General features: G+C 72.6%; 52 protein-coding genes (2 of these 52 running past the window's edge). 33 read left to right on the top strand and 19 right to left on the bottom strand.

Going from position 1 to position 56,004, the window contains the following annotated elements:
• The 3 genes from SVTN_RS08355 to SVTN_RS08345 all read left to right on the top strand — a co-directional run.
• Positions 1-1,145, top strand: partial view of an ABC transporter substrate-binding protein gene (locus SVTN_RS08355; RefSeq protein WP_041128495.1) — the 3' portion only. It extends 148 nt beyond the left edge of the window; 1,145 of the gene's 1,293 nt are visible here — the last part of the coding sequence; the start codon falls outside the window, past its left edge; it ends in the stop codon at positions 1,143-1,145.
• 83 nt (positions 1,146-1,228) lie between these two features.
• On the top strand, positions 1,229-2,503 hold the full coding sequence (locus SVTN_RS08350) for a glycosyltransferase (protein ID WP_041128494.1): 1,275 nt from the start codon (positions 1,229-1,231) through the stop codon (positions 2,501-2,503).
• Positions 2,504-3,007: 504 nt separating this feature from the next.
• On the top strand, positions 3,008-3,976 hold the full coding sequence (locus SVTN_RS08345; protein WP_041128493.1) for a helix-turn-helix transcriptional regulator: 969 nt from the start codon (positions 3,008-3,010) through the stop codon (positions 3,974-3,976).
• Here the strand turns inward: SVTN_RS08345 and ctaD are convergent.
• On the bottom strand, positions 3,933-5,627 hold the full coding sequence (gene ctaD, locus SVTN_RS08340; protein ID WP_041128492.1) for an aa3-type cytochrome oxidase subunit I: 1,695 nt from the start codon (positions 5,625-5,627) through the stop codon (positions 3,933-3,935). The two genes, SVTN_RS08345 and ctaD, sit on opposite strands and share 44 nt — an antisense overlap.
• A gap of 308 nt (positions 5,628-5,935) precedes the next feature.
• Here ctaD and SVTN_RS08335 point away from each other — a divergent pair, with 308 nt between their 5' ends.
• Positions 5,936-6,151 carry an I78 family peptidase inhibitor gene (locus SVTN_RS08335; RefSeq protein WP_041128491.1) on the top strand — a complete coding sequence of 72 codons (216 nt, stop codon included), beginning with the start codon at positions 5,936-5,938 and terminating at the stop codon, positions 6,149-6,151.
• Between the two features lie 65 nt (positions 6,152-6,216).
• On the opposite strand, the gene SVTN_RS08330 is transcribed toward SVTN_RS08335, so the two are convergent.
• The gene (locus SVTN_RS08330) at positions 6,217-7,086 is read right to left on the bottom strand and encodes a phosphatase PAP2 family protein (protein ID WP_041128490.1); all 870 of its coding nucleotides are present in this window, start codon (positions 7,084-7,086) and stop codon (positions 6,217-6,219) included.
• 405 nt (positions 7,087-7,491) lie between these two features.
• On the opposite strand from SVTN_RS08330, the gene SVTN_RS08325 reads away from it, so the two are divergent.
• Positions 7,492-9,291: an MFS transporter gene (locus SVTN_RS08325; protein WP_041128489.1), complete on the top strand. Its 1,800-nt coding sequence runs from the start codon at positions 7,492-7,494 to the stop codon at positions 9,289-9,291.
• Positions 9,292-9,334: 43 nt separating this feature from the next.
• Here SVTN_RS08325 and SVTN_RS08320 read toward each other — a convergent pair whose 3' ends face one another.
• Positions 9,335-9,769, bottom strand: a complete 435-nt coding sequence (locus SVTN_RS08320; RefSeq protein WP_041128488.1) for a cell division protein SepF — start codon at positions 9,767-9,769, stop codon at positions 9,335-9,337.
• A 322-nt stretch (positions 9,770-10,091) separates the two neighbouring features.
• Here SVTN_RS08320 and SVTN_RS08315 point away from each other — a divergent pair, with 322 nt between their 5' ends.
• Positions 10,092-11,345 (top strand): DUF5685 family protein, encoded by a 1,254-nt coding sequence (locus SVTN_RS08315; RefSeq protein ID WP_052499022.1) that lies wholly within the window; start codon positions 10,092-10,094, stop codon positions 11,343-11,345.
• Between the two features lie 37 nt (positions 11,346-11,382).
• Here the strand turns inward: SVTN_RS08315 and SVTN_RS08310 are convergent, their stop codons facing one another.
• Entirely contained in the window at positions 11,383-12,360 is a 978-nt protein-coding gene (locus SVTN_RS08310) for an ABC transporter substrate-binding protein (RefSeq protein ID WP_041128487.1), read from the bottom strand.
• Positions 12,357-12,836, bottom strand: a complete 480-nt coding sequence (locus tag SVTN_RS08305; RefSeq protein ID WP_041128486.1) for a GNAT family N-acetyltransferase — start codon at positions 12,834-12,836, stop codon at positions 12,357-12,359. Before SVTN_RS08305 ends, SVTN_RS08310 begins: the two co-directional genes overlap by 4 nt.
• 403 nt (positions 12,837-13,239) lie before the next feature.
• Here SVTN_RS08305 and SVTN_RS08300 point away from each other — a divergent pair, with 403 nt between their 5' ends.
• From SVTN_RS08300 to SVTN_RS08255, 10 genes are all read left to right on the top strand, one after another.
• Positions 13,240-14,088, top strand: a complete 849-nt coding sequence (locus SVTN_RS08300) for an amino acid ABC transporter permease (protein ID WP_041128485.1) — start codon at positions 13,240-13,242, stop codon at positions 14,086-14,088.
• On the top strand, positions 14,085-15,890 hold the full coding sequence (locus SVTN_RS08295) for an FAD/NAD(P)-binding protein (protein WP_041128484.1): 1,806 nt from the start codon (positions 14,085-14,087) through the stop codon (positions 15,888-15,890). The genes SVTN_RS08300 and SVTN_RS08295 overlap by 4 nt, the downstream gene beginning before the upstream one ends.
• Positions 15,891-15,936: 46 nt before the next feature.
• Positions 15,937-16,824 carry an amino acid ABC transporter permease gene (locus tag SVTN_RS08290; RefSeq protein ID WP_041128483.1) on the top strand — a complete coding sequence of 296 codons (888 nt, stop codon included), beginning with the start codon at positions 15,937-15,939 and terminating at the stop codon, positions 16,822-16,824.
• Positions 16,821-17,666, top strand: coding sequence for an amino acid ABC transporter ATP-binding protein (locus tag SVTN_RS08285; RefSeq protein WP_245727477.1), 846 nt, complete (start codon positions 16,821-16,823; stop codon positions 17,664-17,666). Before SVTN_RS08290 ends, SVTN_RS08285 begins: the two co-directional genes overlap by 4 nt.
• Positions 17,667-17,697: 31 nt before the next feature.
• Positions 17,698-18,672: an ABC transporter substrate-binding protein gene (locus SVTN_RS08280; protein ID WP_041128482.1), complete on the top strand. Its 975-nt coding sequence runs from the start codon at positions 17,698-17,700 to the stop codon at positions 18,670-18,672.
• Between the two features lie 215 nt (positions 18,673-18,887).
• On the top strand, positions 18,888-19,904 hold the full coding sequence (locus SVTN_RS08275; RefSeq protein WP_041128481.1) for an LLM class flavin-dependent oxidoreductase: 1,017 nt from the start codon (positions 18,888-18,890) through the stop codon (positions 19,902-19,904).
• Positions 19,901-21,211 (top strand): NtaA/DmoA family FMN-dependent monooxygenase, encoded by a 1,311-nt coding sequence (locus SVTN_RS08270; protein ID WP_041128480.1) that lies wholly within the window; start codon positions 19,901-19,903, stop codon positions 21,209-21,211. Before SVTN_RS08275 ends, SVTN_RS08270 begins: the two co-directional genes overlap by 4 nt.
• On the top strand, positions 21,208-21,996 hold the full coding sequence (locus SVTN_RS08265; protein ID WP_041128479.1) for a DUF1684 domain-containing protein: 789 nt from the start codon (positions 21,208-21,210) through the stop codon (positions 21,994-21,996). Before SVTN_RS08270 ends, SVTN_RS08265 begins: the two co-directional genes overlap by 4 nt.
• Positions 21,997-22,195: 199 nt before the next feature.
• Positions 22,196-23,050 carry a S1 family peptidase gene (locus SVTN_RS08260; RefSeq protein WP_041128478.1) on the top strand — a complete coding sequence of 285 codons (855 nt, stop codon included), beginning with the start codon at positions 22,196-22,198 and terminating at the stop codon, positions 23,048-23,050.
• 47 nt (positions 23,051-23,097) lie between these two features.
• Positions 23,098-23,979 carry a S1 family peptidase gene (locus SVTN_RS08255; RefSeq protein ID WP_041128477.1) on the top strand — a complete coding sequence of 294 codons (882 nt, stop codon included), beginning with the start codon at positions 23,098-23,100 and terminating at the stop codon, positions 23,977-23,979.
• 63 nt (positions 23,980-24,042) lie between these two features.
• Here SVTN_RS08255 and SVTN_RS08250 read toward each other — a convergent pair whose 3' ends face one another.
• Complete coding sequence (locus tag SVTN_RS08250) at positions 24,043-25,086, bottom strand: ABC-2 transporter permease (RefSeq protein ID WP_041128476.1); 1,044 nt, start codon at positions 25,084-25,086, stop codon at positions 24,043-24,045.
• A gap of 249 nt (positions 25,087-25,335) precedes the next feature.
• On the opposite strand from SVTN_RS08250, the gene SVTN_RS08245 reads away from it, so the two are divergent.
• Complete coding sequence (locus SVTN_RS08245; RefSeq protein WP_041128475.1) at positions 25,336-26,205, top strand: esterase/lipase family protein; 870 nt, start codon at positions 25,336-25,338, stop codon at positions 26,203-26,205.
• On the opposite strand, the gene SVTN_RS08240 is transcribed toward SVTN_RS08245, so the two are convergent.
• Entirely contained in the window at positions 26,202-27,155 is a 954-nt protein-coding gene (locus SVTN_RS08240; RefSeq protein WP_041128474.1) for a lytic polysaccharide monooxygenase auxiliary activity family 9 protein, read from the bottom strand. The two genes, SVTN_RS08245 and SVTN_RS08240, sit on opposite strands and share 4 nt — an antisense overlap.
• Positions 27,156-27,264: 109 nt before the next feature.
• Positions 27,265-27,933: a response regulator gene (locus tag SVTN_RS08235; RefSeq protein WP_078908252.1), complete on the bottom strand. Its 669-nt coding sequence runs from the start codon at positions 27,931-27,933 to the stop codon at positions 27,265-27,267.
• A 133-nt stretch (positions 27,934-28,066) separates the two neighbouring features.
• Between SVTN_RS08235 and SVTN_RS08230 the strand changes: the two genes are divergently transcribed.
• From SVTN_RS08230 to SVTN_RS08215, 4 genes are all read left to right on the top strand, one after another.
• Positions 28,067-29,050 (top strand): Bug family tripartite tricarboxylate transporter substrate binding protein, encoded by a 984-nt coding sequence (locus SVTN_RS08230; protein WP_041128473.1) that lies wholly within the window; start codon positions 28,067-28,069, stop codon positions 29,048-29,050.
• Positions 29,047-29,577, top strand: a complete 531-nt coding sequence (locus SVTN_RS08225) for a tripartite tricarboxylate transporter TctB family protein (RefSeq protein ID WP_041128472.1) — start codon at positions 29,047-29,049, stop codon at positions 29,575-29,577. Before SVTN_RS08230 ends, SVTN_RS08225 begins: the two co-directional genes overlap by 4 nt.
• A 3-nt stretch (positions 29,578-29,580) precedes the next feature.
• On the top strand, positions 29,581-31,071 hold the full coding sequence (locus SVTN_RS08220) for a tripartite tricarboxylate transporter permease (RefSeq protein WP_041128471.1): 1,491 nt from the start codon (positions 29,581-29,583) through the stop codon (positions 31,069-31,071).
• 129 nt (positions 31,072-31,200) lie between these two features.
• On the top strand, positions 31,201-31,611 hold the full coding sequence (locus SVTN_RS08215) for a DUF6299 family protein (protein WP_041128470.1): 411 nt from the start codon (positions 31,201-31,203) through the stop codon (positions 31,609-31,611).
• A 72-nt stretch (positions 31,612-31,683) separates the two neighbouring features.
• Here the strand turns inward: SVTN_RS08215 and SVTN_RS08210 are convergent, their stop codons facing one another.
• Both SVTN_RS08210 and SVTN_RS08205 read right to left on the bottom strand, forming a co-directional pair.
• Positions 31,684-32,163 carry a ribonuclease FAU-1 family protein gene (locus SVTN_RS08210; RefSeq protein WP_041128469.1) on the bottom strand — a complete coding sequence of 160 codons (480 nt, stop codon included), beginning with the start codon at positions 32,161-32,163 and terminating at the stop codon, positions 31,684-31,686.
• A complete protein-coding gene (locus SVTN_RS08205) occupies positions 32,144-33,067 on the bottom strand; it encodes a GNAT family N-acetyltransferase (protein WP_041128468.1) in 924 nt (307 codons plus the stop codon). The genes SVTN_RS08210 and SVTN_RS08205 overlap by 20 nt, the downstream gene beginning before the upstream one ends.
• 74 nt (positions 33,068-33,141) lie before the next feature.
• Between SVTN_RS08205 and SVTN_RS08200 the strand changes: the two genes are divergently transcribed.
• Entirely contained in the window at positions 33,142-33,516 is a 375-nt protein-coding gene (locus SVTN_RS08200) for a GntR family transcriptional regulator (RefSeq protein WP_041128467.1), read from the top strand.
• A 17-nt stretch (positions 33,517-33,533) separates the two neighbouring features.
• On the opposite strand, the gene SVTN_RS08195 is transcribed toward SVTN_RS08200, so the two are convergent.
• Entirely contained in the window at positions 33,534-34,664 is a 1,131-nt protein-coding gene (locus SVTN_RS08195; RefSeq protein ID WP_052499021.1) for a DUF5925 domain-containing protein, read from the bottom strand.
• A 180-nt stretch (positions 34,665-34,844) separates the two neighbouring features.
• Between SVTN_RS08195 and SVTN_RS08190 the strand changes: the two genes are divergently transcribed.
• Positions 34,845-35,651: an SGNH/GDSL hydrolase family protein gene (locus SVTN_RS08190; RefSeq protein WP_041128466.1), complete on the top strand. Its 807-nt coding sequence runs from the start codon at positions 34,845-34,847 to the stop codon at positions 35,649-35,651.
• Here the strand turns inward: SVTN_RS08190 and SVTN_RS08185 are convergent.
• Positions 35,635-36,579 (bottom strand): protein kinase domain-containing protein, encoded by a 945-nt coding sequence (locus SVTN_RS08185; protein WP_041128465.1) that lies wholly within the window; start codon positions 36,577-36,579, stop codon positions 35,635-35,637. The two genes, SVTN_RS08190 and SVTN_RS08185, sit on opposite strands and share 17 nt — an antisense overlap.
• A gap of 322 nt (positions 36,580-36,901) precedes the next feature.
• Between SVTN_RS08185 and SVTN_RS08180 the strand changes: the two genes are divergently transcribed.
• Positions 36,902-37,174: a hypothetical protein gene (locus SVTN_RS08180; RefSeq protein WP_041128464.1), complete on the top strand. Its 273-nt coding sequence runs from the start codon at positions 36,902-36,904 to the stop codon at positions 37,172-37,174.
• Between the two features lie 101 nt (positions 37,175-37,275).
• Here the strand turns inward: SVTN_RS08180 and SVTN_RS08175 are convergent, their stop codons facing one another.
• The 3 genes from SVTN_RS08175 to SVTN_RS08165 all read right to left on the bottom strand — a co-directional run bounded on the left by SVTN_RS08175 (position 37,276) and on the right by SVTN_RS08165 (position 40,280).
• Positions 37,276-38,493, bottom strand: a complete 1,218-nt coding sequence (locus tag SVTN_RS08175) for a CaiB/BaiF CoA transferase family protein (RefSeq protein ID WP_041128463.1) — start codon at positions 38,491-38,493, stop codon at positions 37,276-37,278.
• A 75-nt stretch (positions 38,494-38,568) separates the two neighbouring features.
• The gene (locus SVTN_RS08170) at positions 38,569-39,345 is read right to left on the bottom strand and encodes an ABC transporter permease (protein ID WP_041128462.1); all 777 of its coding nucleotides are present in this window, start codon (positions 39,343-39,345) and stop codon (positions 38,569-38,571) included.
• Positions 39,342-40,280 (bottom strand): daunorubicin resistance protein DrrA family ABC transporter ATP-binding protein, encoded by a 939-nt coding sequence (locus SVTN_RS08165; protein ID WP_041128461.1) that lies wholly within the window; start codon positions 40,278-40,280, stop codon positions 39,342-39,344. Before SVTN_RS08165 ends, SVTN_RS08170 begins: the two co-directional genes overlap by 4 nt.
• Before the next feature lie 63 nt (positions 40,281-40,343).
• On the opposite strand from SVTN_RS08165, the gene SVTN_RS08160 reads away from it, so the two are divergent.
• On the top strand, positions 40,344-41,087 hold the full coding sequence (locus SVTN_RS08160) for a TetR/AcrR family transcriptional regulator (RefSeq protein ID WP_041128460.1): 744 nt from the start codon (positions 40,344-40,346) through the stop codon (positions 41,085-41,087).
• Here the strand turns inward: SVTN_RS08160 and SVTN_RS08155 are convergent.
• From SVTN_RS08155 to hmgA, 4 genes are all read right to left on the bottom strand, one after another.
• Positions 41,074-42,294 (bottom strand): type ISP restriction/modification enzyme, encoded by a 1,221-nt coding sequence (locus SVTN_RS08155; RefSeq protein WP_041128459.1) that lies wholly within the window; start codon positions 42,292-42,294, stop codon positions 41,074-41,076. The two genes, SVTN_RS08160 and SVTN_RS08155, sit on opposite strands and share 14 nt — an antisense overlap.
• Positions 42,295-42,348: 54 nt before the next feature.
• Positions 42,349-43,344 (bottom strand): hypothetical protein, encoded by a 996-nt coding sequence (locus SVTN_RS08150; protein ID WP_052499020.1) that lies wholly within the window; start codon positions 43,342-43,344, stop codon positions 42,349-42,351.
• A gap of 116 nt (positions 43,345-43,460) precedes the next feature.
• The gene (locus SVTN_RS08145; RefSeq protein WP_041128458.1) at positions 43,461-44,210 is read right to left on the bottom strand and encodes a GntR family transcriptional regulator; all 750 of its coding nucleotides are present in this window, start codon (positions 44,208-44,210) and stop codon (positions 43,461-43,463) included.
• Between the two features lie 40 nt (positions 44,211-44,250).
• On the bottom strand, positions 44,251-45,564 hold the full coding sequence (gene hmgA, locus SVTN_RS08140; protein WP_041128457.1) for a homogentisate 1,2-dioxygenase: 1,314 nt from the start codon (positions 45,562-45,564) through the stop codon (positions 44,251-44,253).
• A gap of 163 nt (positions 45,565-45,727) precedes the next feature.
• Here hmgA and SVTN_RS08135 point away from each other — a divergent pair, with 163 nt between their 5' ends.
• The 8 genes from SVTN_RS08135 to SVTN_RS08100 form a co-directional block, all read left to right on the top strand.
• Complete coding sequence (locus tag SVTN_RS08135) at positions 45,728-47,797, top strand: right-handed parallel beta-helix repeat-containing protein (protein ID WP_041128456.1); 2,070 nt, start codon at positions 45,728-45,730, stop codon at positions 47,795-47,797.
• Positions 47,794-48,810 (top strand): cupredoxin domain-containing protein, encoded by a 1,017-nt coding sequence (locus SVTN_RS08130; RefSeq protein WP_245727475.1) that lies wholly within the window; start codon positions 47,794-47,796, stop codon positions 48,808-48,810. Before SVTN_RS08135 ends, SVTN_RS08130 begins: the two co-directional genes overlap by 4 nt.
• Positions 48,807-50,114 (top strand): hypothetical protein, encoded by a 1,308-nt coding sequence (locus SVTN_RS08125; protein WP_052499019.1) that lies wholly within the window; start codon positions 48,807-48,809, stop codon positions 50,112-50,114. Before SVTN_RS08130 ends, SVTN_RS08125 begins: the two co-directional genes overlap by 4 nt.
• 37 nt (positions 50,115-50,151) lie before the next feature.
• Positions 50,152-50,850 (top strand): TetR/AcrR family transcriptional regulator, encoded by a 699-nt coding sequence (locus tag SVTN_RS08120; RefSeq protein ID WP_041128455.1) that lies wholly within the window; start codon positions 50,152-50,154, stop codon positions 50,848-50,850.
• A 75-nt stretch (positions 50,851-50,925) separates the two neighbouring features.
• Positions 50,926-53,124, top strand: a complete 2,199-nt coding sequence (locus SVTN_RS08115) for a molybdopterin-dependent oxidoreductase (RefSeq protein WP_041128454.1) — start codon at positions 50,926-50,928, stop codon at positions 53,122-53,124.
• 148 nt (positions 53,125-53,272) lie between these two features.
• A complete protein-coding gene (locus SVTN_RS08110; RefSeq protein WP_041133691.1) occupies positions 53,273-54,667 on the top strand; it encodes a CitMHS family transporter in 1,395 nt (464 codons plus the stop codon).
• 166 nt (positions 54,668-54,833) lie between these two features.
• Positions 54,834-55,610 (top strand): hypothetical protein, encoded by a 777-nt coding sequence (locus SVTN_RS44190; protein ID WP_041128453.1) that lies wholly within the window; start codon positions 54,834-54,836, stop codon positions 55,608-55,610.
• Positions 55,597-56,004, top strand: the 5' portion of a protein-coding gene (locus SVTN_RS08100; protein ID WP_052499018.1) for a class F sortase. 330 nt of this gene lie beyond the right edge of the window; only the first 408 of its 738 coding nucleotides appear in the window; its start codon is at positions 55,597-55,599; its stop codon lies beyond the right edge, outside the window. The genes SVTN_RS44190 and SVTN_RS08100 overlap by 14 nt, the downstream gene beginning before the upstream one ends.

Here is a 56,004-nt window from a genome sequence, read left to right as displayed (position 1 = left end):
TCGGGATCATCACCAGCACCACCAGCCCGGTCGGCGGAGAGACCTTCACCGGCCCGCGCGACGGAGCCCGCGCCTGGTTCGACGCCCTCAACGCGCGCGGTGGCCTCGACGGACGCCGGATCGAGGTCGAGACCTGCGACGACGGCGGCAGCGGCGTCGGCAACAACGCGTGCGTGCACCGGCTGATCGACGAACGCGGCGTCTTCGCCCTCGTGGCCACCACCGCCCTGAACTACGCGGGCGCACCCCTCGTCGCCCGGGCCGGAGTCCCCGACATCGGCGGCCAGCCCCTCACCCCCGCCTACGACACCTATCCGCACCTCTACGGCATCTACGGCAGCTCCGCCCCGCGCACCGGCCGCGCACCCGGCTGGGGCGGCACACTGTACGGCGGGACCGAGGTCTACCACTGGTTCCGCGAGAAGCTCGGCGCGCGGACCGCCGCCGTCGTCTCCTACAACCAGGCCGCCTCCGCCGCCTACGCCCGGCTCGTCGCCCGCGGCCTCCGCACCGAGGGCTACCGGGTCGTCGAGGAACAGGTCGACTTCGCCCTGCCCAACTTCCGCGCGGTCGCCGCCGACCTGCGGGCCGAACACGTCGACCTCGTCTTCGACGCGATGGACACCCACGGCAACGTGCGCCTGTGCGAGGCGATGGAGACGCTCGGGGTCCGGGTCGACGCCAAGGTGACCAACGTGCAGAACTGGTCCTCGGCCGTCTCCCGCGACTACGCCCGCGCCCCCGGCTGTCGGGCCTCGCTGTGGGTGACGGGCTCCAGCCGGAACTACGAGGACACCGGGCAGCCGGCGGTCCGCGAGTTCCGTACGGCGATGGGCGGCCGGGCCCTGTCGCAATGGCAGTTGGAAGGATGGGCGGCGGCGATGTGGTTCACCGACGCGGCCCGCTCCTGCCTCGCCCGGGGCGCGCTCACCCGGAGCTGCGTCGAGGAGTACATGAACCGTCCGGAGCCGTACACCGCGCGCGGGCTCCTCCTCCCCGTACGGTTCGAGCACCTGGCGCGGCCGCCCGCGACCCGGAACACCTGTCTGTCCGTGGCCCGTTGGGAGGACGGGCGGGGCTGGGTGAGCCAGGGCGACATGGCGAAGAACTGCGCGACCGTCCCCCAGCTCGGCTACCGCCCGTGAACGAGCGCCTCTGCATCGGCAGTACAGTCGAGCACCGACCGACCGAATGAATGACTGACTGACCGGGGGGAACCGGCAGCGCGATGCGTATCTCCTTTCTGCTCCACAACGGCTACCACTACGGCGGCACGATCCGGACCACGTTCACGCTCGCCGAGGAACTGGCGGAACGCCACGAGGTCGAGATCGTCTCGGTGTTCCGCCACCGTGACCGTCCACGCCTCGGCCTGCCGGCGGGGGTGACCCTGCGCCACCTCGTCGACCTGCGCAAGGACAGCCCCGGATACGACGGCGACCACCCCGACTTCCACCGCCCCGCCGAGGTCTTCCCGCGGGGCGACGGCCGCTGGAAGCAGTACAGCGCGCTCACCGACGCCCGGATCGGGGAGTACCTCCGCGGGGTGGAGGCCGACGTCCTCGTCGCCACCCGCCCCGGACTCAACGTGCAGCTCGCCCGGCAGGCCCGGAGGGGGCCGGTCCTCGTCGGCCAGGAGCACCTGATCCTCGACGGCCACAGCTACCGGCTGCGCCGCGACATCGGCCACGAGTACGCGCTCCTCGACGCCGTCACCACGGTCACCGAGGCCGACGCCCGCGCCTACCGGAAGCTCCGCCTGCCCGGCGTACGGATCGAGGCCGTGCCCAACAGCGTGCCCGCGCCCGCCGTGCCGCCCGCCGACCCCGCGGCGAGGACCGTCGTCGCGGCGGGCCGGCTCACCCGGGTCAAGCGGTACGACGTGCTGATCGACGCCTTCGCGTCCGTGGCCGCCGACCATCCCGACTGGAAGCTGCGGATCTACGGCTCCGGCGACGCCGTCCAGGACCTCAAGGGCGCGCTGACCCGGCAGATCAAGGACCTCGGGCTCGGCGAGCAGGTCTTCCTCATGGGGACCGTCACCCCGATGGAACCCGAGTGGGCCAAGGGCTCGATCGCCGCGGTGACCTCGCAGCGGGAGTCCTTCGGCATGACCATCGTCGAGGCGATGCGGTGCGGACTGCCGGTGGTCTCCACCGACTGCCCCCACGGGCCGCGCGAGATCATCGAGGACGGGGTCGACGGGCGGCTCGTACCGGTCGACGACGTGGCGGCCGTCGCGGCGGCCCTGCGCGCGTACGTCGAGTCCGAGGAACTCCGCGCCAAGGCCGGGCGCGCGGCCCTCACCGCCTCCGAACGCTTCGACCCGTCACGGATCGCCGCGCGACACGAGGCGCTGTGGTCGGAGCTGGTCGCGGGGGGCGCGGGGCGGCGGGTGCACGCTCCCGGGCGGGCCCGGCTTCACCGGGCGGTGGGCCGGGTGATCGACGCGGTCTACGCCGAGAAGGCGAGAGCGGGCCGCCTCGTCCGCCGCCTCCGCTGACGGGGGGCGCGGCGCGCTGACACACCCACCCACGGGGCTTGCACCCGCTTGGGCGTCGCCCCCCGCCCGGGGCCCCGCGCCCGCCTGGGGCCTCGCCCCCGCCTGGGGCCTCGCCCCCGCCCGCGCGGGCTGCGCCCGCGCCCGTGTGACCCGCGCCCGGCTGGGCGTCGCTCCGCTGCCGTGTGCCTGCGCCCGGGCTGGGCGGTGCCCTTCGCCGCCCCCCGTGTGGGCAATCGTCCCGCTGGGGCGGGACGGGTGGGCACACGGGACGGTGCCCCCAGCCGGGCCTAGGCGTTCCGCGCCTGGACCCGCACCGACCGCGCGGCGCACCCCGTGGTGCGGGTCGGGGCGCGGGAGCCTCTGGCGCCGGCGGGGCGCGGGTCCGTTGTGCCCACCCGTTCCGCCCCAGCGGAACGATTGCCCACAACGGGGGGCGGCGGGGCGCACCGCCCCGGACGGGTGCCGCCCGCGACGGGGTGGGCGGGGCGCTGGCAGACTCGGGGCATGTTGGAGACCTCCGCGCGGCTGTTGCGGCTGCTTTCGTTGCTTCAGGCCCATCGCGAGTGGTCCGGTGCCGATCTCGCCGAGCGGCTCGGGGTGACCCCGAGGACCGTGCGCCGGGACGTCGACCGGCTGCGGGAGCTCGGTTACCCCGTGCACGCCAGTCCCGGCACGGGCGGTGGGTACCAGCTCGGGGCCGGGGCCGAGCTGCCGCCGCTGCTCCTCGACGACGAGGAGGCCGTCGCGGTCGCGGTGGGGCTGCGGTCCGCCGCCGGGCAGGGGGTGGAGGGGATCGGCGAGAGCTCCGTACGCGCCCTGGCGAAGCTGGAGCAGGTGCTGCCGGGCCGGCTCCGGCGCCGGATCGGGGCGCTCAACGCCTTCACGGTGCCCCTGCTGCGTACCCCCAGGGATCGCGTCGACCCCGCGGTCCTCACCGAGTTGGCCAACGCCTGCCGGGACAGTGAGCGGCTCCGTTTCGCCTACCGCGACCACGGCGGCACCGCGACCCGCCGGAGCGTGGAACCGCATCGGCTCGTCTGCACCGAGCGGCGCTGGTATCTCGTCGCCTGGGACCTGGACCGGGACGACTGGCGGACGTTCCGGGTCGACCGCATCGAGCCGAAGCCCCCGCACGGCCCCCGCTTCCCGCCCCGCGAGCCGCCCGCCGACGACCTGGCCGCCTATGTGGCGAAGGGCGTGTCCGGTACGGCCTATGCGACGGAGGCGACGGTCCGGCTCTTCGTCCCGCTCGCCGAGGCGGCCGCCGTCGTCGGTCCGCTGGACGGGGTCCTGACGGCGGACGGCGAGAACGCCTGTCTGCTGCGGACGGGGGCGCGCAGCCTGGACGTGATGGTGTTTCACGTGATGTTCATGGGCTTCGACTTCGAGGTGGTCGAGCCGCCGGAGCTCGTGGGGGCGGTGCGGGAGCTCAGGGACCGCTTGTCCCGGTCTCTCGACCGGTCGGAGGGCTGATCCGCATCCGCTCGTACGCGGCGAACTCGGGGTGGTGGAGGTCGAAGGCGGGCGACTCGGAGCGGATCAGGGGCACGGACAGGAAGTTGTGCCGGGGCGGCGGGCAGGAGGTCGCCCATTCCAGGGAGCGCCCGAAGCCCCAGGGGTCGTCGACGTCGACCTTCTCCCCGTACCGCCAGGTCCGCCAGACGTTGTAGAGGAAGGGGAGGGTGGACGCGCCGAGCAGGAAGGCGCCGATGGAGGAGACGGTGTTCAGTGCCGTGAAGCCGTCGGCCCACAGGTAGTCGGCGTACCGGCGGGGCATGCCTTCCGCGCCCAGCCAGTGCTGCACCAGGAAGGTGGTGTGGAAGCCGACGAAGAGGGTCCAGAAGTGGATCTTCCCGAGCCGCTCGTCGAGCATCCGGCCGGTGAACTTGGGCCACCAGAAGTAGAAGCCCGCGAAGGTCGCGAAGACGACCGTGCCGAAGACCGTGTAGTGGAAGTGGGCGACCACGAAGTACGAGTCGGTGACGTGGAAGTCCATCGGCGGCGAGGCGAGGATGACGCCGGTGAGCCCGCCGAAGAGGAAGGACACCAGGAAGCCGACGGACCAGAGCATCGGGGTCTCGAAGGAGAGCGAGCCCCGCAGCATCGTCCCGGTCCAGTTGAAGAACTTCACCCCGGTGGGCACCGCGATGAGGAACGAGAGCATCGAGAAGAACGGCAGCAGCACCGCGCCCGTCACGAACATGTGGTGGGCCCAGACCACCACCGAGAGGCCGGTGATCGTCATGGTGGCGGCGATGAGCGTCGCGTAGCCGAAGATCGGCTTGCGGGCGAAGACCGGGATGATCTCGCTGATGATCCCGAAGAACGGCAGCGCGATGATGTAGACCTCGGGGTGGCCGAAGAACCAGAAGAGGTGCTGCCAGAGCAGCGCCCCGCCGTTCTCGGGCTGGAAGACGACGGCGCCGAGACGCCGGTCGGCCTCCAGGACGAGCAGCGCCGCCGCGAGCACCGGGAAGGCGACGAGCACCAGGATCGTGTTGAAGAGGACGTTCCAGGTGAAGATCGGCATCCGGAACATGGTCATGCCGGGCGCCCGCATCCCGATGATGGTGGCGAGGAAGTTCACCGAGGCCAGGATGGTGCCGAAGCCGGAGAACGCGAGCCCCACGATCCACAGGTCGGCGCCGATGCCCGGCGAGCGCTCCAGGCTGTTGAGCGGGGCGTAGGCGGTCCAGCCGAAGGCGGGCGGGCCGGTGGGCGTGAGCAGCGAGCCGAGGACCATCAGGCCGCCGAAGAGGAACAGCCAGTACGAGAACATGTTGAGCCGCGGGAAGGCGACGTCGGGCGAGCCGATCTGCAGCGGCACCAGCTCGTTCGCGAAGCCGGCGAAGGTGGGCGTGGCGAAGAGCAGCAGCATGATCGTGCCGTGCAGGGTGAAGGCCTGGTTGAACTCCTGGTTCGTGACGAGCTGGAGTCCCGGGCGGGCCAGCTCGGCCCGCATCAGCATCGCCATGAGCCCGGCGATCAGGAAGAAGACGAACGAGGTGGCCAGATAGAGATGGCCGATCTTCTTGTGGTCGGTCGTGGTGACCCAGTCGATCAGGATGCGTCCGTGCCGTTGCCGGGCCGATTCGGCGGTCGCGGTCGCTGTCCCGTTGCCCATCGCTTCCTCCGCCTCGCCGTCGTCCCGGCTCCGCGTCTCCGGGCGTTCGGACAGCGTAAGCATTGTGTAAGGGAAGAGTGTGCGCCTCGGGTGCGAGTCGCCGACACAATTCGGGACGGCCTGCGGGAAGAGGGGAATTGAAAGAGCCTCAGCCGCCCTTCCGAGCCCTTCGTGCGAACTGCCGGGTGCCGTTCGGAATTGCTGGAGAAACGGCCGGAAACCCGCCTCGCGAACGGTTGTGAGCAGGGCAAACATATGTCGAGAACTTGTGACACAAGCGTGACCGCCGAGGGACTAACGTGAGGTTCATGTCACCCACTTCGCGCACTCCCGAACCGCCCCGCGACGCCCCCGAGTCCTATGTGGGCCTCGACGCCGAAGGAGCCGAGCAGCTCGCCAGGACCCGCGGCTGGCGCGCCGTCCGGTCCCTGCCGCCCGGCTCGATCATCACCATGGAGTACCTGGCCGGGCGCATCAACTTCGAGGTCGAGGACGGCACCGTCACCCGCTGCTGGCTCGGCTGAGGAGCCGACCGGACCGCATGCGAAAGGGCCCCGGCCGGGATGGCCGGGGCCCTTTCGCGTACGTGTCAGCCGCGGGTCGCGGGGGCGCGCCGGGCGCCGGCCACCCCCACGGGCTCCCGCACGGGCTCGCGGACCGGCTCCCGGACCGGACGCGGCCCTCCCGAGGCCACGGGCAGCGAGGGCACGAGCCGGCGACGGTCCCGCAGCCGCTCCCGCACCCGGTCGCGCGCGGCGAGGATCCTGGCCTCCGCCACGGCAAGCACCGGCTCGCACCAGGGCAGCGCGAGCAGGACGAGCAGCCCGGCGGCCCAGCCGAGCAGCACGTCGCTCAGCCAGTGCGTGCCCAGGTAGACGGTGGTGAGGCCGACGCCGAGCGCGACCACCGCGGAGAGGGCCGACAGATAGCGCCGGGCCCTCGGGGTGGTCGCCAGATAGGCCAGGATGCCCCAGGTCACGACCGCGTTGGCGGTGTGCCCCGAGGGGAATATGTCGCCGCCTCCGAAGAGCTCGGCGGAGCCGACCTGGGTCGCGTAGTGGGGGCCGAGGCGGCCGAGCCCGATCTTGACCGCGCCCACCGAGACGTTCAGCAGCAGGAGGGCGGCACCGAGGCACAGCAGGGGGCGCAGGGTGTGCTGGCGCCAGGAGCGCCAGCCCAGCCAGGCGGCCACCATGACGGCCGTGGGGCCGCGCTGGCCGAGGACGACGTAGTAGTCGAGGAAGCCGTGGATCTCGGGCCACTGCTGGTACGGCCGGAAGAGCATGATCTTCCAGTCGAGGGTCACCAGCCACGTCGACAGCAGGACGGCCACGACGATGGCGAGATAGAACGCCGACGTCCCGCCGAAGAGGGCGAGACGCGTGCGGGTCATCCGCGGGACCTCTATCTTCGGCGGTTCCGGCTCCCGGTCCAGCCGGGCAAAGATGTCGGTACGCACCCAATCGACGTTACAGGGAGTGAGAAGCAGACCCGGTCGTTCCGCTCCCTTCGTGATGATCGTGTGATGTGGAGTGGGTCTCATCGAGTGGTCTATTCCAGGCGTCCGTCGGGAAATCCGATGACCTTCGCCCCTATTGCCGCGGGGGCGATTCCGGAAGGGTGTTTGAACGCCCGGGAATTTCCCCAAACAGACGTCCGTGCGGAATTCCATGCGGCGCGCGGTCCGCACCGAGTGGCGTACGCCACACCGCGAGCCCCGTCGAGGTGAGAGCTGCGCCACGCGCTCGGGCCTTGAACTCGCGTACGCTGACGACTCACTCGCCCGTCGATGCCGGGCCGCCCCAGGGGCATACGCCCTGGTCACAGCCCACCGAGCGCGAGAGCTTCACCGGGAGGTACGTACATGTCGAGGACGAACACTGCCCAAGGGCGAACGCGTTCCGCCGTCGACGGCGGCGCCAACCGCTGGGTCGTCCTCGTCGTCCTCTGCGTCAGCCTGCTCCTGGTCGCCCTCGACGCGACCATCCTCCACGTCGCCGTCCCCTCGCTCACCGAGGACCTGCGCCCCAGCTCCACCGCGCTGCTCTGGATCGTCGACGCCTACCCCCTGGTCTGCGCGTCGCTCCTGATCCTCTTCGGCACCCTCGGCGACCGGGTCGGCAGACGCAGGATCCTCCTCCTCGGCTACGCGCTCTTCGGCATCGCCTCGGCGGTCGCCGCGCTCGCCACCGAGCCCGCGGTCCTCATCGGGGCCCGTGCGCTGCTCGGCGTCGGCGGCGCCATGATCATGCCCGCCACGCTCTCCATCCTCCGGACGGTCTTCCCCGACCGGCGGGAGCGCGCCACCGCGATCGGCGTCTGGACCGCCACCGCCGCGATCGGCGCCGCCACGGGGCCCGTGCTCGGCGGCTTCCTCGTCGAGAACTACTGGTGGGGCTCCGTCTTCCTCATCAACATTCCGCTGATGGCGCTGATCCTGCCGCTCGGCCGCCGCCTCCTCCCCGAGTCCAAGGGCGCCGCCGACGGCCCCTGGGACGTGCTCGGCGCGCTCATGGCCGCGGCCGGGGTGCTCGGCTGCGTCCTCGGCGTCAAGCGCGCCGGGGCCGGCGACCCGCTGCTCGCCCTTCCGACCGCCGGGCCGCTCCTGCTCGGCGCGGCGCTCCTCGTCCTCTTCGTACGGCGGCAGAAGCGGCGCCCGCACCCGCTGATCGACCTGCGGCTCTTCTCCCGGGCCGCCTTCACCACCTCGGTCGGCTGCATCGTCATCGGCATGCTGGCCCTGGTCGGCCTGGAGCTCATCGCCGTCCAGTACCTCCAGCTCGTCCTCGGCCTCAGCCCCCTGGAGACCGGGCTCCGGCTCCTCCCGCTGACCTTCGCCGCCATGGCCGCCGGCGCCACCGGCTCGTACACCCTGCGCAGGGTCGGGCCGCGCCGGATGGTCGGCTGGGGCTTCGTCCTCACCGCCGCCGCGGTGCTGCTGCTGACCCTCATGGGACAGCACGACCGGCCGCTGCTGCTCACGGTGGGCTTCGTGCTGCTCGGCTTCGGCCTGCAGACCACGCTCTTCTCGGCGTACGAGTCGATGCTCAGCGAGGCGCCGCAGCACAGCGCGGGCGGCGCGGCCGCGATCGGCGAGACCTCGTACCAGCTCGGCGCGGGCATGGGCATCGCGCTGCTCGGCAGCGTGATGAACGCGGCGTACGCCCCCGGGCTCGCCTCGGTGCCCGGGGTGCCCGCGGAGGCGAGCCGGGCCGCCGCGAACTCGCTCGGCGAGGCGTACAAGGTCGCCGATCAGCTCGGCGGCACGGCGGGAGAGGCCCTGCACCAGGCCGCCCGGCACTCCTTCGTGACCGGTCTGCACGTCACGCTCTGCGTGAGCGCCGGACTGCTGCTCGTGGGCGCGCTGATGGCCCGGCGACTGCCGGAGATCATGGAATGCCCGGTGGATCCGGAGGCGGCCTTCGACGCGCGGGAGGCCCGGAGGGCGCGTCCGGCCCCGGAGGGCCCGGACCGGGACGCGGCGGAGCCGGCCGGGTCGGCGGGGTCGCCGGAAACGGCACCCACAGCTCCTGCGGAGCTGCCCGGCGCCTCGGAGGGGCACGGTGCCGCGGAGCGTCCCGGTTCCCCGGGGGCGGCCGGGCCTCGGGTGCCCGCGACGCGGGAAGCGATCGAGCCCGCCGGCTCGGGGCGTCCGGCGCACTGACCCGACCCCGTCGGGAGGTGCCAGGACCGGCCGGCGGACCCGCTCAGCTCTGGTTGAAGAAACCGTCCTGCTGACGTCGGCCCGTCTCGCCGCTGACGATCTGGGTGTCGGCGGGGGTCAGCAGGAAGACCCGCGTCGCCACGCGCTCGATCGAGCCGCGCAGACCGAAGGCGAGACCGGCGGCGAAGTCGACGACGCGCTTGGCGTCGTTCGGCTCCATCGCGGTCAGGTTCACGATCACCGGGACCCCCTCCCGGAAGAGCTCGCCGATGCCCCGGGCGTCCCGGAAGCCGTCGGGGGAGACGGTGGCGATCCGGCGGCCCCGCTCCTCGGCGGTGTCCGTGGCCACCCGGACCCGGGGGTCCGTCACCCAGGCGTCGCCGCCCTCGGCACCGTCGGCGTACTCGTCGTCGTAGTAACGCTCGTCGTTGTCCTCGACGAGTCCCAGCCAGGCACTCGCCTTGCGCACCGATCCCATGGACGCCTCCTTTCAGCGCGGTCACTTGTGGTTCCGCAATCCCTATCGTCGTCCATGATGCGGATCGCGCGCCAAGTGGATAGGCGCCGCGCAGGGGATTCGTGACGGTACTGGTGCAGAACGTGAGGGGCGTTTCCTGGCGATTCGTCAGGAAACTTGCGGTATGCGGGCCCTGACGGAGGGCCATGCAGCTGAAAATATGAAAGTCGGGCTACAAGGGTGACGATGGGCGCGTACGGGTGAACGGACCCACTCGCTACGATGCCGCGGGGCCGCTCGGCGGACCTTCGCCCGCCACAGCCCACGACTCACGGGGGAGTCCTTGTTCGGAATCGTCAGACCCTGCACCCACCGCCTCACCGACGGCCTCAAGACCGAGTGGATGGCCCACCTCTGCGGCCTCTGCCTCGCTCTCCGCGCCGACCACGGCCAGTTCGCCCGCGTCGTCACCAACTACGACGGCCTCATCGTCTCGGTCCTGACGGAGGCTCAGACCGGCGTGACCGAGGCCGGCCGCCGCACCGCCGGGCCCTGCGCGCTGCGCGCCATGCGGACCGCCCCCGTCGCCCGCGGCGAGGGAGCCAGGCTCGCCGCCGCCGTCTCGCTCGTCCTCGCCTCCGCGAAGGTACGGGACCACGTCGCCGACCGGGACGGCCTGTTGGCCCGCCGGCCGGTCGCCGCCGCGGCCCGCCGCGTCGCCCGCTCCTGGGACAGGGCCGGGGCCAGGACGGGCAGGGACCTCGGCTTCGACACCGCCGTCCTCGTCGACGCCGTCGACCGCCAGACCGGCATCGAGGCCCTCGCGGGATCCGGCACCTCCCTGCTCACCGTCACCGAGCCGACCGAGACGGCGACCGCGGCCGCCTTCGCGCACACCGCCGTCCTCGCCGGCCGCCCCGGGAACGCGGCGCCGCTCGCCGAGGCGGGCCGTCTCTTCGGCCGCCTCGCCCACCTCCTCGACGCCGTCGAGGACCAGGCCGCCGACGCCGAGACCGGAGCGTGGAACCCGCTCACCGCCACCGGCACCTCCCGCGAGGAGGCCCGCCGGCTCGCCGACGACGCCCTCCACGGCATCCGCCTCGCCCTCAAGGACGCCGAGTTCGCCGACGGCAAGCTCGCCCACGTCCTCCTCGCCCACGAGCTGCGCACCTCGGTCGACCGCGCCTTCGGCACGACGAGCTGCTCGCACGGGGCGCCGGGGGCGGGCCAGGGGCCGGTGCCCGGCAATCCGTACGCGAACGGGGGCGCCGGCCCGTACGACCCCTACGGGGGCGGCGGGAACCCCTACGGCGGGGGCGCGGGCGGCCCGATGGGCCCCGGCGGCCTGCCGCCGCAGTTCGGCGGCGGTGCGCCCCAGGCCCCCAAGCCGCGCGGCTTCCTCGCCGGGTGCGCCATGTTCACTTGGCTCTTCTGCACCTGCCAGATCTGCTGCGCCAAGAAGTACGAGGGCCCCTGGTCCCGCAAGAAGCGCGAGGGGTGCTGCTACGACTGCGACTGCGGGGACGGCGGCTGCAGCGGTTGCGACTGCGGCGGCTGTGACTGCGACTGCTGCTGCTGTCCCTGCGACGGCTGCTGACGCTCCGTCGGCAACCCCCGCCGGAGCCCCCGTACCGTCACTTCTTCGGCGCGGGGATCTCCGGCGGGGAGATCCGCGACTCCTCGATGCCCGAGGCCGTCACCCCCCACTTCTTCAGGATCCGGTCGTACGTCCCGTCGGCCTTCAGGCCGTTCACCGCCGCCTGGAAGGCCGGCGCGAGCGGGGTGCCCTTCTTGAAGGCGAAGCCGACGTCGAGGCGCCGGTACTCGTTCAGGAACTTCACGTTCTTCTGCTGCGTCACCGCGTACCGCACGCCGTTGATGGTGCTCATCACGACATCGCTGCGACCCTGCTGGAGCGCCATCCAGACCGCCCCCGTCTCGCTGAAGACGTTCACCTCGTACGGCGGCTTCCCGGCCTCGGCGCACCGGCCCTTGTTCTGCTCCAGGGTCCGTTCGAAGGTGGTGCCGGCGCCCGTCGCGACCTTCAGGCCGCACAGCTGGGTGAGGTCGGTGACGGCCTTCAGCGGGGAGTCGGCGCGGGTGGCGAAGCCCTGGCCGTCGTTGACGTACGTGACGAAGTCGATGGTCTTCCGCCGCTCCTCGGTCACCCCGAAGTTGCCCGTGCCGACGTCGTACTTGCCGCTGCCGAGCGCCGGCAGGATCGCCTCGAAGCCCACCACCTCGCGCTTCAGCTCCAGGCCGAGGGCCTTCGCCACGGCGGCCGAGAAGTCGGCGTCCACCCCCACGACGGTCCTGCCGTCGGGCAGGTACGCCGAGCTGGGCGGGGTCCCCACCGCGGAGGCGATCCGCAGGCTGCCGCGCTGCCGCACGTCGGCGGGCAGCAGCTTCGCCGCCGCCTCGTTCTTCTTCACCGCCGCCGCCACGTCCTCGGTCGGGAGCGCGCCCTTCGCCGCGCCGGGCGCTCCCGAGGCCCCGGCCGGGGCGGTCGCGGGCTCGCCGCCCGAGCAGGCGGTGAGGCCGAGCGCGGCCGCGGTGATCAGGGCGAAGGCGAAGGCGGTGCGTGCGGTGCCGGAACTCGTGCGCGTACTCATGGCTTCGGGTTCTCCAGGAATTTCTCGAACGGCAGCGGGCCGATCGATTCGGGATCGGCGGACACGTCGAAGAGCGGGCGGTAGCCGCTCGCCAGGTAGAGGCCCTTGGCCTCCGGCTGGCGCGGCCCCGTCGTGAGGTAGATGCGGGAGTAGCCGCGGGCGGCGGCCTCCCGTTCGAGCACGGTGAGGACGCGGCGGGCGAGACCGCGCCTGCGGTGCGCCGAGTGCGTCCAGATCCGTTTCAGTTCGGCGGTGTTCTCGTCGTAGCGGCGGTAGGCGCCGCCCGCCACGGGCCGGCCCTGCTCCAGGAGGAGCAGGAAGGCGCCGTGCGGAGGGGCGAACTCCGCCGCCGGGTAGCGGCTCAGATCGTGCGCGGAGCCGTACCGGGTCGTGTACTCGTACGCCAGCTCGTCGAGGAGCGGGCGGGCCAGGGGATCGGTGGTCGTGGTCCGGTGCACGGACAACGCGAAGGTCATGGCGGGCCTTCAGGGCGAAGGAGGAGGAAAAGGGCAGGCGAGGGGAGGGGAGAGCTCAGGCGCTCAGCAAGGGCCTGGGTGTGAAGGCGCCGCGGAAAACAGCACGCGGGCAGGGAGAAGCAGAGGGTCGGCTCAACAGGAAGAGGACCACACGCGACCGAAGTCGATGTGGGAGCGCGTGACCAGCTGCTGCGGATGCATGGCCACAGTTGAACAGGCATCCGTTCCCGCGTCAACCACGATGAGACGTACGGCTCACAGTGCGGACACCCTTGACAGCGGGCCGTGTTGACCGCATAGCCTCGAAGGGCGGATCGGGCTGAGGGGCCCGGATCCGCGGCTCAGCGCGTGTGAAGGCGCATCCCGTGTTCGATCCGCCCTCTGGCATCCACGGAGCCCTCGCATGTCCGCGACCCTCGTCAAGACCCCCTCCACGGCCCCGCCGGCCGAACCGCCCCCGCGCATCGTCCCCACCCGCCGCACCGGCCAGTGGACCGCCGCCGGAGCCGTCCTCGTCCTGCTCGCGCTCGCCCTCGTCTCGGTCGTCCGCAACAAGGCCTTCCAGTGGGACGTCGTCGCCGAGTACTTCACCTCCGCGTCCGTCCTGCGCGGCCTCGGCCTCACCCTGTGGCTGACCGGCCTCGTCATGGTCCTCGGCTTCGTCCTCGGCACCCTGCTCGCCGTCCTCAGGCTCTCCGCCAACCCCGTGCTCCGCGCGGTGAGTTGGGGTTACGTCTGGTTCTTCAGGTCCACCCCGATCCTGGTCCAGCTGCTCTTCTGGTTCAACATCGGCGTGCTCTACCCGCAGATCCTCGGCGTGAACACGGTCAACCTCCTCGGCCCCGTCGCCGTCGCCGTCATCGGCCTCACCCTGCACGAGGCCGCCTACGCCGCCGAGGTCGTCCGCGGCGGCATCCTCTCCGTCGACCGGGGCCAGATCGAGGCCGCCCAGTCCCTCGGCCTCGGCCGGTGGTGCCGGCTCACCCGGATCGTGCTGCCGCAGGCCATGCGCGCCATCGTCCCGCCCGCCGGGAACATGCTGATCGGCACCCTCAAGGGCACCTCGATCGTCTCCGTCATCGCCGTGCAGGACCTGCTCTACTCGACCCAGCTCGTCTACCACCGCACGTACGAGGTCATCCCGCTGCTGCTCGTCGCCACGCTCTGGTACGTCGCCGTCACCTCGGTCCTCTCCGTCGGCCAGTACTACGTCGAGCGGCACTACGCCCGCGGAACGGCCGGTGCCCGATGAGCACGAGCCCCTCCCTCGTGATCGTGGGCGCCGGGCCGCGGGGGACCGGCTTCCTCGAACGGCTCGCCGCCAACCTGCCCGAGCTGTACGGCGACGAGCCCCTCGACGTCCACCTCGTCGACCCGCACCCGCCGGGACCCGGCCGGATCTGGCGCACCGCGCAGTCCCCGCTGCTCTGGATGAACTCCCAGGCCGAGGACGTCACGATGTTCACCGACGAGAGCGTGGACCTCGAAGGACCCGTCCGCCCCGGACCCACCCTCGCCGAATGGGCCGGCATCGACGGCCGCACCTTCCCCACCCGCCCCCAGCAGGGCGCCTATCTGCGCTGGGTGTACGAGCGGGCCCGCACCGCCCTGCCCGCCACCGTCACCGTCCACGAGCACCGCACCACCGCCCTGCGGATCAGCGGGCCCCGCGACGGACGCCAGCGGGTCTGGCTGGAGGGCAGCGCCGTGCCCCTCCTCGCCGACCTCGTCGTCCTCACCGTCGGCCACCTCGACGCCGAACCCGACCCGGAGCAGCGGCGACTCGCCGGCTTCGCCGAGCGCCACGGTCTCGTCCACCTCCCGCCCGACTTCACCGCCGACACCGACCTCACCGCCCTCCCCGCAGGCGAACCCGTCCTCGTCCGCGGCTTCGGCCTCGCCTTCGTCGACCTGATGGTGCTGCTCACCGAGGGCCGCGGCGGACGGTACGAGGGCGAGGGCGACGAACTCGTCTACGTGCCCTCCGGCAAGGAGCCGGTCCTGCACGTCGGATCACGCCGGGGCGTCCCGTACCACTCGAAGATCGGCTACGTCCTCGACGGCGAACGGCCCCCGCTGCCCCGCTTCTTCGGCACCGAGCAGACCGACGCCCTGCTCCGGCGCACCGGATCGATCGACTTCCGTCGTGATGTGTGGCCGCTCATCGACAAGGAACTCGGCTGGGCCCACTACCACCGGCTCTTCTCCACCCACCCCGAGCGGACCGCGCTCGCCTGGAGCGACTTCGAGAAGGCCTACGAGGAGGCGCCGCCCCGCGGGGCCGAGCTCGCCGCGCTCGTCGCCGCCGCCGTCCCCGACCCCGCCGACCGGCTCGACCTCGACGCCCTCGACCACCCCCTCGACGGCATCCGCTACGACTCCGCCGAAGCCCTCCAGGAGGGCCTGCGCGACTACATCACCCAGGACGTGACCCGCCGCCACGACCCCGCCCACAGCTCCGACGCCGCCGTCTTCGCCGGCCTGCTCTCCGTCTACGGCCAGCTCCTGCGGCTCGGCAAGCGCCTCGACCCCGGCGGCTGGTGGCACGGCTTCTTCAGCTACCTCGCCTCCGGACCGCCAGGACCCCGGCTGCGGCAGCTCCTCGCGCTCTCCCGCGCCGGCGTCGTCCGCTTCCTCGGCCCCCAGGTCACCGTCGAGGCCGATGAGGACCGCGGTCTCTTCCGCGCCGGATCCGCCGCCCTGCCGGGGGAGTGGACCGAGGCCCGTGCCCTCGTCGAGGCCCGGATCCCCGACCCCACCCTGGAGCTCAGCGGCAGCCCGCTCCTCCGCGCCCTGTACGAGGAGGGGACCCGCGCCACCGCCGGCGGCCTCCTCGTCGTCGACCCCGTCGACGGCCGGATCCTGGAGCACGACGGCCGCCCGCACCCGCGCCGCTTCGCCCTCGGCCCGCACACCACCGCCCGCACCGGCAGCGCCTTCACCCGGCCCCGTACCGGCGGGGTCGCCTTCGGGCAGAACGACGTCACCGCGCGGACCGCCCTCGCCTTCCTGCACGACCGGGAGTGTCGGCTCCCCGCTCCGCTGAGCGCCTGACCCGCGCCGCACCTCCCGCCGCCCCACCCTTCTCCGAGGAACCGCCATGTCTCTCACCAGCGATCCGCCCGTCACCGCCCCCGTGACGAAGGAGCCGGAGCCCACCGCGCCCGCACTCGTCGTCGTACCCGTGCGCCACCCCTGGCGCTGGGCGGCCGTCGCCGCCACCGCCGTCCTGCTCGTCCAGTTCGTCCACGGGCTCGTCACCAACCCCGGCTGGGAATGGGACGTCTTCGCCGCCTTCTTCACCACCGAGACGATCCTCCACGCCGTCTGGATCACCCTCCAGCTCACCTTCTACGGCACCGCGCTCGGCTTCGCGATCGGCATTGTTCTCGCCTTCATGCGCCTGTCCGCCAGCCCGTTCCTGCGGGCGGTCGCCTTCGGCTACATCTGGGCCTTCCGCTCCATCCCGCTCATCGTCCAGCTGCTCTTCTGGTTCAACCTGGCCTACCTCTACAAGGAACTGAGCATCGGCATCCCCTTCGGACCGAGCTTCCTCTCCTTCGACACGATGGGCCTCGTCGGCGAGATGAGCGCTGCCGTCCTCGGGCTCGCCCTCCACCAGGCGGCCTACGCGGCGGAGATCGTCCGCGGCGGCGTACTCGCCGTGGACGAGGGCCAGTTGGAGGCCGCTGCCTCCCTCGGCATCCCCAGGCTCCGGCAGGTGCGGCGGATCGTGCTGCCGCAGGCGATGCGCTCGATCCTGCCCAACGCCGCCAACGAGATCATCTCGCTCTTCAAGGGCACCTCGATCGTCTCCGTCATGGCGATCGGCGAACTCTTCTACCAGGTCCAGGTCGTCTACGGCCGCAACGGACGTGTCGTCCCGCTCCTCATGGTCGCCACCGCCTGGTACGTCCTGCTCACCACCGTGCTCTCCGTCGTCCAGCACTACGTCGAACGCCACTACGCGAAGGGGAGCGCCCGATGAGCTCCGTCACCAAGACCGCCGGCCCCGCCGACCCCGCCGCCGTCCCCGCAGAGGCCGCCGAGGCCGCCGACGGGAACGCCGCCACCGCCAAGGTCGAGATCCGCGCCGTCCACAAGCACTTCGGCGCCCTCCACGTCCTGCGCGGCATCGACCTCGACGTCCGGGCCGGCGAGGTCACCGTCGTCCTCGGCCCCTCGGGCTCCGGCAAGTCCACCCTGCTGCGGACCATCAACCACCTGGAGAAGGTCGACAGCGGCACGGTCGGCGTCGACGGCGTCCTCGTCGGCTACCGCCGCTCCGGGAACAAGCTCTACGAACTGCGCGAGCGCGAGATCCTCAAGCAGCGCACCCGGATCGGCTTCGTCTTCCAGAACTTCCACCTCTTCCCGCACCTCACCGTCCTCGAGAACATCGTCGAGGCGCCCGTCTCGGCCCTGAAGCGGCCCCGCAAGGACGCCGAGGCCACGGCCCTGGCCCTGCTCGAACGCGTCGGCCTCGCCGACAAGGCGGCGGCCTACCCCAAGCAGCTCTCCGGCGGACAGCAGCAGCGGGTCGCCATCGCCCGCGCGCTCGCCCTGGAACCGAGCCTGCTCCTCTTCGACGAGCCGACCTCCGCGCTCGACCCCGAACTCGTCGGCGAGGTCCTCGACGTCATCAAGGACCTGGCCGCCTCCGGCACCACCATGATCGTCGTCACCCACGAGATCGGCTTCGCCCGCGAGGTCGCCGACACCGTGGTCTTCATGGACGAGGGCCGGATCGTCGAGCAGGGCTCGCCGGCCGAGGTCCTCGACAGCCCCCGCCACGAGCGGACCCGCGCCTTTCTCTCCAAGGTTCTCTGACCCCCCGTTCAATCAAAGGAGCAGTACCGCCATGAAGACCCGTCGTACCGTTCTCGCCGCCCTCGCCTCGCTCACCGCCCTCGGAGTCCTCACCGCCTGCGGCTCGGGCGACGCCGCCGTCGAGCAGATCAAGCCGGAGGGCCAGAAGGACACCGGCATCAACGTCGGTCCCAACCAGAACCGCATCCACACCGCCAAGGTCGATGCCATCGCCGGCAAGCTGCCCGAGGCCGTCAGGAAGAGAGGCACTCTGATCCTCGGCGTCTCCGCCAAGAGCAACCCGCCGCTCGCCTTCCGCGCCACCGACGACAAGACGCTGATCGGTGTCGAGCTCGACCTCGCCACCCTGGTCTCCGACACCCTCGGCCTGAAGCCCGAGTTCAACCCCGTCTCCTGGGAGAACCTCTTCGTCGGTCTGGACAGCGGCAAGTACGACGCCGTCTTCTCCAACGTCACCGTCACCGAGGAGCGCAAGGACAAGTACGACTTCGCGACCTACCGGCTCGACGACCTCGCCTTCGAGGCGAAGAAGGGGTCCGGCTGGACGGTGAAGGGCCCCGAGGACGTGTCCGGCAAGCGGATCGCCGTCGGCTCCGGCACCAACCAGGAGAAGATCCTCGTCGACTGGTCCAAGCAGAACGAGAAGGCCGGCCGCAAGGGCGTCGACATCAAGTACTACGACAACACGACCGACTACTACCTCGCCCTCCAGTCCGGCCGGATCGACGGCTACCTCGGGCCCAACCCCACCGTCGCGTACCACGTGGCCTCCGCCGGACAGACCGAGGCCGTCGGCAAGTTCTCCGGGGCCGGTGCCGGACTCCAGGGCAAGATCGCGGCCACCACGAAGAAGGACAGCGGCCTCGTCGCCGCCTACGCCGCCGCCATCGACCACCTCATCGAGAACGGTACGTACGCGCAGGTCCTCAAGCGGTGGGGGCTGAGCACGGAGGCGGTGCCGAAGTCGGAGATCAACCCGCCCGGGCTGCCCCGCACCAAGAGCTGAACCTCGTTCCGCACCCGGGCCCGGGCCGGTGGGCCGGGGGCGGGGACGGAGCGGGGAGGCGGTGTCCGGAGTGCGTCTCACCGCGCTTCGCGCGAGTTCAAGACGCTTTTACGTCCGGACACCGCCTCCCCGCTCCGTCCCCGGCCCCTCCCGCCGTCGTTGTCTTCCGGACCCGGGGCGGGATTTGCTCCGAGCCACGTATTGAGAGAGACCGTATGACCAGTACCCGACCGCTTCACCTCGCCGCCGAGCTCGTCGCCGGCTCCGGGCGGGCCGACCCCGGCACCGCCGCCCGTACCGTCGCGCTCGCCCGGCTCGCCGAGGCCGCCGCGCTCGACTTCCTCACCCATGACGACTCCTTCGCCGGGCCCGGTCTCGACGCGCTCGCCGTGCTCGCCCGGGTCGCCCCCGAGACCCGATCGGTCGGTCTCGTGCCGACCGTCACCACCACGCATACCGAGCCCTTCCACGTCCAGGCCGCCGTCGCCACCCTCGACTGGGTGAGCCGGGGCCGGGCGGGCTGGCGGATCGCGGTCTCCCCGACCGGGGCCGAGGCCCGGCTCCTCGGCCGTCGTCCCGCGCCGCCCACCGCCGAGCTCTGGCAGGAGGCGGGCGAGGTCGCCGAGGTGTCCCGGAAGCTGTGGGACAGCTGGGAGGACGACGCCGAGATACGGGACGTGGCCACCGGACGGTTCATCGACCGCCGCAAGCTGCATCACGTGAACTTCCAAGGGGCGACCTTCTCGGTCAAGGGGCCCTCGACCGTGCCCCGGCCCCCGCAGGGCAACCCGGTGACCGTCGTCGACGCCACCCGCCCCGCCGCCCGGGACACCGCCGCCCACCACGCCGATGTCGCCCTCGTCCGGGCCGCCTCGGCGGAGGAGGCCGCCGCCCTCCGTGCCGAACTGCACCGGGGGGCCCGCGCCCACGGTCGGGATCCCGGGCAGTTGCGCGTTCTGCTCTCGCTGACTGTTGATTTCGACGCGTACGAGGGTGGGGCCGGGGCTCTCGCCGAGCTCATCGCCGGCTGGCACGGGGGCGGCGCCGTCGACGGGTTCCACCTCGTGCCGGCCGTGCCCGAGCGGGATCTGGAGCGGTTCGTGGCGGGGACCGTGACCCGGCTCAGGGAGCGTGGGCTGTTTCGCGCGGATTATGAGGGTGTCACTCTCCGCGATCATCTGGGGCTCGCCCGGCCCGTCAGTCAGTACGCGACGACGGGGGTGTCCGTATGAGCCGGGGCAAGAAGCAGGTCCATCTCGCCGCGCATTTTCCCGGTGTCAACTCCACTACGGTTTGGTCCGATCCGCGGTCCGGTTCGCAGATCGACTTCTCCTCGTTCGAGCATCTGGCCAGGACCGCGGAGCGGGGGCTCTTCGACTTCTTCTTCCTCGCCGAGGGGCTGCGGCTGCGCGAGCACGCGGGGCGCATCCACGACCTCGACGTCGTCGGGCGGCCCGAGTCGATCACCGTTCTGAACGCGCTCGCCGCCGTCACCGACCGGCTCGGTCTGGCCGCCACCGTGAACGCCACCTTCAACGAGCCGTACGAACTGGCCCGGCGGCTCGCCTCGCTCGACCATCTGAGTGCCGGCCGGGCCGCCTGGAACGTGGTCACCTCGTCCGACGCGTTCACCGGCGAGAACTTCCGGCGCGGGGGCTTCCTGGACCGCGCCGATCGGTACACGCGTGCGGCCGAGTTCCTCGGCGTGGTGCGGGAGTTGTGGGATTCCTGGACCCCGGGCGGGGAGCCGGGGACCTTCGCGCACAGCGGGCCCCAGTTCCGGATCGAGGGCCGGTTCCCCGTACCGCGCTCTCCGCAGGGGCAGCCGGTCGTCATCCAGGCCGGGGACTCCGGTGAGGGGCGGGAGTTCGCGGCCTCCGCCGCTGATGTGATTTTCACGAGGCATTCCACCCTGGAGGCCGGGCGGGAGTTCTACGCCGACGTCAAGGGGCGGCTCGCCCGGTACGGGAGGCGGCCCGACGACCTGAAGATCATGCCGGGGGTGACGTACGTCCTCGGCGACAGTGATGCCGACGCACAGGAGCGGGCGGCCGAGATCCGTCGGCAGCAGGTCTCCCCGCAGAACGCGATCCTCGCGCTCGAACAGGTCTGGGGCCGCGATCTGTCCGGATACGACCCCGACGGGCCGCTTCCGGACATCGATCCCGACCCGGACTCCGTGCTCGTCCAGGGCCGGGTGCGGGTCGCCGACCCGGTGGGGGTGGCCAGGAAGTGGCGGGCGCTGTCGGAGGAGAAGGGGCTCTCGATCCGGCAGACCGTCATCGAGACCGGCAGCCGGCAGTCCTTCGTGGGCTCCCCGGCGACCGTCGCGGCGGCCCTGGAGGAGTTCGTCGCCACGGACGCCGCCGACGGCTTCATCCTCGTCCCGCACCTCACCCCCGGCGGCCTCGACGACTTCGTCGACCGGGTCGTGCCGCTGCTCCAGGAACGCGGGGTCTTCCGTACGGAGTACGCGGGCACCACGTTGCGGTCGCACCTCGGGCTTCCCGAGCCCGTATGGAAAGGTGACACACCATGAGCACGGATCCACAGCAGGACTGGCAGCACTGGCACGAGCAGCGGGAGGCGGCCGTCGCCTCCTCGTACGGCCCGCTCTCCCTCACGGGCACCCACTGGCTCGCCGACTTCCCCGAGGGGCGCATTCCGGCCGTTCCCGGCGAGTGGCGGGAGGACGGTGACGAGGTGGTCCTGACGGCGGGCGCCGAGGACGGGCTCACCGTCGACGGCAAGCCCTTCGCCGGCACGGTCCGGCTCACCGCCGACCACGGCCCGATCCACGAGTCCCGGGTCGAGTCGGCGGGCCGGCGGCTCGTGGTGCTGCGGCGCGAAGGGCTCTGGGCCGTACGGGACTTCGACCCCGGCTCGGAGGCGCGCAGTGCCTTCCGGGGCATCGAGGCCACCCCGTACGACGAGCGCTGGGTGGTGCCCGGTGTGTTCCGGCCGTACGCCGAGACGCGCAGCGTGCGGGTGGAGAACGCCGACGGCCGGGAGCGCGGTCTCGGGCTCTCCGGGGAGCTGGTCTTCGAGCTGCACGGCGGCGAGCACGTCCTGCAGGTGGCCGTCGAGGACGACGGCACCCTGTGGGCGGTCTTCGCGGACGCCACCAGCGGCCGCGACAGCTACCGCTTCCGTTTCCTGCGGCCCGAGGCCCCGGCGTCGGACGGTTCGGTGACGGTGGACTTCAACCGCGCCCTGCTGCCGCCGTGTGCCTTCGCGGACCACTTCATCTGCCCCTTCCCGCCGCCCGGGAACACGCTCGACACCGCCGTGGCGGCGGGGGAGCGGCGGCTGAACCCGGCCTGACCAGGTTTTTTCCGCGGCGGTGAGCCCCCGGCCGGGAAGGCCGGGGGCTCCCGTCCGTACGGCGGTCTTGTGCGTCCGCTCCGGGAGGGCCACTATCACTGGCGGTGCATGTCAGGAACACGTCACCTGATGGCGCCTCACGGGCCCGTCATCCACGGGCCCCTCCGCTTTTCCCAGAAGGAGAAATGTGAGGAGCAAAGTGAGGAACACCCGCACCCGTCTGCTCGCCGTCGCCGCCGGCCTCGCCGCCGCGACCGCCCTCGGACTCCCCGGCGCCCAGGCCGCCCCCGTGCCCGGCCCCGCCGGAGCCGCCCAGCTCGCCCGCGCCGACGCCGCCGTCGAGGCCGCCGGGGTCGGCGGCACCGCCTGGTACGTCGACCAGGCATCGGGCCGGGTCGTCGTCACCGCGGACTCCACCGTCACCGACGCCGGACTCGCCAAGATCCGGAGAGCGGCCGGCGCCGACGCCGGGGCGCTCCGGGTCCAGCGCACCCCCGGCGTCTTCAAGCCCCTGCTCGCGGCCGGGGACGCCATCTACGGCGGCGGCTACCGCTGTTCGCTCGGCTTCAACGTGCGCAGCGGCTCCACGTACTACTTCCTCACCGCCGGCCACTGCGGCAACGTGGCCAACGCCTGGTACACCAGCTCGGCGCAGTCGACCCTGATCGGCGCCACCGTCGGCTCCAGCTTCCCGGGCAACGACTACGCCCTGGTCCGCTACGACAACGCCTCGCTCACCCACACCGGCGGCTTCACCGCCGCCGACGCCTACGTGGGCGAGTCCGTCAAGCGCACCGGCTCCACCACCGGCACCCACGGCGGCACGGTCACCGGCCTCAACGCCACCGTCCACTACTCCAGCGGCGGCACCGTGAAGGGCCTCATCCAGACCAACGTCTGCGCCGAGCCCGGCGACTCGGGCGGTGCGATGTACGACGGCACCAAGGCGCTCGGCCTCACCTCCGGCGGCAGCGGCGACTGCCGGACCGGCGGCACCACCTTCTTCCAGCCTGTGCCGGAGGCCCTCGCCAAGTACAACGTCAGCCTCTTCTGATCCCCGCACGGACACCCACTGATCCCCCCCCACAGGAGGAACAAGAAGTGACCACCCCCACGAAGAAGTTCCGGCTGCTCGCCCTCACCGCCGGTCTCGTCGCCGCCGCCGCGACGCTCGGCGTCCCCACCGCCAGCGCCGACTCCGCGCAGACGTTCAGCGCCACCCAGCTCTCCGCGGCGGGCGACGCCGTCCTCGCCGCCGACGTGGCCGGCACCGCCTGGCGCGTCGACACCGCCACCGGCCAGGTCGTCGTCACCGCCGACTCCACCGTCTCCCAGGCCGAGATCGCCAGGATCAAGCACAAGGCCGGGGCCAACGCCGGTGCGCTGCGCATCGAGCGCACCCCCGGCACGTTCAACAAGCTGATCTCCGGCGGCGACGCCATCTACGCGAGCAGCTGGCGCTGCTCGCTCGGCTTCAACGTCAAGGACAGCGCGGGGAACTACTACTTCCTCACCGCCGGCCACTGCACCGACGGCGCGGGCACCTGGTGGTCCAACTCCTCGCACTCGACCGTCCTCGGCTCCACCGCCGGGTCGAGCTTCCCGACCAACGACTACGGCATCGTGCGCTACACCAACACCTCGGTGACCAAGTCCGGCACGGTCGGCAGCGTCGACATCACCAGCGCCGCCAACGCCACCGTCGGCATGTCCGTCACCCGCCGCGGCTCCACCACCGGCATCCACAGCGGCACGGTGACCGGCCTCAACGCCACCGTGAACTACGGCGGCGGCGACATCGTCTACGGCATGATCCAGACCAACGTCTGCGCCGAACCCGGCGACTCCGGCGGCCCGCTCTACTCGGGCAGCAAGGCGATCGGTCTCACCTCGGGCGGCAGCGGCAACTGCTCCTCGGGCGGGACGACCTTCTTCCAGCCCGTGACGGAGGCGCTGAGCGCGTACGGGGTCAACGTCTACTGATCCCCCCGGTCCAGGTATGTACAAGGCCCCCCGTAGCGGCGCGGGGGGCCTTGTGCATCTTTTCTACAAACGCTCCGGAGCCTCCGGGGCCTCCGGAGGGATCCGCTCCGCCGTCGGCTCCCGTTTCACCGAGGACATCACCAGGGTCACGGCCGCGCCGACCATCGCCCACACCGACAGGACCACCATCGAGGCGGTCATGTCGTTGCCCTTGAAGTACGCGATCGAACGCGCCGCCCAGGTGCCCGCGCCCGGCGGCAGGTACGGGCCGATCGCCCTCCAGAACGGCGGCAGCATCGGCAGCGGGAAGGCGCCGCCCGCGCTGGGATTGCCCGCGATCACGATGAGCAGGATCGCCAGGCCGATGCCGACGATCCCGAAGACGGACTGGAGCGCCAGGGTGGCGGCGCCGACGGCGAAGACCACCAGGGTGCCCAGGCCCCACAAAGCCGCGACGCTGCCGGGCAGGGCGCCGAGGATCGGACCGACGATGATCGCGCCGCCGAGACCGCCGAGGACCGCGTAGAGCGCCAGGGCCCCGAGGCGGATGATCGCACGCTCCCGGTTCGCGGGCCGTGCGCCCGCGCTGATCGCCAGGATCGCGGCGCAGATGTAGCCGCCGACGCACCAGCCGATGACCAGGTAGAAGGCGGAGAGGCCGTTGAAGTCCTGGGAGGAGGAGGGGGCCACGTCGACGGTCCGCACGAGGCGCTGGTTGGCCGCCTCCAGCTTCGTGATCATCGCCTCCAGGGTCACGGCGAGCACCTTTCCGCCGCCGGAGGCGACGAGCAGGGTGTCGGTGCGGCCCCGCGGGTCGACGATCAGGGCCCCGTCGATGTCCCGGTTCAGGATCTGGTCCCGCGCCTCGGCCTCGTCCGCGACCACGCGCGGGTCGAAGGGATCGCCGGGTAGCTTCTCCAGCCGGTCCTCCAGGACGGTCGCGGCCTGCCCGGGGGCGACCACGCCGAAGGGGACGTCCGTGGGCTTCGGATCATGCAGGGCCCCGACGTACGAGGCGATGAACAGGAGCTGGAGGGCGAAGACGCCGACGACCAGCAGGGCGGCTCGGGGGGTGACGGCGCTTTTCAGTTCATCGACGAGACTCATGCCCCCACGCTCCGGGGTCGGAGGGGTTCCCGCAGGCGGGTGGGGGCCGAATGGCTGACCCGGATGGAGGCCGAACGGCTGACCGCGCGCCCGTCGGCGCCTCGTGACGACACATCACTTTTTACCGACGCGTAACTTCCCAGTCGAGGCTACCCGTGCGTAGCTTGGCTGGAGAGCATCCCCACTTGTGGTCCGGACCGCAGGGCACAGCACCCCCACCTTCCCCTTGAGCCGCAAGGAGATCGCCCGATGCTGCCCCGGAAGCCCTGGAAGCACGCGGTCAGAGCGCTGTCCGTCCTGCTCCTGACCGCCGCCGCCACCCTCGCCCCCACCGCCGCCGCCCAGGCCGACACCGCCCCCAGCCGCGGCTGGAACGACTTCTCCTGCAAGCCCTCCGCCGCGCACCCGCGCCCCGTCGTCCTCGTCCACGGCACCTTCGGGAACGCCGTCGACAACTGGCTGGCCCTCGCCCCCTACCTGGTCAACCGGGGCTACTGCGTCTTCTCCCTCGACTACGGCCAGCTGCCGGGCGTGCCCCTCTTCAACGGGCTCGGCCCCATCGCCGCCTCCGCCGGACAGCTCGACACCTACGTCGACCGGGTCCTCGCCGCCACCGGCGCCCCCGAGGCCGACCTCGTCGGACACTCGCAGGGCGGCATGATGCCCCGCTGGTACCTCAAGTTCCTCGGCGGGGCCGAGAAGGTGAACACGCTCGTCGGCATCGCCCCCGACAACCACGGCACCACCCTGAGCGGCCTCACCAAGCTCCTGCCGTACTTCCCCGGCGCCGAGGACCTCATCAGCTCCGCGACCCCGGGCCTCGCCGACCAGATCGCCGGCTCGGCCTTCATCACGAAGCTCAACGAGGGCGGCGACACCGTCCCCGGGGTCCGCTACCACGTCATCGCGAGCCAGTACGACGAGGTCGTCACCCCGTACCGCTCCCAGTTCCTGACCGGCCCGAACGTCACCAACGTCCTCATCCAGGACAAGTGCGCGCTCGACCTGTCCGAGCACGTGGCCATCGGCACGGTGGACCGGGTCACCTTCCACGAGGTGGCCAACGCCCTCGACCCGGCCCACGCGACCCCGACCACCTGCCTCTCGGTGGTCGGCTAGCCCCGGGTCCGGCGCCGCCGGGCCGTCCCGAAGAGCACCGCCGCACCGAGCGCGAGCACGGCGGCGCCACCGACCGCGAGATACGGGGTGGTGGCGTCGCCGCCCGTCTCCGCCAGCGCCACACCGGAAGGCGAACCGGGGGCGGGGGCGGGGGCGGGGGCGGGGGCGTCGGGGGTCGCCCCGTGATCGCCGTGACCCCCGTGCCCGCCGTGCTCGACCGTCGACTCGTCCGCGCCGTCCTCGATCTGCTCCTCGGTGGGCGCGGAGGCGGTGGGCGCGGGGGTGGTCGGGGCGGGAGCGGTCGACGCCGGGGCCGTACCGCCGCCGTCCTGCCCGAACACCACGTCCGAGCAGGTGTAGAACGCCTCGGGGGAGTCGGACCGCTGCCAGATCGAGTAGATGAGATGACGGCCGGACTTCTGCGGCACGGTCCCCTGGAACACGTAGTCGCCGTTCTCCATCCGCGGGTCGGTCACCGTCACGAACGGCTGCTCCTCCAGGTCCGACCACTTCAGCGGCTTCGACGGGTCGTACCCGTCCTTCGTCACGTACAGCGCGAACGAGCCCTTGTGCGGGGCGGTCCCCTTGTACCGGAAGGTGTGCGCACCGGACGTCATGCCGCTCGCCGGCCAGTCGGCCCGCGCCAGGCCGAGCCCGCGGTACTTGTCGTTGCCCGCGCTGCACAGCTTGCCGTCCGGGATCAACTGCCGGTGCCGGCCGGCCGCGTCGGCGATGTTCACCCCGTTCCAGTCGTAGAACGCCTGCGGCCCGCTCGCCGCCACGGCCGCCTTGCACGCCGCCGACTTCGGCGCCTCGGGCCCCTCCGCGTAACAGGCCGACACCCGGCTCACCGGGTCGGTCATCGACCCGTGCGCGAGAGCGGGAGAGGCGGCGAGTCCGGACAGGACCAGAGCGGCGGTGGTGACGGCGACAGTACGGCGTGAGCTCACGGGGTACTCCTTCGGAGGGGGAACGCCCCGCAAACTAGCCCCGGAAGAAGCACGGATGACGGCCCTTAGGACCCCGTTAAGGCGGAGGAAAGAGCCCTCTGAGGAACGGCTAGCCCAACCGCCGGTACCGCCGCTCCGGGCGGCCCGTCCCCCCGTACCGCAGCGTGACCTCCGCGCGGCCCGTCTCCGCGAAGTACTCCAGGTAGCGGCGGGCGCTCACGCGGGACAGGGAGCCCAGTTCGGCGCACTCCGTCGCCGACAGGCCCTCAGGGTGGGCGCGCAGGACGGAGTCGACCAGGTCGGCCGTGTGCGCGGCGAGGCCCTTCGGGAGTTCGCGGGAGCCGCGGGGGCGGGTGCCGAAGATCTGGTCGACGTCCTCCTGCCGGGCCTCGTCGAGCTCGTCGAGGCGGCTGCGGAGGGAGGCGACATGCCGCAGCTGCTCGTGCAGCGCCGCCTGCGTGAACGGCTTGATCAGATAGTGCAGGGCCCCGGCGCGCAGCGCCGAGCGGATCGTGCCCACGTCCCGCGCCGCCGTGATGAAGAGCGCGTCCATGCCCAGCCCGGCCGCGCGCAGCTCCCGCAGCACCCGGACCCCGTCCATGTCGGGCAGGAAGACGTCGAGGAGCACCAGGTCGGGGCGGAGCCGTTCGGCCGCGCGGAGCGCCTCCGTGCCGCTGTGCGCGACCCCGGCCACGGTGAAGCCCGCCACCGCCGACACATAGCGGCAGTGCAGCTTGGCGACCATGAAGTCGTCGTCCACGACCAGCACCTTCGTCACGCCGACCCACGGTAGGTCCCGACCACAACGACCACAACGTCCGTTGATTGCGGAAGAGAGACAGCTTCCTCACGCGAGGGCAACATGTGGGCCACCTCACACCCCCCTTCCCTCTGAACGAGAGGCGGCACACGTGCGGTTGCGCACCCCCTTCGCCCTCCTCGGGGCGGCTCTCCTGGTCCTCGTCGGTCCACCGCTGCTCACCCCGGGCACCGGCTCCGACACCGGCACCGCGATACCCGGCCTGCGTTTCATGGTCCCCAACACCCCCGGCGGCGGATACGACATCACCGCCCGCACCGCGGCGAAGAACGCCGAGGAAGCCGGCCTCACCGGCGACGTCGAGGTCTTCAACCTGCCCGGCGCGGGCGGCACCGTCGGCCTCACCCGGCTCGTCGGCGAGCGCGGCAACGGCCGCCTCGCCATGTCCATGGGCCTCGGTGTCGTCGGCGCCGTCCACACCAACAAGACGCCCAGGACCCTCGCCGACACCACCCCGATCGCCCGGCTCACCGAGGAGCAGGACATCGTCGTGGTCGGCAAGGACTCCCCGTACAAGACCATCCAGGAGCTCCTCGCGGCCTGGAAGAAGGACCCCGGCAAGCTGCCCGTCGGCGGCGGCTCCTCGCCCGGCGGCCCCGACCACCTCGCCCCGATGCTGATGGCCCAGGCCGCCGGGATCGCGCCGAAGGACGTCAACTACGTGCCCTTCGACGGCGGCGGCGAGCTCCTCGCCTCGATCCTCGGCGACAAGGTCGGCTTCGGCGTCTCCGGCGTCGGCGAGTACCTCGACCAGATCAAGGCGGGGGAGCTGCGCCTCCTCGCCGTCACCGGCCCGAAGCGGGTCCCCGGCCTCGACGCCCCCACGCTCCGCGAGGCCGGTCTCGACACCGAGTTCACCAACTGGCGCGGCATCGTCGCCCCGCCCGGCCTCTCCGACGCCGAACGCCAGAAGCTCGTCACCCTCGTGACCGAGCTGCACGGCTCCCCGCAGTGGCGCGAGTCGCTGAAGACCCACGGCTGGAACGACGCCTTCCTGCCCGGCGCGGAGTTCGGCACCTTCCTCACCGAGCAGGACCGGCGGGTCGGCTCCGTCCTCAAGGAGCTCGGCCTGTGACCACCACCGTGAAGCCCACCGCGAAGACCACCGTGAAGAACGTGCTGCGCGGGCGGTCCGAACTCGGCGTCGGCGCTCTGCTGTTCCTCCTCGGCGTCCTCGTCCTCACCGACGCCCTCACCCTCGACGCCGACGTCTCCGGACGCGGCCCCGTCGGCCCCGCCACCGTCCCCCTCGTCGTCGGCTGCGGCCTCCTCGTCGTCGCCGTCCTCCTCACCGTCGACGTGCTGCGCGGCGGCCGGGGACAGGCCGAGGGCGGCGAGGACGTCGACCTGACCGAACCCGCCGACTGGCGCACCGTCCTGCTCCTCGCCGGCGTCTTCCTCGCCTTCGCCGTCCTCATCGGCCCCCTCGGCTTCCCCGTGGCCAGCGCCCTCCTCTTCTGGGGCGCGGCGTACGCCCTCGGCAGCCGCCACCTCACCCGCGCCCCGCTGATCGCGGCCGCCCTCTCCCTCCTCACCTACGTCGTCTTCGACCGGCTGCTCGGCGTCCCGCTGCCCGGCGGCCCGCTGATGGGAGTGATCTGACCCGTGGATTCCCTGAACTCCCTCATCGACGGCTTCGGGACCGCCCTCACCCCGATCAACCTGCTGTGGGCCGCCATCGGCGTGCTCCTCGGCACCGCCATCGGCGTCCTGCCCGGCATCGGCCCCGCCATGGCCGTCGCCCTGCTGCTCCCGGTGACCTACGGACTCGAACCGACCGGCGCGTTCATCATGTTCGCCGGCATCTACTACGGCGCCATGTTCGGTGGCTCCACCACCTCGATCCTCCTCAACACCCCCGGCGAGAGCGCGGCCGTCGTCGCCGCCATCGAGGGCAATCCGATGGCCAAGTCCGGGCGCGGCGCACAGGCCCTCGCGGCCGCCGCCATCGGCCACTTCGCCGGCGGCATGATCGGCACGATCCTGCTCGTCGTCCTCGCCCCGACCGTCGCCGCGCTCGCCGTCGACATCGGCGCCCCCGACTACCTCGCCCTCATGGTCCTCGCCTTCATCGCGGTGACCTCCGTCCTCGGCTCCTCCCGCATCCGCGGCCTCGCCTCGCTGCTCATCGGCCTCACCATCGGCCTGGTCGGCCTCGACCAGATGACCGGGCAGCAGCGCCTCACCTTCGGCTCGCTCCAGCTCGCCGACGGCATCGACGTCGTCATCGTCGCGGTCGGCCTCTTCGCGATCGGCGAGGCCCTGTGGGTCGCCGCGCACCTGCGCCGCACCTCGGGCGAGGCCATCCCGGTCGGCCGCCCCTGGCTCGGCAAGGACGACGTACGGCGCACCTGGAAGTCCTGGCTGCGCGGTCCCCTCATCGGCTTCCCGTTCGGCGCGATCCCGGCCGGCGGCGCGGAGATCCCGACCTTCCTCTCGTACGTCACGGAGAAGCGGCTCTCGAAGCACAAGGACCAGTTCGGCAGGGGCGCCATCGAGGGCGTGGCCGGACCCGAATCGGCGGCCTCGGCCTCCGCCGCCGGCACGCTCGTCTCCATGCTGACCCTCGGGCTGCCCACGACGGCCGTCGCGGCCGTGATGCTGGCCGCGTTCCAGCAGTACGGCATCCAGCCGGGACCGCTGCTCTTCGAGCGGGAGCCCGAGCTGGTGTGGGGCCTCATCGCCTCGCTGTTCGTCGGCATGGTGCTGCTGCTCGCGCTCAACCTGCCGCTCGCGCCCGTCTGGGCCAAGCTGCTGCGCATCCCGCGCCCGTACCTGTACGCCGGCATCCTCTTCTTCGCCGCCGTCGGCGCGTACGCGGTGGGCGGCGAGGCCCTCGACCTGGTCGTGCTGCTCGTCATCGGCCTGATTGGACTCGGGATGCGGCGCTACGGCCTTCCGGTCCTTCCGGCGGTCATCGGCGTCATCCTCGGCCCGGCCGCCGAACAGCAGCTGCGCCGCGCCCTCCAGATCAGCGACGGCTCCCTGACCGGCCTGCTGAACACGCCGTTCTCGGTCACCGTCTACACGGTCGTCCTGCTGCTGCTCGCCTGGCCGCTGGTGAGGAGGGTGACCGCCCGGCGCGCCCCGCACTGACCGTACGACGGTATGCGTACCGGCGTTCCAACTCGCCCCCGATGGGGTGAGTTTCGGACGGTCGGCGGCCGGATCCGGTATCCCTGGCGGGCAGCGTCTTCCCCCCCACATCCGAAGGGACCCTCATCCATGCGCGTCCGACTCGTCCTCGCCGCAGCCGCCCTGCTCACCGCCGCCGTCGCCCCTCTCGCCCACGCGGAAGGGGCCGACGGCCTCACCGTCGACGCGTACGGCATCCTCGGCGCCGACAGCACGGTCACCGTCTCCGGCACGTACCGCTGCCTCGACGACAGCGAAGGGCCCGTCTTCGTCTCCTCCACCCTCAAGCAGGGGAGCCGTTCCACCGGCATCGGCGGCACCCGCGCCGTCTGCGACGGACACCTCCACACCTGGGCCAACAGCGCCGTCGTGAAGGACCCCGCCTACCGGCCGGGCGCCGCCCGGGTGGAGGCCACCCTCCTGCAGCTCACGGCCGGCGCGTCGGGCCTGCCGCTGCCCGGCTTCCTCGCCGCCGAGCAGGCGGACGTCGAACTGCGGTAACCGCGTCGAACGGCGTCAACACCCTCGAACTGCGTCAACCCCCTCGAACTGCGTCAACCCCGTCGAACGGCGTCAGCCGAGCAGCTCGATCAGGCCCTCCCGGCCGAGCAGCTCCAGCTCGTCGAGGGCCACCACGGCACGGGCCGCCGCCTCCGGGTCGGAGGCGGCGAGGCCGCTCGCCGCGAACTCGTCCTCGTCGAGCCGCAGCACCTCGCTGCCGTCCGCCGACACCCACAGGTCCAGGTCCAGGTCCTCGACCACCACCCCGGAACCGTCGATCACGGCCGGCCGGGTGATGTCGCAGTACCAGCCCTTCAGGGCGCCGTCGCCCGACCACACCTCCTTGACCGTGAACCAGCGGTCGCGCCAGTAGTGCTCCACGAACACGTCACCCGGCTCGAACCGCACGAAGCCGAAGTCCCGCACCCCCTCGGCCGCCCACGGGGCACGCACCGACAGCCGGGCGCCCTCCTCCGTCAGCACCTCGGCCGGGTAGCGGATCTTCGTCCTGCCCGCCTTCGTCAGGGTGATCTCAACCGATCGTCCGGACATACCGCACCTCCGTCGCACTGATCTCGTAACCGAACCACTTGTTGATCGCCAGCATCGGCCCGTTGCCGGCGTCGTTCCCCGTGAACGCCTCCGTGCAGCCCGCCGCCCTGGCCCGGTGCAGCGAGGCGTTCTTGGCGAGCTTCGCGAGCCCGCGGCCGCGGTACGCGGGCGCCGTGCCGGTCATCCCCGAGGAGTACCGGCCGAGACCGTCCGTCTGCGCCGCGCTGAACGCCGCCGGCACCCCGTCGACCACCGCGACCGTCGTCAGCGCCCGGTCGAGCAGTGGATGCTCCCAGGTGGTCTCCCGCCAGTGCGCGTAGTCGTCCAGCTCCGCGCCCACGTCCCCCGGCTCGTCCGCCGTCGTCACCGCGTCCAGCTCGAACAGAGGACGGGGATCGGCCGCGAAGTCCTCGGCCGTGCGCAGCTCGACACCGGCCGGCGGGTCCTGGAGCGGCGGCAGCCCGGCCTTCGTCAGGTCGAGCCGGAGGAAGTGCGCGCTGCGGCTGGAGGAGTACCCCCGCCGCTCGGCCCAGGCGTGGTTCGCCGGCTCGTCCAGGGCCCAGCTGTACACGGTCCGAGCTCCCCGCTCGGCCAGGTACTCCTCGGCGGTGCGCAGCAGCAGCGTGCCCGCGCCGAGTCCCTGGTGCGCGGGGTCCACGTACACGTTCGCGTAGCCGATCCCGGGCCTCGGGGCGTCGTGCGCGATGCCCACCTGGGCGGTCCCGACGATCCCGCCCTCTTCGGTCACGGCGACCAGCGGGCGGTAGTGGCTGTCGGGGTGGGCGTGCGCCCAGTCGAAGGCGAGCTGCTCGGCGGTCGCGAGCATGAACGGCAGCGCTGCCCGGCGCACCCGGGCGAAGCCCTCGGCGTCCGGGGCCCGTACATCACGGACGATCACAGTCATGGGGTGGCACGCTACGGGCGCGGGACGCACCGCCGCCTCCCATTTTCCCGCGGGGTGGGGGCAGAATCGGCGGGGTGACACTCACCATCGCTGTGGACCACGGATCCACCACCGCTCCCTACGAACAACTCCGGGCCCAGATCTCGGAGCGGGCCCGATCGGGCAGACTGCCGGTCGGATACAAGCTGCCGACGGTACGAGGGCTCGCGGAGCAGCTGGGCCTCGCCGCGAACACGGTCGCCAAGGCGTACAAGGCACTGGAGGCGGACGGAGTCATCGAGACGCGCGGGCGTCACGGCACCTTCGTCGCCGCCGCCGGTGACGCGGCGACCCGCCGGGCCGCCACCGCCGCCGCCCAGTTCGCCGAGGAGGCCCGTCGTCTGGGCCTCAGCCGCGAGGCCGCGGAGGCGGCGCTGAACGAGGCGCTGCGGGCGGCGTACGACAGCTGAGGCCTCTTCTCCGGGCCTTACAAGTACAGCCCCGCCCCCGCCGTGCGGGGCTCCGGGAGGTCCGCCGAGGGCGTGCCGCGGCGCAGTGCGAACAGCTCCGCCAGCGTCGCGCCCTCGCGCGGCACGTCCTCCTCGCGGCCGAGCCACTCCACCGACTCGGCCCGGCTCAGGGGTCCGACCTCGATGCGGGCCAGGCAGCGGCCCGGCCGGACCACCGCCGGATGCAACCGCTCCAGGTCCTCGTTGGTGGTGACCCCGACCAGGACGTTGCGCCCCTGGCCGAGCAGCCCGTCCGTCAGGTTGAGCAGCCGCGACAGGGCCTGCCCCGCCGTGTGCTTCGCCCCGCCGCGGATCAGTTCGTCGCAGTCCTCCAGGAGCAGCAGCCGCCAGCGCTCCTTCGACGTGCCGTCGTCCTCGCCGATGGCGATGTCCATCAGATAGCCGATGTCGTTGAAGAGCCGCTCCGGGTCGAGCACGCAGTCCACCTGGCACCAGTCCTGCCAGGCCCGGGCCAGCGTCCGCAGCGCCGAGGTCTTGCCCGTGCCCGGCGGGCCGTGGAGCAGCAGGAGCCGGCCGCTGATGTCCTCCGGGGTCACCTTCATCAGCCGGTCCATCGACGCGGCCACCGGCGCCGAGTAGTTGGACCGGACCTCCTCCCAGGTCCCGGCGCTGATCCGGCGGGTCATCCGGCGCGGGCCGCGCTGCGGAGCCACGTACCAGAACCCCATCGTGACGTCCTCGGGCTCCGGCTCGGGCTCGTCCTTCGCCCCGTCCGTGGCCTCGGCGAGGATCCGCTTCGCCAGCTCCGGGTCGGTCGCCGTGACGGTCACGTCCGCGCGCCGGTTCCAGCGGGAGGAGAGGATCGTCCAGCCCTCGCCCTCGGCGAGCACCGAACTGCGGTCGTCGTCCTTCGCCGCCCGCAGCACCCGCGCCCCCTCGGGGAGCAGCGTCGCGTCGGGCTTCGCCCGGTCCAGGGTGGTGCTGTGCGCGTGCGGTTGCTCCCCGGTCGCGAAGCGGTCGAGGAACAGCGCGTCCAGGACGTCCCCCGGCGAGTCGCTGTCGTCGAGGTTGACGATGACGGGCAGCGACGCGGTCGTCGGCTGCCGCGGGGCGGGCGGTACGGCGGGGGTGTCGGACATGACGCCCATGATCGGGCAAGCGACGGGGTGGCGCACGGGGTTTTGCGGGTGGCCCGGTTGGCCGAATTTCGACGGTCCTTGACGGAGGGTCAGGTTCAGTTCGCCCCCACTTTTGACATGGACACTTCCGGAGGGGCGGATCCGATGCTACTACCTGGTAGCGCAGAGATCCTGCTACAGGGAGGTTCCATGAGACTGTCCCGTTTTGCCGCTCTCTCGTCCTCGCTCCTACTCGGCGCCGTCCTCACCCTCACCGGGGCGGGCGCGGCCCAGGCGGCCGAAACCGCCGCACTCGACTACGTGGCCCTGGGAGACTCGTACTCCTCCGGTGTGGGCTCCGGGAGTTACGACAGTGCCAGCGGCGACTGCAAGCGCTCCACGAAGGCGTATCCGGTCCTGTGGAAGAACGCGAACGCCCCCTCCTCGTTCGCCTTCACCGCCTGCTCGGGCGCCCGAACGGGTGATGTGACCGCGAATCAGCTCGGCCCCCTCTCGGCCGCCACCGACCTGGTCTCCATCACGATCGGGGGAAATGACGCCGGTTTCGCCGACGTCATGACGACCTGTGTGCTGCAGTCCGAGGCCACCTGCATCAACCGCGTGAATCAGGCCAAGGCCTACGTGGACACCACGCTCCCCGGCAAGCTCGACTCCGTCTACGACGCCATCCGGAGCAAGGCGCCCGCCGCCCACGTCGTCGTCCTCGGCTACCCGCGCTTCTACCAGCTGAACGGCGGCTGCATCGCCGGCCTGAGCGAGAACGAGCGCAGCGCCATCAACAACGCCTCCGACTACCTCAACGCGGCCACCGCCAAGCGCGCTGCCGACCACGGCTTCGCCTTCGCCAGTGTCGTCCCCGCCTTCACCGGACACGAGATCTGCTCGAGCTCGTCCTGGCTGCACAGCGTCAACTGGCTCAACATCGGCGAGTCGTACCACCCGACCGCCGCCGGACAGTCCGGCGGCTACCTGCCCTCGCTCAACGGGGTGCTGTAGCCGGACCGTCGCCGGGCCCGACCGGAGCGGTGCTCGTGACACCGCCGGGGCCGGGCCCGGTATCCGGTCCGTCGTCCCGTACCGCCTGATACGTCAACACGCCCGCGATCAGCAGCGCCCCGACGATCCCGGCCACCAGGACGGGCCCCCGGCGGGGCGCTGCCCGTGGCGGCCCCGGCGGCCGGGACGGCGCGGGCGACGTCCCGGTGTCGGCCTCGTCGCCCCGGTCCGTGCGGGGCGGGGCCGAAGCCTCCACCGGTGCCTCCCCGGTCCTCGGCGCACCGCCCGCCGCCACCCGGCGCAGCTCGCGCTCGACCTGATCGGCCGTCACGGAAGGCCCGTCGCCGGCGAGCCGGTCGATCACGGCGCCCAGCGGCCCGGACCGGTCGTCCGCCGCCACCTCCAGGAGCGCCCCGAGGGCGCGCAGGTCCGCCTCCGCGTCCGTGCCGTCGTCCGGCGCGCCGCCGAAGCCGGTGACCACGATCCGCCCGTCGTTCGCGAGGAGCACCTGTCCCGGTGTCACGCCCCGGTGCGGTACGCCCGCCTCCCGGGCGGCCCGCAGACCGGCGAGGACCTCGGCACCGACGCGCGCGGCCTCCCGCGCGGGCAGCGGACCGCCGGCGTCGAGGGTCTCGGCGAGCGTGAGGCCCCGGACCAGCTCCGTCACGACCCAGGGCCGGCCGTCCTCGGTGACCACGCCGAGGACCCGTACGACGGAGGGGTGGGAGATCCGGGCGGCGGCCCGCGCCTCGCGCTCCCGCCGCGCGTACAGCAGGGGCACCTCGTCCGCCGGCAGTCCGGCCGGAGTCCGGAACTCCTTGAGGGCCACCTCCTGGCGGTCCGTCTCGTCCAGGGCGCGCCAGACGGTGCCCGTCGCCCCCTCGGCGAGGACGTCGAGCAGCCGGTAACGACCCGCGATCACCGTCATGGATCCACGGTAGCCGAGGGGCGTCCGCACGGCTCCTGTCCTGCGCGGGTCCCCTCGGCGGACGGTCCGGACGATCTTGGTGGTGGAGATCACACACGCTCTCGTGTCCGCGGGTGACGGTCCGGGGTGCAGGATGGTTCGTGATGGTTCGGCAGGTGTTCGAGCGCTGTCCAACTCGCCCTGGAATCAGATGGATTCGGACAGTCACCGTCAACCCCCGTACGAGTGCGGTGAATCCCGCCGCCGGGATACACGGGTGTCGCGATGGGGCGATAGGGTTAACCTGCCCGGGTCGGGTGCCCTTGTACGGGTGGGGAGTGACATGGAACAGATAGCAATGCGCAGCAGGCCGCGAGTGCCTGCCATCACCTGCGGGAGCAGCGCGACCAGTTCGCGGCTCGACCGCCATCTCGCGGTGCTCGGCGGTCCCGCCGTGCCCCAGCGCGAGGTGGCCGAGGCGACGCTCCTCATGCGGGAACTGACGACGCGTACGCGTGAGGTGCCGGTGCACGGTCACCGCAGCCGCAGCGCGCGGGTCTCCCTCTTCGCTCCGCTCCGGCGCCTGCGCAGCTCGCTCTTCGGCACGCGCCACTAGCCCCGACGGCCCGGCCGCCCGTACGGCCCCGACGAACGACCCCGCCGGACGTGTCCCCGCCCGTCCGGCGCTCCGTCGTGTCCGGAGCGCCCCGAGCCCCGTCAGGCGATCACCCCCGCGCTCCGCAGCTCCTTCAGCTCCGCCTCCGGCACCCCGAGCCCGGCCAGCACCTCGTCCGTGTCCTGACCGAGCGCCGGGATCCGGTCCATCCGGGGCTCCGGCGCGTCCGGGAAGACGATCGGCGGCAGCAGCGCACGCAGCGGTCCCACCGGGGACTCCACCGCCCGCCACCGGTCACGGGCCGTCAGCTGCGGATGGTCCGCGAGCTCCGCGACCGAGTTGAGCCGGGCGCAGGCGATGCCCGCCGCGTCGAGCCGGGCCAGCGCCTCCGCCGCCGTCAGCGGGGCGAGCGCCGCCGCGACCACCGCGTCCGTCGCCCCGCGCCCCGCCACCCGCGCCGTGTTCGTCGCGAACTCCGGGTCGTCGGCCAATTCGGGCCGGCCGAGGACCTGTTCGGCGAGCCGCCGCCACTCCCGGTCGTTCTGTACGGAGAGCAGGACCAGACCGCCGTCCGCCGTCGGGTACGCGTCGTACGGGGCGATCACCGCGTGCGCGAGCCCCGTGCGCGCCGGGGGAGTGCCCCCGTGCATCCCGTGGTGCAGCGGATGCCCCATCCACTCGGCGAGCGAGTCGAGCAGGGAGACCTCCACCGGACCGCCCCGGCCGGTCGTGCCGCGCCGGACGAGGGCCGCGAGGACGCCGGAGAACGCGTACATCCCGGCCGCGATGTCGGCGGCCGGGATCCCCGACTTGACGGGCTGCTCGGGCGTGCCGGTCACCGACACGAGCCCCGCCTCGCACTGGACGAGCATGTCGTACGCCCGCTTGTGCGCGTACGGTCCCTCCGCTCCGTACCCCGAGACGTCCACCGCGATCAGCCGCGGGTGCGCAGCGCACAGGGTGGCGGCGTCGAGGCCGAGGCGGGTCGCCGCGCCCTGCGCCAGGTTCTGTACGAAGACGTCGGCGCCGGCCACCATCTTCCGGACGAGCGCCAGGCCCCGGGGGTCCTTGAGGTCGACCGCCACCGACTCCTTGCCGCGGTTGCACCACACGAAGTGGGAGGCGAGGCCCTGGGCGGCCGTGTCGTACCCCCGGGCGAAGTCCCCGCCGTCGGGGCGCTCGATCTTGACGACGCGGGCGCCGAGGTCGGCGAGCTGGCGGGTGGCGAACGGCGCGGCGACGGCCTGCTCGACGGCGACGACGGTGACCCCGGCGAGGGGGAGCGGCTGGGTGGGGAGGGCGTGTGGCTGGGTGCTCATGACCGTCCTGCCTACCGTGCCGGTGCGCCTCCTGTCATCAGGGGGTGCGTCACCCTCCTGTCTCCAGGGCGTGCGTCACCCCCGGGCGTACCTGCGCACCGCGAGCGGCGCGAAGACGGCGATCAGGCCGAGCGACCAGAGCAGTGCGCCCGCGACGGGGTGAGCCACCGGCCAGGCCGCCTCCGTCGGGACCGGCGCGTTCCCGAAGAGGTCCCGGACCGCCGTGGTGACGGCAGAGATGGGGTTCCACTCGGCGATCGTCCGCAGCCAGCCGGGCATGCCGTCGGTGGGGATGTACGCGTTCGAGAGCAGCGGCAGCATGAAGGCGCCGCTGCCCAGCTGTCCGGCGGCCTCCTCGCTCTTCGAGGCGAGGCCGAGCAGGATGCCGACCCAGGTCGTCGCGAAGCGGAAGAGGAGCAGCAGGCCGAAGGCGCCCAGGGCCTCGGGGAGCGTGCCCTCGATCCGCCAGCCCATGGCGAGGCCGACCAGGATCAGCGGGACCGTGCCTGCGGCGCTCGCGAGGAGGTCGGCGAGGGCCTGCCCGAGGGGGACGGCGGCCCGGCTCACGGGCAGCGTCCGGAAGCGGTCCATGACGCCCCGGTGGGAGTCCTGCGCGGCCTGGAGCATGCCCGTCATCAGGCCGCCCGCCGCCGTGGCCACGAGCATGCCGGGCACGAGGAAGGCCCGGTACTCGGCGCCGGGCGCGGCGAGCGCGCTCCCGAAGACGTACCCGAAGAAGAGGAGGAAGACGATCGGCATCGTCTGGGTCATGACGGTGATCGCGGGCGCGTGCCTGATCCGCTGGAGGTGGCGGCCGAGGACGGCGGTCCCGTCGTGCACGAGGGCGCTCACGCGACGAGCTCCTTCCGGTCGGTGAGGCGCAGGAACACCTCGTCGAGGGTGGGCGGACGCAGGGAGGCGTCGACGATGTGGACCCCGGCCGCGTCGATCTCGCGGACGATCCGGGGGAGGGTGAGCGTGGTGTCCGTGGTCACCGCGCCGACCGTGCGCCGCTCGGCGTCCAGGACCGGCGCCGAACCGGTCAGCTGGTCGAGGACGGCCGCGGCCGCTTCGAGGGAGGACGGGGCGGCGACGACGACCTCGGCGTAGCTGCCGACGAGCGCCTTCAGTTCGGCCGGGGTGCCGTGCTGCGCGGCCCGCCCCTCGTCGATCAGGACGATGTCGTCGGCGAGCTGGTCGGCCTCCTCCAGGTACTGGGTGGTCAGCAGCACGGTCGTGCCCTGGTCGGCCAACTCCCTTACGGCGTCCCAGATCCCGTTGCGGCTGTGCGGGTCGAGCCCGGTCGTGGGCTCGTCGAGGAAGAGCACCCGCGGCGGCACGATCAGGCTCGCCGCCAGGTCGAGGCGGCGCCGCATGCCGCCGGAGTAGGTGCGGGCGGGCCGCCCGGCGGCCGCGGTCAGGCCGAAGCGTTCCAGGAGCTCGTCGGCGCGGGAGCGCGGGGCGCGGAGCAGCTTCGCGAAGAGCCGCAGGTTCTCGGCGCCGGTGAGGTCGCCGTCGACGGAGGCGTACTGCCCGGTGACCGCGATCCGCTTCCGTACCCCCGCCGGGTCGCGCACGACGTCGTGGCCCGCGACCAGCGCGCTGCCCCCGTCCGGTGCGACCAGGGTGGTGAGGACGCGGACGGCGGTGGTCTTGCCGGCGCCGTTGGGGCCGAGGACGCCGCAGACCGTGCCCTCGGGGACGGCGAGGTCGAGGCCGCGCAGGGCGTGGACGTCGCCGTAACGCTTCCGCAGGCCTTCACTAAGTACAGCGTACGTAGTCGTCATGGCGCGACCATACCCCACTACGTACGGCGTACGTAACTACGATGGTGAGCGAGGTGATGATCCATGGCGGGCCGAGCGGCCGAACCGGAAGTGATCTGGGCGCGGCCCGAGCGCACGGGCCGCGGCCCGAAACCGGCCTACAGCCGGCGGGACATCGTGGACGCGGCCGTCCGCATCGCCGACGCGGACGGCATCGACGCGGTCTCCATGCGCCGCGTCGCCGCCGAACTCGGCTGCGGCACCATGTCGCTCTACAACTACGTCCCCCGCAAGGAGGACCTGTACGAGCTGATGGTCGACGCGGTCAGCGGCGAGTACGAGCTCCCCGAGGAGCCCAGCGGCGACTGGCGCGCCGACATGACCGGCATCGCCCACCAGAGCCGCGCGATCATGTACCGGCACCCCTGGCTGGCCCGGGTGATGACCACCGCCTACGGCTTCAGCCCCAACGCCCTGCGCTTCCTGGAGTGGTGCCTCGGCTGCCTCGCCCCGCTGGACGTGCCCGCCGGGCTGAAGATGCAGCTGATCGCCATGGTCAACGGCACGGTCATGGCGACCGTCGCCAACGAGCAGGCCATCGCCGAACGGGCCCGCGGACTGCCCTGGTCCGAGGCGGAGGAGCAGGCGGTGCGCGGCGCCTACCTCATGGGGCAGGTGGCGACCGGCCGGTACCCGCACCTCGCCGGACTGCTCGCCGAGGCCCCGGCCGCCCCCGTCGACGCGGACGAGATCTTCGCGATGACCATCGGCCGCCTCCTCGACTCGTTCGCGCCCCCGGCCGCGGGAGAGCCGCTCACAGGAGCATGAACTGGCCTTCCGGGCCCTCCTCCTGATGGTCGAGGACGGAAGCGGGGCGGCGGGACCAGGACGGGGCCGGGAGGACTCCGGCGGCGTCGAGGTCCGCCCGGTCGAGGCCTCCGGTTTCGAGCGCCGCCCTGCCGAGGCCCCCGGTTTCGAGCGCCGCCCGCTCCGGCTCCCGCGCCCCGAGCAGCGCGAGCACCGTCACCAGGTCGAGCAGCTCCGAGGTCCACTCCTGCGGCCAGGCCGCCGGCCCGATCGCCTCCAGGGAGCCGGGCTCGGCCGGGGCCGTCCGGTGCGCGAACCACTGCTCCAGGACCCGCACCCCGCCGACCCGGTACTCCCATGCCTCCGCCGGCACGGGGGAGACGAGGCCCCCGCCGACGTCGAGCACCTCGGCCTCGGAGTCGTACGAGATCGTCGTCGGCCGCGCCGGGACCGCCGCCCGCACATAGGGCCGGCGCCCGCCCGGCAGCCGGGGCCTCGTCCCGCTGAGCGCGCCGCGCAGCTGCACGTCGGCGAGCTCCCGGCCGAGCGCCACGCCCGCCGCCCACACCGCCGGGTCCCCGGGGAGCGGGACGCGGCAGCCGTCGGGGGAGGGGAGGGCCGCCGTCACGATCCACGCCAGCCAGTCATGGGCGTCGACCTCGTGCCCGTACCGCTTCCCGAGGAAGTCCAGGAGGCCCGGCGCGAGATTGGGCTCCCGGCCCCCGGGGCGCCGGAACAGCGGCCGGATGCGGCCCGGCCGGCCCGCCGGGGAGCGTCCCTCCGGCAGCGCCGCCGTCACCAGGAGCGCGGGTCCCGCCGCCCCCGGCACGTACCCCTGCTCCACGACGAAGACCTGCTGCTCCCCGGCGACCCGCCACAGCTCCGGCCGTGCGGTGTCGATCAGCCGGTGGTCCGGCAGCAGCCACTGCTCGTCGAACGGCCCCTGCGCCACCCGCACCGGCTCCGGGCACGGCCCCGACTCCCGCGCGAACCGCGTCGTGCCGGTCCGCTGCCCGGGCAGCGCCCCCACCGCGCTCGTCTGACTCCGCGCTCGGCTCGGCCGGAACAGCGCCTCGCGCTCGGCCCCTTCGGCCGCCACGAGCCGGTCCCAGCGGGTCCGCAGCGTGCGGGCGTCGGGCGCGACGATCCAGGACCGCCCGAACCGCAGCGGGGCCACGGACCAGGGCATCAGCTCGTCGAGACGTACGTATTCCGTCACGCCCCGCATGCTAACGACGGCTGTCCGTACGGGACCAGCGCCGGCCGTGCCGGGGCGGACCCGTCAGCGGCGCCACCGGCGGCGTCGCGGGGGTGCCGGTCGGGCCGCCGGTTCGAGCGGTACGAGGTCCTCCAGGAGGCGGCGGTACTCCTCGGGGTCCCGCTCGAAGTCCGCCCCGGCCGCGAGCGCGGCACGGTCGGCGTCCTGCCCCCGGAGCAGGTCGACCGAGGTCTGCGCGAACCGCTCGCGCAGGCCTTGCCGTTCGGCGTCGGCCAGCAGCCGGCGCAGCTCGCCGACCGCGGCCTCGGCGTCGGCGCGGGCCGCCGGTCCGGCCTGGAGCCTGGCGCGCAGCCCGGCGGCAGGGGCCGCCTCCTCGAGCAGCGGGCGCAGCCGGTCCGCCAGGTCCCGGGCGATCGCCGCCGCCTCGTGCGCCTGGGGTCCGGCCTCCCGCAGCACCCACAGGGCGCGGACCAGTTCGGGGTCGGGCGCCGCGCCGAGCTCCCCCTGCCGTTCGGCGTCCCGCACCGCGTCCACCGCCCGCGCGTGGTCCTCGGACGCCCACCCGGCGGCCTCGGCCAGCCGGACCGCGCGGCGCACGAGCCGCGCCTCCACGCCGAGGACCCGGGGGAGGGCGCGGAGGTTCCCGCCGACCAGTCCGGTCAGGATGAGCAGCACGCCCAGCAGCAGGAGGGTGTCCGAGGTGGAGAGGTCCTCCTCCACGGGGGCTTCGACGTCGTACAGGTCCCCCCGGTCCGGCCCTTCCGTGTACATGAACCCGGACTCCCAGCCGTAGCCCCGGCTGTCCCCGTAGTTCGGCGCCTTGAGGCTGTCGCTCCGGCCGGGGTCGCAGTGGTACGGCCCCTCCCGCGTCTTCTTCTCGTACGGGTCGCTCCACCGGACCCGGCAGGTGCCGTCGGCCTTCTCGTGGACCACCGCCAGGTCGATCTGGCGCGTCGCGGGCTGCTCCGCGTCCGACTCCATCGCGTACAGCCCCGCCGAACACGCGAAGAGCGTGACGCCGACCGTCAGGACCCAGCGGAAGAAAGGTATGTGCCTCATCTGATCCCCCCGCCGTCAGCCTGGCACGGCGGGGGCCGGAAGACGAGAGTCCGGCTCCGGCAGCGTGTCACCGCCGTCCCTGCCCGGGCCCGGCAGTCACCGCCGTCCTGCGGTTGTCAGTGCGCCTCGACCGTCACCGTGAAGGAGAAGCGGTCGCCGCGGTAGCGGATGCGGGCCACGTCGACGACGCGGCCGTCCTCGTCGTAGGTGACGCCGGTGTAGTGGAGGATCGGGGAGAGCAGCGGGACCTGGAGCAGTCCCGCCGTCTCCGGGTCCGCGAGGCGGGCCTCGACCGTGTCCGTGATGCGGCTGATCCGCACCCCGACCACGTCCCGCAGCACCTTCGTCATCGGCCAGCGCTCCAGATCGGCCGGGTCGATCGCGGCGGCGAGCTCGGGTCGCACCGCGTTCTCCGCCCAGTTCGTCGGCTCGCCGCTCTCCCCGTCGCTGCGCAGCCGCCGGTACGCCACGACCTCCGGCACGTCCGGGAAGTACTCCGCGAGCTCCCCGGGCACCGGCTCGGCGCCGTGCCCGAGGACCGTCGTCCGCTCGCCGGACTGCTGGGCCACGATCGCGTCGATCGAGCCGAGCAGCCGGCGCGGGGTGGACCGCCGGGCGCCCGGCTCGATGAAGGTCCCGCGCCGCCGGTGCCGGCTGATCAGGCCCTCCTCCTCCAGTTCCTTGAGGGCCTGGCGCATGGTCAGCACGCTCACGCCGTAGTGGGCGGCGAGCTGCTCCTCGGTGGGCAGCCGCAGCGAGGCGTCGGGCGTGCGGCCCAGTATCGAGGCGCGCAGCGACTGCGAGACCTGATACCAGAGCGGCAGCTTGCGGTTCAGGACCAGCGAGTCGGGAGCGAAGGCGGTCACGGGTTCTCCGTACGAAGGCTACGGGCTTACGGCCGAGACATTACGGCCGGAAGTGGCGCTCAAGACCCTGCCATACGTCGTCGTATCCCTTCTGCAGGTGGTCGGCGCCCGCGGCCTGCGGGGTCGTCGTCACCGGCCAGCGGGTCTCGAACATGAAGGCAAGGCCGTCGTCGATCTTCTGCGGCTTCAGCTCGGCGGCGCTGGCCTTGTCGAAGGTCTCCCGGTCGGGGCCGTGTGCGGACATCATGTTGTGCAGCGAGCCGCCGCCCGGGACGAAGCCCTCTGCCTTGGCGTCGTAGGCGCCCTCGATGAGGCCCATGTACTCGCTCATCACGTTCCGGTGGAAGTACGGCGGGCGGAAGGTGTCCTCGCCGACCAGCCAGCGCGGGGCGAAGACCACGAAGTCGACGCCCGCGAGCCCCGGGGTGTCGGAGGGCGAGGTGAGGACGGTGAAGATCGACGGGTCGGGGTGGTCGTAGGAGATCGTCCCGATGACGTTGAAGCGGCGCAGGTCGTAGACGTACGGGGTGTGGTTGCCGTGCCAGGCGACGACGTCGAGCGGCGAGTGGCCGTACGTCGCCGACCAGAGGTTGCCGCAGTACTTGTTGACCACCTCGACCGGGCCCTCGACGTCCTCGTAGGCGGCGACCGGGGCGCGGAAGTCACGGGCGTTGGCGAGACCGTTGGCGCCGATCGGGCCGAGGTCCGGGAGCTGGAACGGGGCGCCGTAGTTCTCGCAGACGTACCCCCGGGCCGTCTCGTCCAGGAGCTCGACGCGGAAGCGGACACCGCGCGGGATCAGCGCCACCTCGCCCGGGTGGGCGGCGAGCAGGCCCAGCTCGGTGCGGAGGAGGAGGCCGCCGCGCTCCGGGACGATCAGCAGCTCGCCGTCGGCGTCGCCGAAGACCCGCTCCATGGAGGCGTTGGCGTGGTAGAGGTGCACGGCCATGCCGGTGCGCTGGGTCGCGTCGCCGTTGCCGCCGAGGGTCCACAGGCCGGCCAGCCAGTCGGTGCCGGGCGCCGGCTCGGGCAGCGGGTTCCAGCGCAGCCGGTTGGGGTCGGGCACGGTCTCGGTGAAGGGGGCGCCGGCGAGGGTGCCGTTGTCGATCCGGGTGAACGGCGGGTGCGCGGCCGAGGGGCGGATCCGGTAGAGCCAGGAGCGGCGGTTGTGGGCCCGCGGCTCGGTGAAGGCGCTGCCGCTGAGCTGCTCGGCGTAGAGGCCGAGGGGAGCGCGCTGCGGCGAGTTGCGGCCGTCCGGCAGCGCGCCGGGGACCGCCTCCGAGCTGTGCTCGTTGCCGAAACCGGTGCTGTAGGTGAGCGCCTCGGCCGTCTTCCTGGCCTGCTCCGTGGTCATCGCCCGCTCCTGTCCTGAGGCCCTTTTCCGAGCCCACAAAGGAATCCTATGGATGACCGTAGGATTCCGCGCGGCCCACGTCAACGGTGAGTCGATCCCCGGCGGCCTTTTGGTGCGTGCACGAGGGGTCCAAAAAGATGAACAATCCTCTACTCTCACGCGCATGTCGTGGACCTCGCGGACCTCGTGGATCCGAAGATTCGTCTCCGTGCTCTCGGTCGTGCTCGTGGCGCTCGCCGCGGCCCTGTTCACCGCTCCTCTCGCCCAGGCTCACGAGGAACGGCCCGTCACCCTCCCCGATGGCTCCGGCAGCGTGCCGGAACTCCGCACGGGCGAACCCGACCTCCTCGTCTGCAAGACCGACCGGGCCGACTTCGAGCGCCGGATCTCCGGCTTCCCGGCCGCCCTCAAGGCCCGCAACCTCGCCCTCTTCGCGCGCTGCGCCCGCAGCGGTTACCGCCATCTCCAGCAGGCCGTCGACGCCGTCGACCGGTCCGGCATGACCATCGCGATCCTCCCCGGCCTCTACGAGGAGGAGCCCTCCCTGCCGCCGCCCACCGGCGCCTGCGCCGGGCTCAAGGCCCGCAAGTCCGCGCTCGGCTACCAGATCCTCAGCTACGCCCAGCAGAAGCAGTGCCCGCACAACCAGAACCTGGTCGCGATCCTCGGCAAGAAGAACCTCCAGATCGAAGGCACCGGAGCCTCCCGCCTCGACGTCGTCATCGACGCCAAGTACCAGAAACTCAACGCCATCCGCGCCGACGGCTCCGACGGCGTCTACTTCCGCAACTTCACCGCCCAGCGCACCACCTTCAACTCGCTGTACGTCCTCGCCGCCGACGGCTTCGTCATCGACGACGTCCTCACCCGCTGGAACGACGAGTACGGCTTCCTGACCTTCGCCTCCGACCACGGCCTCTACAAGAACTGCGAGTCCTACGGGAACGGCGACTCCGGCATCTACCCCGGCTCGGCCTCCAACATCAACAACGGCCGCGGCTACGACGTCCCCCGCTACTCCATCGAGATCACCGGCTGCCGCAGCCACCACAACATGGTCGGCTACTCCGGCACCGCCGGGGACTCCGTCTATGTCCACGACAACGAGTTCGACCACAACATGGGCGGCGCCTCCATGGACTCCGCCTTCCCCGGCCACCCCGGACTCCCGCAGAACCACGCCCACTTCGCACGCAACCTGATCCACGACAACAACGAGAACTACTACCCGTACGTCGCCGACGGCACCTGCGCCAAGCTCCCCGTCGACCGCGGCTACGAGCGGGGCGTCGTCTGCCCCCAGATCTCCATGCCGCCCGGCACCGGCATCATCACCGCCGGCGGCAACTGGAACCTGTACGAGGACAACTGGGTCTACGGCCACCAGCGCGCCGCCTTCTTCCTCAGCGCCGTCCCCGCCTTCATCCGCGGCGAGTCCGCCTGGGGCAAGCAGACCGACACCTCCCACCACAACCGCTACGCCGGCAACCACCTCGGCGTCGACAAGGCCGGCCACGCCCGCCCCAACCGCACCGACGTGTGGTGGGACGGCCAGGGCGGCGGCAACTGCTGGCAGTCCGACGCCGGCGCCGCCACCCCCGGCGCCCCGCCCACCTGCGGAGCCCGCCGCGGCGAGGTCTCCGGCAGCACCGACCGGCTCGTCGGCGAACCCGTCAAACTCGCCCAGCTCCTCGTCTGCGCCGACTACAACGTCCAGGCGCGCCGCCTCCCGACCGGCTGCGACTGGTACGGCGCCCGGGGCCTCCAGCGCGTCGAGACCCAACTCGCCCTCGGCACCGCCCTCGTCCTCGCCCTCGCCGGCGGCGCCCTCTGGTGGCGCCGACTGCGCGGCAGCCGCCTCGCCGGCGCGGCCACCCTCCTCGGCCTCGTGGGCCTCGCCCTCGACGTGGCCGGCTCCACCCTCGCCCTCACCCCGACCCTCCTTCCCGCCGTCGCACTGCTCCTCATGGGCGTCTGGTGGACCCTCATCGGCCTCGCCCTGCGCCCCACCCGCCCCGTCCTCGCCTGGACCACCGTGATCCTGGGCGTCCTCACCCTGCTCGACGCCTTCGACAAGGCGGTCCTCATGCTCCCCGGCATCCCCGTCGGCCCCGCCTGGCTCCGCCTCCTCCTCGGCATCGTCTGGGTCCTCTGGGCGGTCATCGCGGCCGGCACCCGCACCCCCCGCCCAGCCACCCCCGCACCCGACCGCCCGGAAACGGTGACCCCATGACGCCCCGGCACACCACCGTGCCCCGGCACACCACCGCGCCCCGGCGCGCCGCCACGTCCCGGCGCGCCGCCATATCCCCGCGCGCCGCCGAGCCCTCGTGCGCTGCCGTGGACTCGCGGGTCGCCGCACCCCCGTGCGTGGCCGCACCGGCGCGGGTCGCCGCACCCCCGTGCGTGGCCGCACCGGCGCAGGCCGCCGTGCCCCCGCGTGCCGCTGCCCCCGGGCGCGCCGCCGTGCCCCTGGTCGTCGTCCTGACCGCCGTGGCCCTCCTCCTCGTGGGCTGCGGCGGCCGGGCCACCACCCACCACAAACCCGGCACCAGCCATCAGGAGGCCACCGGCAGCAGCGGCACCCTGCTCACGGCCCGGGACGAGGGCGGACACCGGCTCCGTGAACTCCCCGCGGCGGACGCGCCCACCGTCAGGGCCGAGGTCCACCCCGACTCCGAGGGCGGTTGGAACGTCCACCTCACGGTGGAGAGGTTCCGCTTCACCCCGGAGAGCACCGGTGGCGCGGCCCTCCCGGGCCGGGGCCACGCCCGCCTCCTCGTCGACGGCCGGGAGGCCGCCCGCCTGTACGGCCCCTGGGGCTACGTGCCGCCCGGCGCCCACACCCTGACCGTCCGGCTCCACGCGGACGACCACACCGTCTGGGCGGTCGACGGCGCCCCCGTCCAGACCACCGTCCGCCTCGACGGCACCCCCGCCACCACCTCCCCTTCCACTCCACCGAGCCCCCCGCCCACCGACCCCGGGCGGACCGTCACCCTCACCATCACCGGAACGACCGTCCAGCCACCTCCCTCCCGCATCGAGTTGAAGAAGGGCGAGCGCCTCACCCTCCGTGTCACCAGCGACCGCGCCGACACCCTCCACGTGCACGGCTACGACCGCGAACTCCCCCTCCCTCCCGGCACACCCGCGTCCCTCACCCTCACCGCGGACCGCACCGGCCTCTTCGAGGTCGAGACCCACGAGTCCGGACTCGTGCTGACCCAACTCGTCGTCCGATGACGGCCACCCCTGTCGCGGCCCACGCCCACGCCGAGCCCCTCGGGCTCACGCTCGCCCACGGCGTGGGCTCCCGGCACGACCTCCCCCTCTCTCCCTTCTACGCCTACGCCGGCGCCTTCACCGCCCTCCTCGTCTCCTTCCTCGCCCTCGGACTCCTCTGGTCCTCCTCCCGCTTCCGCGGCGACCTCTCCGGCCGCCCGCTCCCCACCGCCCTCCAGCGGGCGGCCGACGCCCCCGCCACCCGTGCCGCCCTCCGCCTCCTCGGCGCCGCCACCGCCCTCGTCTTCCTCCTCCACCTCCTCCTCGGCCCCGACGACCCGGACCGCAACCCCGCCCCCGGCGCCCTCTACGTCCTCCTCTGGGTCGGACTCGTTCCCGCCTCCCTCCTCCTCGGCCCCGTCTGGCGCCTCCTCAACCCCCTGCGCGCCCTCCACGCCCTCCGCCCGCCCAGGAACCCGCGCCCCCTGCCCACCGCACTCGGCATCCGCCCCGCCGCCGCCGGGCTCCTCCTCTTCACCTGGCTGGAGCTCGTCGCCCCCGACAACGCCTCCACCACCACCCTCCTGATCGCCCTCGCCGCCCACACCGCCGTCCAGCTCCTGGGCGCCGCCCGCCACGGCGACCGGTGGTTCGCCCACGCCGACCCCTTCGAGGTGTACTCCTCCCTTCTCGCCCGGCTCTCACCCCTCGGCCGCCGCGCCGACGGCCGGCTCGTCCTGCGCTCCCCCTTCCACGGTCTCGACTCCACCCCGCAGACCCCCGGTCTCGTCGCCACCGTCTGCGTCCTCCTCGGCTCCACCGCCTACGACGGCCTCTCCGACAACCCCCGCTGGATCACCACCCTCCAGACCTCCTCCCTCGGCCCCGTCCCCACCGCCACGCTCGGCCTCCTCGCCGCCGTCGCCCTCGCCGCCGCCTGCTACGGCCTCTGCGCCGGCGCCCTGCGCCTGATGAACCCCGGACTCACCACTCCGCTCACCTCCTTCGCCCACTCGCTGCTGCCCATCGCCCTCGGCTATCTCGTGGCCCACTACTTCTCGCTCCTCGTCACCGAAGGACCACGCACAGTCATCTTGGCAGGGGGCACTGACAACGCCCCCTCGCCCGCTCCACCACTGGGCCCCGGGGGCCTCGCCACCCTCCAGGTCGCCGCGATCGTCACCGGCCACGTCCTCGGTGTCGTCGCCGCGCACGACCGGTCCGTGCGCCTCTTCCCGCCCGCCCGGGCCGTCGCCGGCCAACTCCCGCTGTTCGCGCTGATGATCGCGTACACCCTCGGCGGCATCGGCCTGCTGATCGCCTGAGACCCGGCTTCGCCCAACCCCCGACAGGAGCGGCATCATGGACCCCGTGCCCCAGACCCGCCCCCGAACCCAGCCGGCGCTCCGCCGCGCCCCCGTGCAGCAGCGCAGCGCCGAGCGGCTGGCCCGGATCCTCGACGCCTGCGCCGTACTCCTCGACGAGACCGGGTACGAGCAGTTGAGCACCCGGACCGTCGCCGCACGAGCCGGCGTCCCCATCGGCTCCGTCTACCGCTTCTTCGGCAACAAGCGGGCGATGGTCGCTGCCCTCGCCCACCGGAACCTCGACCGGTACGCCGAGCGGGTCTCGGACCGGCTCGCCGCGGCGCCGCTCCTCGACGCGCACGGAGCCATCGACGGCGTCCTCGACGAGTTCATCGAGATGAAGCGGACCGTCCCGGGATTCGCCCTCGTCGACTTCGGCGTGCCGGCCGCCGCACCCGGAGAAGCCGCGGCGGACGGTGCGGCGGACGGCACGGCCGAGGGGTCTGCCGAGGGGTCTGCCGAGGCCGTCGTGGAGGACCCCAACCGGCTCGTCGCCGAACGGATCTGCGCGCTCCTCGCCACCCATCTGGGCCGTGCCGCCGACGAGGAGCTGCACCGGAAGGTCCTCGTCGGCGTCGAGACCGCCGACGCGCTGGTCCGGCTCGCCTTCCGCGCGGACCCCGCCGGGGACCCGGCGCTCGTCGCCGAGACGCGGTGCCTGCTCCACGCCTACCTGGCGCCCTCGCTCTCCTGACCTTCCGCAGGCCCCTCCCGCCCGTGCCTACCGGTCGGTAGGCTCGGCGTCACCCGACGCACCCAGGGAGACGCCATGCCCACCGCCCTGCGCATCTGCCCCCTCTGCGAAGCGACCTGCGGACTGACCCTGACGCTCGACGGGAGCCGCGTCACCGGGGCACGCGGTGACCGCGACGACGTCTTCAGCCAGGGGTTCATCTGCCCCAAAGGGGCCTCCTTCCCCGAGATCGACGCCGACCCCGACCGGCTCCGCACCCCCATGGTCCGCAAGGACGGCAGACTCCAGGAGGCCACCTGGGCCGAGGCGTTCGACACGATCGCCGCCCGAATCCGTCCGCTCGTCGAGGAATACGGGCCGGACTCCGTGGGTATCGTCCTGGGCAACCCCAATGTGCACACGATCGCCGGCGCCCTCTACCCGCCCCTGCTGATCGGCGCGTTGCGCACCAGGAACCTCTTCACCGCGTCCACGCTCGACCAGATGCCCAAGCACGTCTCCAGCGGCCTGCTCTTCGGGGACCCCTTCGCCGTCCCCGTGCCGGACCTGGACCGCACCGACCACCTGCTGATCCTCGGAGCCAATCCGCTGGACTCCAACGGCAGCCTGTGCACCGCCCCCGACTTCCCCGGCAGGCTCAAGGCGCTGCGCCGACGCGGCGGCACCCTCACCGTCGTCGACCCCCGGCGCACCCGCACCGCCCGCCTCGCCGACCGGCACGTCGCGATCCGCCCCGGCGCCGACGCGCTGCTCCTCGCCGCCCTCGTCCACACCCTCTTCGACGAGGAGCTCACCGACCTCGGTCCGCTCGCCGCCCATGTGGAGGGCGTCGAGGAGGTACGGGCCGCGGTGCGGGAGTTCAGCCCCGAGGCGGTCGCCGCCGCCTGCGACGTGGACGCGGACACCCTCCGCACCCTCGCCCGGGAGCTCGCCGCCGCGCCCACCGCCGCCGTCTACGGGCGGATGGGCAGCTCCACCGTGGCGTACGGCAGCCTCGCCAACTGGCTCGTCGACGTCCTCAACGTCCTCACCGGCAACCTCGACCGGCCCGGCGGCGCACTCTTCCCGCTCTCCGCCACCGCGCCCGCCCCGCGCCCCGCCGGACCCGGCAAGGGCTTCGCCCTCGGCCGCCGGCACAGCAGGGTCTCGCACCACCCCGAGGTCAAGGGCGAGTTGCCGCTCGTCGCCCTCGCCGAGGAGATCGAGACGCCGGGGGAGGGCCGCATCCGCGCCCTGATCACCATCGCCGCCAACCCCGTCCTCTCCGCGCCCGACGGAGAGCGCCTCGACGCGGCCCTCGACACCCTCGACCTGATGGTCGCCGTCGACCCGTACCTCAACGAGACCACCCGCCACGCCGACGTCCTGCTGCCCCCGCCGCCGCCCTCCCGGAGCGCCCACTTCGACTTCGCCTTCAACGGCTTCGCCGTCCGCGACCAGGCTCGCTACACCCCGGCGGCCGTCCCCCTCGAAGCGGACCGCATGGACGAGTGCGAGATCCACGCCCGGCTGATCCTCGCCGTGTCCGGGATGCACGGGGCCCCGCCGTCCGCCGTCGACGACCTCGCCATCGACACGACCCTCGCCAAGGCCGTGACGCAGGAGCACTCGCCGGCGTACGGGACGGACCCCAAGGAGTTCGCCGCCCGGCTCACCGGGGTCACCGGGGCCGAGCGGCGACTCGACCTGATGCTGCGGCTCGGCCCCTACGGTCTCACCCTCGACGAGCTGAAGGCGCACCCGCACGGCATCGACCTCGGGCCCCTGAAGCCGCGCCTGCCGGGACTCCTCAAGACCCGCAGCGGACGGATCGAACTGTTCCCGGAGCCCCTCGCCGCCGACCTGCCCCGGCTGCGCGCCGCCCTCGACGCCGTACCGGAGCCGGGGACCCTCCAGCTGGTCGGGCGCAGGCACCTGCGGTCGAACAACAGCTGGCTGCACAACACGCCCGCCCTGGGCGGGGGGTCGAACCGCTGCACCCTCCAGGTGCACCCCGAGGACGCGGAGCGGCTCCGGCTGGTCGACGGCGGGTCGGCCAGGGTCAAGGGGGAGGGCGGTGAGCTGGAGGTGCCGGTGGAGGTCACCGACGGCGTGCGCCCGGGGGTGGTGAGCCTCCCGCACGGCTGGGGTCACGACCGGCCGGGCACCCGGCTCGCCGTCGCGTCCGCGCGCCCCGGCGTCAACGTCAACCAGCTGCTCGACGGATCCCGGATCGACCCCCTCTCCGGCACCGCCGTCCTGAACGGCTTCCCCGTGGAGGTGTCACCCCTGTAGGGCACCCTCGTCGATCACCCCCGCTGTGACCTGGGGTTTTGCTCGTATTGCTCACGCGTCAACATCTTGTTAACGGCGGAAGAGGGCACCTACCGTCATGCGCACCGCCGCTCGGCGGCAGTTCAAGGGTGAACGTGAGGTGTCCTCCATGCTGACCGTCCTCGGCTTCGCCATGATCGCGACCTTCCTGGTCCTGATCATGCTGAAAAAGATGTCGCCGATCGCGGCGCTCGTACTGATTCCCGCGCTGTTCTGCGTCGCGGTCGGGCAGGGGGCCCAGCTCGGCGACTACGTCATCGAAGGGGTCGGCAAGCTGGCGCCGACCGCCGCGATGCTGATGTTCGCGATCGTCTACTTCGGCGTCATGATCGACGTCGGCCTCTTCGACCCGATCGTCCGGGGCATCCTGCGCTTCTGCAAGGCCGACCCCGTGCGGGTCGTCGTGGGTACGGCGGTGCTCGCCGCGATCGTCTCCCTCGACGGCGACGGCTCCACCACCTTCATGATCACCGTCTCGGCGATGTATCCGCTCTACAAGCGGCTCAAGATGAGCCTGGTGGTCATGACGGGCGTCGCCGCCATGGCCAACGGCGTCATGAACACCCTGCCCTGGGGCGGTCCCACCGCCCGTGCCGCGACCGCGCTCAAGCTCGACGCCGCCGACATCTTCGTCCCGATGATCCCCGCGCTCGGCGTGGGCCTGCTCTTCGTCTTCGCCCTGGCGTACGTCCTCGGGCGCCGCGAGCGCAAGCGCATCGGCTACCTGACGCTCGACGAGGTCCTGGTCCCGGAGGCCGACGCGGTGCTGGTCACGGCGGGCGGCGGCAGCACGGGCAAGGCCGGGGACAGGAAGGCGACGGCCGGTTCCGGCGACGCCGCCGGCGCGGGCGAGGGCGACGGGTTCCAGGGGCTCGACCCGAAGCGCGCGACGCTCCGCCCCAAGCTGTACTGGTTCAACGCCGGCCTGACGGTCGCGCTGCTCGCCGCGATGATCCTCGAACTGCTGCCGATCCCGGTGCTGTTCCTCCTCGGCGCCGCCCTCGCGCTCACCGTCAACTACCCGAAGATGGCCGAGCAGAAGGAGCGCATCGCCGCCCACGCCGACAACGTCCTCAACGTCGCCGGCATGGTCTTCGCCGCCGCCGTCTTCACCGGCGTCCTCACCGGCACGGGCATGGTCAAGCACATGGCCGACTGGCTCGTCGGCGCCATCCCCGCGGGCATGGGTCCGCACATGGCCCTGGTCACCGGCGTGCTGAGCATCCCGCTCACGTACTTCATGTCGAACGACGGCTTCTACTTCGGCATCCTGCCCGTCCTGGCGGAGGCCGGTGCGGCGCACGGCGTGTCCTCGCTGGAGATCGCGCGCGCCTCGCTGGTGGGTCAGGTCCTGCACATGTCGAGCCCGCTGGTGCCCGCCGTGTACGTGCTCGTCGGCATGGCGAAGGTGGAGTTCGGCGACCACACCAGGTTCACGGTGAAGTGGGCCGCGCTGGCCTCGCTGGTCGTGCTGGTGGCGGGGATCCTCATCGGGATCATCTGACCCGGACCGGCCCGCGCCCTGGTCACGCGGGGTGGCGGGAGTGAGCCGGACGGGTGGAAGTCGAAGGGTGGCGCGCCGGGTCGCCACCCTTCGTGCCCATGTTGTGACAGATAGTCGGATTATCGCAACAAGCGTCCGATGTGCTCACGACTGGAGGACCTCCACGATGACGACACCCCCCACCCGTACGCTGCTTCGCGCGGCACTCGCCACCCTGGCGCTCGGTGCAGTGACTGTCGCCGGCGCCCCGGCAGCCCTCGCCGCGCCCGGTGACAACGGTGACGTCAAGGTTCACCAGGCGCGCATCCCGGGCGACCCGAACACCCCGGGTACCCCCGACACCAGCGAGGCCAACAACCCCCAGGTCAGATGCCTCTTCCGCTTCTCCGCCTTCCACTTCGACGGACTGCAGAGCATCCAGTGGAACATCTATGCGCAGCCGGGCCAGCCGGGTAACCAGGACCCCTCGTTGAAGAACGGCAGCATCGCCGTCGACAGCACCGGTTACGGGCACACGGACGACATCACCGGCCTGCCGTCCGGCATGTACAAGGTCCAGTGGACGTGGGTGGGCCAGAACGGCGCGGCGAAGTCGAAGGTCTTCCGGTTCGACTCCGACTGCCCGCCGGACAACGGCAATGGCGGTAACGGGAACGGCGGTAACGGCAACGGAGGCAATGGCAACGGCGGCAACGGCAACGGAGGTAACGGCAACGGAGGCAACGGGAACGGAGGTAACGGGAACGGAGGCAACGGCGGCGGTCACGGCCACGGCAGGCCCCCGCACGGCCCCGTCGGCGCGGGCGGCGGCGGTAGCGCGCAGCTCGCCGCCGAGGACTCCTCCGCCTTCGGCGTCGGGGCGGCCGTCGCCGCCGGCCTCGCCGGCACGACCGGACTGGTCCTGATCCGCCGCTCGCGCCGCCGCGACAATGGCGCCGCGTAGGTCCCGCTTCACGCGCAGGCAGCGGCGCCTGCTCCGGCTCACCAGGACCGTGGTGGTGACCGCGGCCCTGGTGACCGGGGGCGTCTGGTGGGCCGGTGACGGGGAGCCGGCCGATCCGCCGCTCGCCGCCGGCCCCGCCACCCACGGCCGGGCCGGGGCGACGGCCGGAGCGCCCGCCGCCCTGGACCACAAGGCGAAGCCCCGCACGCTGCCCAAGGCCGCGGCATCGCCGCGGGCCGCGGCGATGCCCGCGCCGCTGGCCCGTTCGCGTCCCGTCACCGTGGCCGTACCGGCCATCACCATCGAGGCCCCGGTGATCGAGCTCGCACTCGACGCCTCGGGACAGCTCGGCACACCGCCCGCCGACGATCCCCGGGTCGTCGGCTGGTACGCC

The sequence above is a fragment of the Streptomyces vietnamensis genome (assembly GCF_000830005.1).
Classification (GTDB): Bacteria; Actinomycetota; Actinomycetes; order Streptomycetales; family Streptomycetaceae; genus Streptomyces; species Streptomyces vietnamensis.
The sequence above is the reverse complement of the archived record's forward strand: the minus strand, read 5'-3'. Positions and strand labels throughout refer to the sequence as shown.

What these genes read in the sequence shown, in the direction of transcription:
- SVTN_RS08350 (WP_041128494.1), top strand. Translation starts at nt 1,229, where the DNA reads ATGCGTATCTCCTTTCTGCTCCACAACGGCTACCACTACGGCGGCACG.
- SVTN_RS08345 (WP_041128493.1), top strand. Translation starts at nt 3,008, where the DNA reads ATGTTGGAGACCTCCGCGCGGCTGTTGCGGCTGCTTTCGTTGCTTCAG.
- ctaD (WP_041128492.1), bottom strand. Translation starts at nt 5,627, where the DNA reads ATGGGCAACGGGACAGCGACCGCGACCGCCGAATCGGCCCGGCAACGG.
- SVTN_RS08335 (WP_041128491.1), top strand. Translation starts at nt 5,936, where the DNA reads ATGTCACCCACTTCGCGCACTCCCGAACCGCCCCGCGACGCCCCCGAG.
- SVTN_RS08325 (WP_041128489.1), top strand. Translation starts at nt 7,492, where the DNA reads ATGTCGAGGACGAACACTGCCCAAGGGCGAACGCGTTCCGCCGTCGAC.
- SVTN_RS08320 (WP_041128488.1), bottom strand. Translation starts at nt 9,769, where the DNA reads ATGGGATCGGTGCGCAAGGCGAGTGCCTGGCTGGGACTCGTCGAGGAC.
- SVTN_RS08310 (WP_041128487.1), bottom strand. Translation starts at nt 12,360, where the DNA reads ATGAGTACGCGCACGAGTTCCGGCACCGCACGCACCGCCTTCGCCTTC.
- SVTN_RS08305 (WP_041128486.1), bottom strand. Translation starts at nt 12,836, where the DNA reads ATGACCTTCGCGTTGTCCGTGCACCGGACCACGACCACCGATCCCCTG.
- SVTN_RS08300 (WP_041128485.1), top strand. Translation starts at nt 13,240, where the DNA reads ATGTCCGCGACCCTCGTCAAGACCCCCTCCACGGCCCCGCCGGCCGAA.
- SVTN_RS08295 (WP_041128484.1), top strand. Translation starts at nt 14,085, where the DNA reads ATGAGCACGAGCCCCTCCCTCGTGATCGTGGGCGCCGGGCCGCGGGGG.
- SVTN_RS08290 (WP_041128483.1), top strand. Translation starts at nt 15,937, where the DNA reads ATGTCTCTCACCAGCGATCCGCCCGTCACCGCCCCCGTGACGAAGGAG.
- SVTN_RS08285 (WP_245727477.1), top strand. Translation starts at nt 16,821, where the DNA reads ATGAGCTCCGTCACCAAGACCGCCGGCCCCGCCGACCCCGCCGCCGTC.
- SVTN_RS08280 (WP_041128482.1), top strand. Translation starts at nt 17,698, where the DNA reads ATGAAGACCCGTCGTACCGTTCTCGCCGCCCTCGCCTCGCTCACCGCC.
- SVTN_RS08275 (WP_041128481.1), top strand. Translation starts at nt 18,888, where the DNA reads ATGACCAGTACCCGACCGCTTCACCTCGCCGCCGAGCTCGTCGCCGGC.
- SVTN_RS08270 (WP_041128480.1), top strand. Translation starts at nt 19,901, where the DNA reads ATGAGCCGGGGCAAGAAGCAGGTCCATCTCGCCGCGCATTTTCCCGGT.
- SVTN_RS08265 (WP_041128479.1), top strand. Translation starts at nt 21,208, where the DNA reads ATGAGCACGGATCCACAGCAGGACTGGCAGCACTGGCACGAGCAGCGG.
- SVTN_RS08250 (WP_041128476.1), bottom strand. Translation starts at nt 25,086, where the DNA reads ATGAGTCTCGTCGATGAACTGAAAAGCGCCGTCACCCCCCGAGCCGCC.
- SVTN_RS08245 (WP_041128475.1), top strand. Translation starts at nt 25,336, where the DNA reads ATGCTGCCCCGGAAGCCCTGGAAGCACGCGGTCAGAGCGCTGTCCGTC.
- SVTN_RS08215 (WP_041128470.1), top strand. Translation starts at nt 31,201, where the DNA reads ATGCGCGTCCGACTCGTCCTCGCCGCAGCCGCCCTGCTCACCGCCGCC.
- SVTN_RS08210 (WP_041128469.1), bottom strand. Translation starts at nt 32,163, where the DNA reads ATGTCCGGACGATCGGTTGAGATCACCCTGACGAAGGCGGGCAGGACG.
- SVTN_RS08205 (WP_041128468.1), bottom strand. Translation starts at nt 33,067, where the DNA reads ATGACTGTGATCGTCCGTGATGTACGGGCCCCGGACGCCGAGGGCTTC.
- SVTN_RS08195 (WP_052499021.1), bottom strand. Translation starts at nt 34,664, where the DNA reads ATGGGCGTCATGTCCGACACCCCCGCCGTACCGCCCGCCCCGCGGCAG.
- SVTN_RS08190 (WP_041128466.1), top strand. Translation starts at nt 34,845, where the DNA reads ATGAGACTGTCCCGTTTTGCCGCTCTCTCGTCCTCGCTCCTACTCGGC.
- SVTN_RS08185 (WP_041128465.1), bottom strand. Translation starts at nt 36,579, where the DNA reads ATGACGGTGATCGCGGGTCGTTACCGGCTGCTCGACGTCCTCGCCGAG.
- SVTN_RS08180 (WP_041128464.1), top strand. Translation starts at nt 36,902, where the DNA reads ATGGAACAGATAGCAATGCGCAGCAGGCCGCGAGTGCCTGCCATCACC.
- SVTN_RS08175 (WP_041128463.1), bottom strand. Translation starts at nt 38,493, where the DNA reads ATGAGCACCCAGCCACACGCCCTCCCCACCCAGCCGCTCCCCCTCGCC.
- SVTN_RS08165 (WP_041128461.1), bottom strand. Translation starts at nt 40,280, where the DNA reads ATGACGACTACGTACGCTGTACTTAGTGAAGGCCTGCGGAAGCGTTAC.
- SVTN_RS08160 (WP_041128460.1), top strand. Translation starts at nt 40,344, where the DNA reads ATGGCGGGCCGAGCGGCCGAACCGGAAGTGATCTGGGCGCGGCCCGAG.
- SVTN_RS08155 (WP_041128459.1), bottom strand. Translation starts at nt 42,294, where the DNA reads ATGCGGGGCGTGACGGAATACGTACGTCTCGACGAGCTGATGCCCTGG.
- SVTN_RS08150 (WP_052499020.1), bottom strand. Translation starts at nt 43,344, where the DNA reads ATGAGGCACATACCTTTCTTCCGCTGGGTCCTGACGGTCGGCGTCACG.
- hmgA (WP_041128457.1), bottom strand. Translation starts at nt 45,564, where the DNA reads ATGACCACGGAGCAGGCCAGGAAGACGGCCGAGGCGCTCACCTACAGC.
- SVTN_RS08135 (WP_041128456.1), top strand. Translation starts at nt 45,728, where the DNA reads ATGTCGTGGACCTCGCGGACCTCGTGGATCCGAAGATTCGTCTCCGTG.
- SVTN_RS08130 (WP_245727475.1), top strand. Translation starts at nt 47,794, where the DNA reads ATGACGCCCCGGCACACCACCGTGCCCCGGCACACCACCGCGCCCCGG.
- SVTN_RS08125 (WP_052499019.1), top strand. Translation starts at nt 48,807, where the DNA reads ATGACGGCCACCCCTGTCGCGGCCCACGCCCACGCCGAGCCCCTCGGG.
- SVTN_RS08120 (WP_041128455.1), top strand. Translation starts at nt 50,152, where the DNA reads ATGGACCCCGTGCCCCAGACCCGCCCCCGAACCCAGCCGGCGCTCCGC.
- SVTN_RS08115 (WP_041128454.1), top strand. Translation starts at nt 50,926, where the DNA reads ATGCCCACCGCCCTGCGCATCTGCCCCCTCTGCGAAGCGACCTGCGGA.
- SVTN_RS08110 (WP_041133691.1), top strand. Translation starts at nt 53,273, where the DNA reads ATGCTGACCGTCCTCGGCTTCGCCATGATCGCGACCTTCCTGGTCCTG.
- SVTN_RS44190 (WP_041128453.1), top strand. Translation starts at nt 54,834, where the DNA reads ATGACGACACCCCCCACCCGTACGCTGCTTCGCGCGGCACTCGCCACC.